The following is a 57,671-nucleotide window of genomic DNA, read 5'->3' on the forward strand; positions in this document are numbered from 1 at the left end:
TGATGCTGCTAAGCAAACGATCCAGACTGAGAAGAATGCTGCAATGTCAGAAATCAGAACTCAGATTGGTGCTTTATCTGTAAATATTGCAGAATCTATCTTGCAGAAAAATTTAGAGAAAACTGAAGCTCAGGACGAGTTGGTTCAAAATTATTTAAACAAATCTAATCTTAACTAAGAATGCTTACATCTAAAGTAGCTAAAAGATACGCACAAGGTTTGCTGGATTTCACAAACGAATCCGGACAGACTGCTGCCGTATTTTCTGAAATGAAAGATGTTAAGAAAGTGATGTCTGAATCTGATGATTTAAACAAATTTTTCAAGACGCCTTACATCGATGCAAAAAAGAAAGAGGACGTTGCTAAAGAGATTTTTAAAGGTTTTTCACCGGTTTCTCAGAATTTGATTACTTTAGTGATCAGACAGGGTCGTGAAAATCATTTGAAAAATATTGCTCAGGAATTCATTAATAAAGTTGAAGATATCAATGGAGTACAGAGAATTACTCTTACTACCGCAACTCAGCTTTCTAAAGAAAATATTGATCAGATTTTAAAATCTACAGACTTAGTAAAAGCAGGTTCAAACTTTGACTTAAATCTTACCATCAATCCTGATATTTTAGGAGGATATATTTTAAGAGTAGGTGATCAGCAGATTGATGCATCTGTAAAATCTAAGCTTAATAATATCAAAAAAGATTTTCATTTAAATTAAGAAAAAAACAACCATATAATGGCAGAAATAAATCCGGCAGAAGTATCTGCGATCTTAAAACAACAGTTGGCCAACTTCGACACTCAATCAAACGTTGAGGAAGTAGGTACAGTTTTGACCATCGGTGATGGTATTGCTCGTGTATACGGGTTAGAAAATGTACAGTACGGTGAGTTGGTAAAATTTGCTAGCGATGTAGAAGGTATCGTACTAAACTTAGAAGAAGACAACGTAGGTGTGGCTCTTTTAGGTGAAAGTAAATTGGTAAGAGAAGGAGATACAGTAAGAAGAACAAACAGAATCTCTTCTATCAAAGTAGGAGAAGGAATGTTAGGTAGAGTTGTTGATACTCTAGGTAACCCAATCGATGGTAAAGGACCTATCGAAGGTGAATTGTACGAAATGCCATTGGAAAGAAAAGCTCCGGGTGTTATCTACAGACAGCCGGTTACTGAGCCTTTACAAACTGGTATCGTTGCGATTGACTCAATGATTCCTGTAGGAAGAGGTCAGAGAGAGTTGATCATTGGTGACAGACAGACAGGTAAAACTACTGTTGCGATTGATACAATCATCAACCAAAGAGAATTTTTTGATGCAGGAAATCCTGTATATTGTATATATGTTGCTATCGGTCAGAAAGCTTCTACAGTAGCACAAATCGTTAAAACTTTATCAGACAAAGGTGCTTTAGCTTATACCGTAATTGTTGCAGCTAACGCTTCAGATCCGGTTCCTATGCAGGTTTATTCTGCAATGGCAGGTGCATCTATCGGTGAGTTCTTCAGAGACACAGGTAGACCGGCTTTGATCATTTATGATGATTTATCTAAACAAGCAGTTGCTTACCGTGAGCTTTCTCTACTATTGAGAAGACCACCGGGACGTGAGGCTTATCCTGGAGACGTTTTCTATCTTCACTCAAGATTATTGGAAAGAGCTGCAAAAGTTATCGCTGATGATACAATTGCAAGCCAAATGAATGATTTACCAGAGTCATTGAAGCCAATCGTAAAAGGTGGTGGTTCATTAACTGCACTTCCGATTATCGAGACTCAGGCAGGTGACGTTTCTGCATATATTCCAACCAACGTAATCTCTATTACTGACGGACAGATCTTCTTGGAGTCTGACTTGTTCAACTCAGGGGTGCGTCCTGCGATCAACGTAGGGATCTCTGTATCAAGAGTAGGAGGTAATGCTCAGATCAAATCAATGAAAAAAGTTTCTGGTACTCTTAAATTAGACCAGGCTCAGTATAAAGAATTAGAGGCGTTCGCTAAATTCGGTTCTGATCTTGATGCTTCTACTTTAGCGGTTATCTCTAAGGGTGAAAGAAACGTTGAACTTTTGAAACAGCCGGTAAACTCTCCACTTCCTGTTGACAGCCAGGTAGCTATGATCTATGCAGGTACAGAGAACTTATTAAGAAACGTTCCTATCAACAAAGTAAAAGAATTCCAGATTGAGTATATCTCTTTCCTAAGATCTAAGCACCCTGAAACAATGGCTGCAATCAAAGCTGGGAAAATCGATAACGATATCACAGGTGTTCTTAAGCAGGCAGCTAATGATTTAGCTTCTAAATATAACTAAAAATTAGTTGATGGTTTTTGGTTGATAGTTGACAGAATTTTCTAAAACTAGCAACCAACAACCGACAACCAACAACTAACCAAATATGGCAAACTTAAAAGAAATACGAGGAAGAATCAGTTCAATTTCATCTACGATGCAAATCACGCGTGCTATGAAAATGGTTTCGGCAGCGAAACTAAAAAAAGCACAGGATGCCATCGTAATGTTGAGACCGTATTCTGAAAAATTGCAGGAGATCATCCAGAATGTAAATTCTAGTTCAGATCCTGATCAGGTTTCTATTTATGCTCAAAAAAGAGAGGTTAAAAAAGTGCTTTTCATCGCTGTTACATCAAACAGAGGTTTGGCTGGTGCATTTAACTCAAATATTGTGAAAGAACTGAATATTCAGTTTCAGAATAATTCTCAGTACGAAATTGAAGTTCTTACCATTGGTAAAAAAGCTTATGATGCGGTAAGAAGAAACCGTACCGTGTTTTCAAACGAAAGCAGTGTTTTTGATAAGTTAAGTTTTGATGTAGTTTCAAACGTTACCGAAACGGTAATGAGCAACTTCAGAGAAGGTAAGTTTGATGAAGTGTATGTGATTTATAATAAATTTATCAATGCTGCTACTCAGGAAGTAATTACAGAAAAAGTTCTTCCGATTTCAATGGTTGAAACTGATGCTGTAGAAACTCAGGTTGAAACAGATTATATCTTTGAGCCAAACAGGAATGAGATTTTGGATAATTTAATTCCGAAATCTATCAAAACTCAGGTTTTCAAGGCAGTTTTAGATTCTGTGGCTTCAGAGCACGGTGCCAGAATGACAGCGATGCACAAAGCAACGGACAATGCGCAGGAACTGAAGAATGATTTGGTCATCTTTTACAACAAAGCGAGACAGGCTGCTATTACAAACGAAATCTTAGAAATCGTTTCAGGAGCAGAAGCTTTGAAAAACTCGTAATAAAATATTCAAAAAATATTAAAGCATCGATATCTTCGGTGCTTTTTTTGTTAGTTTTATTTTGTATATCTTTGTACAATAAATTATAATTTCTAAATGGACTCGGACATAGTCAGGCTACTATTAGCTTTGTTTCTTGTATTATTAAATGGCTTTTTCGTAGCCGCAGAATTTTCAATTGTTAAAGTTCGTTACTCTCAAATTCAGCTCAAAGCTGCCGAAGGTGATTCGATGGCAAAACAAGCTGAGCATATTATCAAGCATCTTGATGAATACCTCTCTGCAACGCAGCTTGGGATTACATTAGCCTCCTTAGCTTTAGGTTGGGTAGGTGAAAGTGCGATGCACCATGTGATAGATAACCTATTTCATTCACTTAATATTAATTTTAGCGAATCTACCGTCACCACTATTTCTGTTGTGATCAGTTTTTTGATTATCACGGTAATGCATATCGTTTTTGGTGAATTGATTCCGAAATCTATTGCCATTAGAAAAGCTGAAGCTACAACAATGGCAACGGCAGTTCCGTTACGAGTGTTTTATACCGTTTTCAAACCATTTATCTGGTTAATGAATTTAATGTCAAACGGAGTTTTAAGATTAATGAAAATTCATCCGGCTTCGGAGCAGGAGATTCATTCTACGGAAGAATTACAGCTTTTGGTAAAACAAAGTGCAGATAGCGGTGAAATTGAAGAAGAAAACTACGAGATCATTAAAAATGCATTTGATTTTACTGATCACTCAGCAAAACAGATCATGGTTCCGAGACAGAATATTACGTCAATCGATTTTGCAGATGATTTAAATGAAATCATTACTAAAATCATGGATAGCGGATATTCTAGAATTCCTGTCTATGAAAACTCAATCGATAATATCATTGGAGTATTTTACACAAAAGAAATTATCAGAGAATTCGTTAAAAGGAAAGGGGAACTAAGTCATGAAGATCTTAGAGAACTGATGCGTGAGTCTTTCTTTGTGGTCGGAAGCAAGAAGATTTCAGATTTGCTTAAGATTTTCCAACAGAAAAAACAGCATTTGGCAATTGTAATTGATGAATTTGGAGGTACAGAAGGAATCATTACTTTAGAAGATATTTTAGAAGAACTGGTCGGAGAAATTCAGGATGAAGAAGATGATGAAGAAAAACTGGTTGATAAAGTAGGAGACAACATATTTTGGGTAAAAGCGACTCAGCCTTTAGATGAAATCAATGAATCTTTACCTAAAAAACTAACTGTCTCTGAAGAGAGTGAGTATAATACTTTGGCCGGATTTATTCTGCACGCCTTAGAAGATATTCCTGAAGAAAATCAGGAATTTGATTTGGAAAATTATCATTTCAAGATCTTAAAAATGAATAATAAGAGCGTTGAAATGGTAGAGCTGATTTATAATGGACCTAATAATATCGTAGATGATATTTTAGATAAATTTGGAGAAGATTAAAAATTTTAGAAAAAATGATTTTTTATAATAGCATAAAAGATTACGAAAATCCGAAACGTCAGTACGAAGAAGAAGTTCTTGTTTTGGATGAAACCGATGAAGTGTACAAATTAATTTTACACAACGATGATATTCATACATTTGATGATGTGATCGAAGCATTAATAGAAATTTGCAAGCATGACTTCATACAGGCCGAACAGTGTACGATGCTCGTACATTACAAAGGCAAATGCACAGTAAAAACAGGCTCTATGGATGTGTTGAAACCAATGCATGAAAAATTAATTTCAAGAAGCTTAACAAGCGAAATCGTATAAAATAAACTCTGGCAAACTGCCAGAGTTTGTTATTTTACAGTAAATATTTTGACTGAATATTTTGATCTTTCAATTCTTTAATCTCTTAATTGTTTTATATTTGTAAAAACTATATTAGAATGCTTGTAATAGGAATTGCGGGGGGAACAGGATCCGGCAAAACTACAGTTGTTGATAAGATCATTCAGCAGCTTGATATTGAAGGAATGAATATTTTGTCTCAGGACAATTATTACCACGATAATCACAATCTTACATTGACGGAAAGAGAAGCGTTGAACTACGATCATCCCAAGTCAATAGACTTTGAGCTAATGCTGAAACATGTAAAAGCACTGAAAAATAACGAATCAATAGAGCAACCGGTTTACAGTTTCGTTACGCACTCCAGAACAGGCGATCATGTTACCGTAGAACCGAAAAATGTATTGGTTGTAGAAGGTATTTTGGTTTTAACGAACAAAGAATTGCTAAAAGAATTTGACTTGAAAGTCTTTGTACATGCAGATTCAGACGAAAGACTGATCAGAAGGATTAGAAGAGATACACAGGAAAGAGGAAGAGATCTGAACGAGGTTTTACACCGCTATCAGACAACTTTGAAGCCGATGCATCAGGAATTCATCGAGCCATCAAAAAACGATGCCGATTTGATTATTCCAAATATGAAACAGAATTCTGTGGCGATAGATTTTTTAACGACTGTTATTAAAAATTCACTGAGAAAACATTAAAAAATGGCTGAAAAAGAATTAATTAAAGACATTCAACCCAAATCGGAAACCATCAGATTTTTTCAGAATTATGTTTTGAATAAATATGTGATTGCGATATGTCTTTTTTTGGTGTGGATGATTTTCTTCGATAAAACCTCGTTTCTTGTAATCAATGAACTGAATGGTGAGATTGGTAAATATGAAGAACAGCTCGAATATTATAAATCAGAATATGAAAAGAACGACAAATTCTACAAAAAGCTGATGAATAATAAATCTGAAAAAGAAAAATACGCCAGAGAAAATTATTTCATGAAAAAACCGAATGAAGAAATTTTTATTCTGGTGGTAGACAGTGCAAATATTGCCAGGAAATAATTTTGAAGTGAATTGTAAATAGTTTAATTGTCAATCTGAAAATTAATCTGCAAATCACGATTACTCATTACCCACTACTTATTACTCATTATTTATGTCAAATACGGAAACTTTTTCCAACTGGGAAAATTTAGTTAAAAAGCAGCTGAAAACTGAAGATATTTATACCATTCTGAAAAAAGAAAATTTAGAAGGAATTGATGTAAAGCCTTTTTACAATGATGTTCAAAAGCCATTAACCAATCTTCCGAAAGTTGAAGAAAATACTCATTTGGTAGCAACTTATCACGAAGCTTTGGAAGAGGATGTTTTTGCATTTTTGCTTAATGAAAATGTAGAAAATCTTGTAAACAAAACGATATTTATTAACAATAAAGATTTGGCAGAACACATCAGTCCGCAAGACGAGGATCAATATTTTTCTCTGATAGATGTTTTTGATGAAAATATTGCGGTGATTGATGATCAATTAGTCAGAGAATTATTGGCAAAAAGTTTCAAAAGAAATATCTGTGTAGATGCTTCAATTCATCAGAATTCAGGAGCGTCTATCGTACAGCAGTTGGGAATTGCTTTGGCAAAAACAAAAGAATTAGTTGAAATGTATGGCGTTGAGATTTTAGATAAATTAATTTTCAGATTGGCAATTGGAGGAAACTACTTCTTTGAAATGGCTAAAATCCGTGCATTTAAGCTTGTTTTTAATCAGCTTTCTAAAGAATACGGTTTGGATGATATTCCTTACATTTTTGCTGAAACATCTTCAAGAAATAAATCAGTTTCAGACAGTGAAAATAATTTGATCCGTTCAACTTTAGAGCTCGCAGCAGCGATGATTGGCGGTGCAGATGCAGTTTTCAGCACCAATTATCAGATTGGAAATAATACGGAGAATGCAGAGGAAATTTCATTTAAACAGCAGATTGTTCTGGCTTACGAAAGCATTATTAATGTATTTGAAGATGCTTCAAACGGAAGTTATTATGTGGAAGATATTACCCTGCAAATTGCCGAAAAATCTTGGCAGTTCTTTTTAGAAATCGAAGAAACTGGAGGATATTTAGAATCTTTGAATCAAGGAATTCTTCAGAAAAAAATCTACAATCAGGCTGTTGAAGAGCAAAAATGGGTTGAAGAAGGAAAAATAAAACTAATTGGTGTGAATTTATATCCGAAATTAGACGTTAAAAAGTCTGTAGAAGAGCTTTATAATGAAAAAGAAATTAAAGCTGTCCGTTGGGCTGAAATGTTTGAGTAATGAAGGATAAGTTAATTGATCTATTCGAATACACCTATCATTTCAATAACGAAATGATAAAAGTTATTTCAGAAAATATTTCAAAAACAGACGAGAAAACGATCAGTTTAATCAACCATACTTTAAATGCGCAACAAGTCTGGAATTCGAGGATTTTGGACGAAAAATCTTTTGAAATCTGGCAAATTAATCCATTTGAAAGTTTAAGCGAAATCAATCATCAAAACTATCTGAAAAGTATTGAAATTATTGAAAATTCAGATTTTGACAAAAGAATTGAATATCACAATTCAAGAGGTGCAAAATTTGAAAATACTGTTTTCGAAATACTTTTTCATGCAGTCAATCATTCGACTTATCACAGAGGTCAGATCAATTCTTTACTGAAACAAAATGGTATTGAACCAATACTAACGGATTATATTTTCTATAAAAGATAAGTTCTTTGGCAATTCCAATTTTAAATAACGAAATTCAAAATTATATTGACGCAAATCTACATTCAGATCTGCATTCTTTATTATTGAAAAAATCACCCTTTCCGGAAGTTTCTATGCAGGAAATCGTTCAGCAGATCAAAGGAAAACAGGTTGCACAGAAAAAGTTTCCGTTTTTGTTGAAAAAAGGAATTGTTTTTCCGCCACAGCTCAGTCTTGAGCAATCTTCATCGGAAAAAACAGCAGTTTATAAAGCTCAGCTTTTAAAAGGACATAGATTTATTGATTTGACAAGTGGTTTTGGAATCGATGCTTATTATCTTTCTGAAAATTTTGATGAAATTATTCTGGTCGAACAAAATCCCGAACTTTTAAAAATTGTAGAACATAACTGGAATATTTTAGGGAGAAAAGCAGATTTCATTAATCAAAAACTGGAAGGTTTTCTCAATAAAAACACTGAAAATTTTGATGTGATTTATCTTGATCCGGCGCGAAGAGACAATCAAAAAAATAAAGTTTTCCTTTTAGAAGATCTCTCACCAAACATTCTTGAAATCCAGGAAAAGTTGCTCTCAATTTCTAAGCAAATTGTAATTAAACTTTCTCCGCTTATTGATTTGAAATATCTCGCGTCAGTTTTAAAAAATATTTCGAGAATTGATATTATTGCAGTTAAAAATGATGTGAAAGAAGTGGTTGTTTTTTTAACCAACGAAAATTCGGAAAAGATTAAATGTCACTGTATCAATTTAGAAAGTGAAGAATCTGACTTTACTTTCGAATTCGGAAGTGAGGAAAATGCTCAGTCTGAGTTTTCAGAACCTGAAAAATTTATTTATATTCCTAATAATACAATTTTAAAGGCCGGGATTTTTAATTTGATTTCTGAAAAATTTAATCTGAAAAAACTTCATCCAAACACTCACATCTATACTTCTGAAAATAAAATAAATGATTTTCCCGGAAGAATATTTGAAATGGAAGTGATTGACAGTAAGCAGATTAAAAAGAAAGAGCAATTTAATATAATTTCTAAAAACTATCCATTAAAACCTGAAGATATAAAGAAAAAATATGGGTTGAAAGATGGAGGAAATGAGTATCTTATTTTTACACAATCCAAAAAAGGGAAAATAATATTAAAATCAGTATAAAAATGTTGCCGAAAAATGCAATATTTCTTACTTTTGGGCAATCAAAATTTTGACTTGAAATCGCTCTGTCTGTCATTAATGAAGATTTAGCAATTGCAAATGACCTTTAAAAAATAAATAAATCATATGAAAAAATTCATTATATGTTTGGCTATCGCTACAGTTGCAGTAAGCTGTAAAAAGATTCAGGCAGGCGGAAACAAGAATACTTTGAAACTTGAAGAAGGTGTAGAAAGATATTCTGACGATCACCAAGGTGGTCACGAAGGTCACACTGCTGAACCTGCAAGTGAAGTTCCTGCTCATGGTGCTCACGAAACTGAAGCTCCTAAGACAGACAGTACTACAGTAAAACATGCAGATTCTGCAAAAGCCGGACATTAATTTGTTCAAAAAAAAATAAATAAATCCTGCACTTGTGTGGGATTTTTTGTTTTAAAATTGTCTTGACGATAAAATCAAATTTTTGTTTGTTGGGGCAGTCCAATTTTTTTAAATTTATCCAAATTAAATTTACAATGCAAGAGACATTAAATTACATCAACGAAAACAAACTCCGTTTCGTAGATGAATTGTTTGAATTACTGAGAATCGCTTCGATTTCTGCCGATCCGGCTTATAAAAACGAAGTGTTACTATGCGCTGATAAAGTTGCAGAACACCTTAAAAATACAGGTGCAGACAATGTAGAAGTTTGCCAGACAAAAGGTTACCCAATTGTTTTCGGAGAAAAAATCATTGATAAAAGTTTACCAACTGTTTTGGTTTACGGGCATTACGACGTTCAGCCACCAGATCCGCTAGAATTATGGAGAAAACCACCTTTTGAGCCTTACATTGAGAAAACGGAACTTCATCCTGAAGGAGCGATTTTCGCTAGAGGTTCTGCAGATGATAAAGGACAGTTCTTTATGCAGATCAAAGCTTTTGAAGCGATGATGAAAACAAATTCTCTTCCTTGTAATATTAAATTTATTTTTGAAGGTGAAGAAGAAGTGGGTTCTGTAAGTTTAGGTGATTTTGTGAATGAATTTAAAGAAAAATTATCTTGTGATTGTATTTTAATTTCTGATACTCATATTTACAGTAATGAACAACCAACTGTGACTACTGGTCTAAGAGGTTTAAGCTACGTAGAAGTTGAAGTGGAAGGTCCAAACAGAGATTTGCATTCAGGGCTTTATGGTGGGGCAGTTCCAAACCCGATCCATGTGCTTTCCAGAATGATTGCTAAATTGATTGATGAAGACGGGCAAATCACCATTGATGGTTTTTATGATAATGTAGAAGACGTTTCAGACGAAGAAAGAGCTGAAATGAATAAACTGAAAGATAATCCTGAAGAATTCAAAAAATCAATCGGTTTAAATGGAGTAGAAGGTGAAGCAGGTTATACAACTTTAGAAAGAACCTCTATCCGTCCGACTTTAGACTGTAACGGAATTTGGGGTGGTTATACGGGAGAAGGTGCAAAAACTGTCATTCCATCAAAAGCTTCTGCGAAAATCTCTATGCGTTTGGTTCCTTATCAGACGCCGGAAGAGATTACAGAAAAGTTCACCAAATATTTTGAAAAAATTGCTCCCGATAATGTAAAAGTAAAAGTAACTCCACACCACGGTGGATTACCTTATGTTCTGCCAACTGATACTAAAGAATATTTAGCGGCAAAAAGTGCCATGGAAACTGCTTTCGGAAAAGAAGTTCTTCCTTACAGAGGCGGTGGAAGTATTCCTATTACCTCAATGTTTGAACAGGTTTTAGGTGCAAAATCAGTTTTAATGGGATTTGGTCTTGATTCTGATGCAATACATTCACCTAATGAACATTACGGTTTATTCAATTTCTATAAAGGAATTGAAAGTATCCCTTTGTTCTTTGAAAACTATTCTAAATAATGATAATAAGTCCTTAAGAATTTTTTCTTGAGGATTTTTTAAATTTTAACAGTTTTTTTTTAATTCACTATGTTAAACTTTATTATATTTACGCTAAATAATTTAAAATTAATTTTATGAAAAAAAATCTATCAATTTTGGGATTAGCTATGTTTTCTCAATTTTCATTTGCACAAGCTAATTGTGCTGGTGCTTTGGCAGTTGCTTCTGGAAGTACTACTACTGTAGCTAGCTACACAGGAACTTATTTAGCAACTTGTGTTGGTAGCGGTTCTGCAGCAAACTTAACTCCTCCGGGAACTCCGGCAGCAAATTGGTATAAATATACACCTACAACAAATGGTGAAGTCACAATTTCCTCCAATCTACCACAGAATGATGGTTTAACTAAAAGTGATGATACAAGACTTTCAATAATTGCAGGAGCATGTACTGCTTTATCGTGCTATGGGGGAAATGATGATATTTCAGCGACAAACTATTTATCTTCTACAACATTTCCAGTGGCGGCTGGAACAACTTATTACATAGTTTGGGATAATAGATGGAGTAATTTAGGATTTGATTTTACTTTGAATTTTAATTCTGTATCATGTGTAAGACCGAGTGAATTTAGTATTAATACTCCGTACGCAACAAGTACGACTAATGCTACAGTAAGTTGGGCTGCTGCTGTGGGAACACCTGCCTCATATGATGTAGAATATGGAGCAACAGGATTTACACAAGGATCAGGGACTACAATTAATACTTCAACAACAAGTGCATCTATAAGTGGAGCTGCGGGAGCTACTCTTTCTTATTACTTAAGAAGTAATTGTACGGGTACTCAAAGTGCTTGGATTGGACCGTATAGAGCTTTTACTGCATTGAACGCAACTACAACTGGTTATCCGTATGGTTTTGATAATACAAACGGTTTTGCAGCTGACGGGTGGTCAGGAAGTTGGTCTACAAATAATGCTGCGGGGAATCCTCAAGCTGGTGCGCAAATGGTCTTTTCAAATTCCAGTACTGTAACTACTACGGCTACCGACAGATGGTTGTATTCTCGACCAATTTATTTGACTGCTGGAAACTCTTATCAAATTTCATTTTATCTGAGAAATTTCACAGCAGCAACTCCCGTACCCGCACAAAGTTTGCAATTAAAAGTTGGTAACCAACCTAATCCTACTGCTCAAACAACTACAGTTTGGTCAACAACAAGCTTTTCAGCATCAACATGGACTCAGATGACGACACAATTTAGTCCGAATACTAGCGGAGTTTATTATTTTGGTTTTTATCATAATACTCCTGGTGCTGCTGGTGCTGTTTCTTTAGCTCTTGATACATTCAATGTTGCTGGAGGAGTCTTAGGAACAAAAGAACTTGATATGAATAATGTTAAATTTACTCTGCATCCAAACCCAACTTCAGATATCTTAAATATCAAAACAGACTTAAAAATCAATGCAGTATCTGTAGTTGATATGACAGGTAGAAAAGTCAATGTAAAATTAGATGGAGATAAAGTAAGCGTCAAAGCTCTTCCGGCTGGAACTTACCTAATCAACGTTGAAACTACAGATGGTATTTCTACAGAGAAATTCATCAAAAAATAAATACTGGTAAATCTTAGTATATTTAAAACGCCCCAATCGGGGCGTTTTTTGTTATTTTAGAGAAATAAAATTTAATAAATATGATTGAAAATAAAGTAGCCTATATCACAGGAGGAACAAAAGGTATTGGTTTTGGTGTTGCTAAAATTTTACTTGAAAATGGAATTGCAGTTGCATTTTCCGGAAGAAAAAAAGAAGATGTTGCAGAAGCAGAAAAAGAATTACAAAAATATTCCGCACAGGTTTTAGGAATTGTATCCGATGTCAGAAGTTTAGAAAATGAAGAAAAAGCAGTCCAAAGTATTATAAAAAAATTCAGGAGATTAGATTTTGTGATTGCCAATGCTGGATTAGGGATTTTTAAGCCCGTTGACGAATTAACTTCCGAAGAATGGAATTCTATGATCGAAACAAATCTGACAGGAGTTTTCCATACTTTAAAAGCTTCAGTTGAAGAATTAAAGAAAAGTGAAGGATATTACATTACCATTTCAAGCTTAGCGGGAGCAAATTTCTTTGAAAACGGAACTGGTTATAACGCTTCAAAATTTGGTGTAGTAGGTTTTACACAAGCAGCGATGATTGATTTGAGAAAATATAATATCAAATCTACCGTCATTATGCCGGGTTCTGTAGCAACTCATTTCAACGGAAATGAACCTTCAGAAAAAGATAATTGGAAAATCCAGCCTGAAGATATGGGGAATCTGGTCTTGGATATTTTAAAAATGAATCCAAGGGTTTTACCAAGCAAGATAGAGTTTAGAGCAACAAAACCAAAGAGTTAGAAACTTATAATGCGCTGAATAATAATTAAATAAGTATTATGCATGCATAATATATTTTTTATTTATATTTACAAAACTTAACAAACAAAATTGCATCTTCAATTTATCATGTGATGAAGTAAGAGTAAGGTTTGTATTGGTAAATAAAATAATTAAAACAACATATGAAAATATTAGTTTGTATTAGTAGTGTTCCTGATACTACTTCTAAAATTAACTTTACTGCAGATAAATCTGCGTTCGACAAAAACGGAATTCAGTGGGTGATCAACCCACTTGATGAATTTGCTTTAACAAAAGCAATCAAATTACAGGAATCTCAGGGAGCAACTGTAACGGTAATGAATGTAGGAGATGCTACTACAGAACCAGTGATCAGAAAAGCTTTGGCAATCGGTGCAAACGATGCAGTAAGAGTAAATCTTGATCCTAAAGACAGCTATTCTACGGCTAAAGAAATTGCTTCTGTAGCTCAAAACGGAGGTTATGACTTGGTTCTTTGTGGTAAAGAATCTATCGATTATAACGGTGGTTCTGTTCCGGGAATGGTTGCTCAGTTATTAAATCAGCCATTTGTAAATGCATCTGTTGGTTTAGATGTAAATGGAAGCGAAGCGACTGCTGTAAGAGAAATTGAAGGTGGTAAAGAAACTATTTCGGTTAAACTTCCTGCTGTAATTGCTGGTCAGAAAGGTTTAGTTGACGAGAAAGATTTGATTATTCCGAATATGAGAGGAATTATGTCTGCCAGAACAAAACCTCTGCAGGTTGTTGAGCCTGCTTCTTCTGAGGTAAAAGTTCAGGGAGTTTCTTATGACTCTGTTCCGCCAAGAGCAGCCGTGAAAATTGTTTCTCCTGATAATTTGGATGAGTTGGTAAGACTTCTACATGAGGAGGCAAAGGTTATATAATCTTTAATCATTAAATTTTTTAATCATTAAATTAATTTTAAAATGGCAGTATTCGTATACGCAGAAAATATAAACGGAGTTTACAAAAAAGCAGCTTTTGAGGCGGTTTCTTATGCTAAAGCAGTTGCAGATCAGGCAGGTGAAACTGTTACAGCAATCTCAGTAAACCCAACAGATTCTTCAGATTTATTATATAAGTATGGAGCAACAAACGTAATCAATATCAAAGACGAAGGTCTTAAAAATTTCTCGGCAAAAGCTTATGCTCAGGCTGTAAGTGAGGTTCTTGACGGAAATATCATTGTTTTTCCTCACACTACAGATGCTTCTTCGGTAGCACCAATGTTGGCGGTGATGAAGAATTTTTCTTTAATTACTAACGTTTTGGAAGCACCGGAAAGTCAGTCTCCATTTCAGGTAAAAAGAAAAGCATTTTCAGGAAAAGGATTTATGCATGCAAAAGCTGAAGGAGCAGGTGTGATCATCACAGTTTCTCAGAACGCTTTTGGTGTGAAAGAAAACGCAGTTTCTGGTTCTGAAGAAGTGAAAAATCTTTCAGTAGCTAATGAAGATACAAAAGTGATCTCTCACGAGCAAAGTTCAGGAAAATTAGACCTTAAAGAAGCTGAAGTGGTAGTGTCTGCAGGAAGAGGAATGAAAGGTCCTGAAAACTGGGGAATGGTAGAAGAATTGGCAAACGTTTTAGGCGCTGCTACAGCTTGTTCAAAACCGGTTTCAGATATTGGCTGGAGACCTCACACAGAACACGTTGGACAAACCGGTAAAGCAATTTCCCCAAATTTATATATAGCCATCGGTATTTCTGGGGCTATTCAGCATTTGGCGGGAGTAAACTCTTCTAAAACTATTGTCGTAATCAACAGTGATGCAGAAGCTCCGTTCTTCAAATCAGCTGATTACGGTGTTGTAGGAGATGCTTTCCAGATCATTCCTGCATTGACTGAAAAAATCAAAACACTTAAAGGATAAGATTGCTGAATTTTGCTTCACAAGTCAATGGTAAGTTTTAAAATTGATAATGAAGTGAATTGACATTTGAGCATTCAAAATTCAAATAAATACAATAAAAGCTCGGCTTCCGGGCTTTTATTTTTGTCTAAAAAGTAAAACCTACAATAAAAAATTAATTTATATTTGTAGTCATGGATTATAAACAGCTAATCATTCGCGGAATATCGTACAGCCAGACCCAATCGGGAGCTTACGCATTGTTATTGGAACATGAAGAAACACACATTAAATTACCTGTTGTTATAGGAAATTTCGAGGCACAATCCATTTCATTAGGCCTTGAGAAAGACATTCATCCGCCGCGTCCGCTTACCCACGATTTATTTACAAAATTTATAGTTTCCGCTCAGTTTGAATTGGTATCAGTCATCATTTATCAGATTGTTGACGGAGTTTTCTTTTCAAATATCAATTTTAAAAACAAACTTACGGAAGAAGAATTGATCTTAGATGCCAGAACTTCTGATGCTGTAGCAATGGCAGTAAGATTTGATGCGCCTATTTTTACAACGCAGCAGGTTTTGAATGAGGCAGGAATTCTCCTTGAGCTGGAAGAAACAGCCAAAGAAGATGATGTTTTCTCTGAAACGGTTCAGGATGAAGACAGTCTCAAGCATATTTCGATGGAAGAACTACAGAAATTATTAGACGAAGCTGTGAAAGAAGAAGATTTTGATACCGCTCTTGAGATTCAGGAGGAGATTAAAAGAAGAAAAAAGAAAATTGACTAAGATATTTATAAATACATAATGAATTTAAAATTACGATTGACCGTCCTCAGTTTTCTTCAGTTTTTTGTTTGGGGAGCATGGCTTATTACTTTTGCCAATTATTGGTTTGGTACTATGCAATGGGGAGGAGAGCAGTTTGGAATTGTTTTCATGACTTTAGGAATTGCATCCATCATCATGCCTGCTGTAACAGGGATTATTGCCGACCGATGGATGAATGCCGAAAAACTGTATGGAATTTTGCATTTAGGATATGCCATCACTTTGCTTTACTTACCACAGGTAGATAATCCCACAACATTCTTTTGGGTAATGCTGGTTGCCATGCTTTTTTATATGCCGACAATTTCCCTCTCAAATTCTATTGCATATTATGTATTAAAAAATAATAATTTTGATGTGGTAAAAGTTTTCCCGCCAATAAGGGTTTGGGGAACTTTAGGTTTTATTGCTGCCATGTGGATTACAAATTTAACGGGTAACAAAGCTTCAGCAAATCAGTTTTATATTGCGGCAGCTTTTGCGGTAATTTTGGCTGTTTATTCATTCACATTACCTCCTTGTAAACCACAGAGTCTTATTCCAAAAGATGCATCAATTGCGGAAAAATTAGGGCTAAATGCCTTTAAACTCTTCGGAAATTATAAATTGGCATTGTTTTTCATATTCTCAATGTTTTTGGGAGCTGCTTTACAATTGACGAATATGTATGGTGATGTTTTCTTATCAGATTTTGGTAAAAATCCGGCTTACGCAGACAGTTTTGTTGTAAAACGATCTACTTTGATCATGTCTATATCACAGTTTTCAGAGACTGCATTTATTCTGGCAATTCCGTTTTTCTTAAAAAGATTTGGAATTAAAAATGTAATGCTGATTTCCATGTTTGCTTGGGTTCTGCGCTTTGCATTCTTCGCTTATGGCGATCCGTATGGTTTTGGATTAGGTTTGATAATCCTTTCTTGTATTGTTTACGGAATGGCATTCGACTTCTTCAATGTTTCAGGTTCTCTTTTTGTGGAAACAACAACAGATTACAAAATCAGATCTTCTGCTCAAGGTCTGTTTATGATGATGACCAATGGTTTTGGGGCAATTGCAGGAAGTTTTGGAAGCGGATGGGTTATTTCAAACTTCTTTACCTTAGCGAATGGTGATAAAATGTGGCATGAGATATGGCTGCTTTTTGCAGGTTATGCGTTAATAATAACCATTCTGTTTGCTCTTTTCTTTAAGCATAAGCATAATCCGGATGATTTGGCAACAGTGAAGCATTAATTTTCTTACCGAAAATTTAATATTTATTAAATTTTTTCATTATTTATCAGTGTTTGATGTTTATATTGAATGTTTTGATGAATTTTTTTCATATTTTTTTTTATAAAGTGATTGTGGTTCGGGTAAAAATTCTATATTTGTTTTAGAAACGTTATTTTATTAAGAATAATAAAATAATTTATAACAATTAATACAAATACAGAATGAAAAAGACAATTTTTATGCTAGGAATAGTAAGTGCTATTCTAGCTGGCTGCGAATCGGATGAGAAAATAGAAAGCCTGTCGGAAGAAAACCAGATCTCAAATACAAATGAGCGCAGAGGCTGTGCCTCTGACGAAGTTTTGAAAGATCAGATAGCAAATAATCCTGAGTTGGCGATGAAAATCGCACAGATTGAAACGTTTACCCAGTCAAAGATTAATGATAACTTCGAATCCAGACTGGTCAATGGAGTTATCGAAATTCCTGTTGTTGTAAATGTACTCTACAGAACTGCTGCCGAAAATATTTCTCAAGCACAGATTCAATCTCAGATTGATATTCTAAATCAAGATTTTAATGCCACAAACAGCGATTATAGTAATGTTCCTGCTGCATTTTCTAATGTGAAGGCCAATGTAGGAATACGTTTCGTATTAGATCAGGTAGTAAGAAAATCTACAAAAAAAACTTCTTGGGGTACTAGAGATGCAATGAAAAAATCTTCGCAGGGAGGTCTGAATCCTATTTCACCAACAACAAAACTTAATCTTTGGGCATGTACAATTGGTGGCGGGATTTTAGGATATGCACAATTTCCCGGAGGCTCAAGTGCAACAGATGGTGTTGTCATAGATTCTAAATACCTCGGAAACACGGGAACTGCTACTTATCCGTTTAACTTAGGCAGAACTGCTACCCACGAAGTAGGACATTGGATGAATCTTCGCCATATTTGGGGAGATGCTACCTGTGGAAATGATCTGGTAGCTGACACACCTTCTCATAATGCTGCAAATTATGGTGCGCCGGCTTTCCCTCATTACAGCACCTGCTCAGGAACTCCTATAGAAATGACAATGAATTACATGGATTATGTAGATGACAGGGCAATGTACATGTTTTCTGCAGACCAAAAAAATAGAATGTTGGCAATTTTCCAGTCCGGAGGACCAAGATATTCTTTTGCTCAGTAATTTTTCTTTAATCTATTATACAATTGCACTTTTGAAAAAAAGTGCAATTTTTTTTATTTTCGGGCAACCATTTCAACTTTTTACAGTCTTATAGATAGAAACCGATACATGAAGAATTTAGAAGAGAATTTTAAACTTGCCATAAAACAGGACAGAAGAGCTCAGAAAGCCCTTTATGAATTGTTTTCAGCTAAAATGTTGGCAGTTGCAAATTCTTACACAAATAATATTCATGATGCTGAAGATATTTTATTGAATGCTTTTCTGAAGTGTTTTAATAAAATAGAAGACTGTAAAGTATGGAAAAGCTTTCCGTTTTGGCTGAGAAAAATTGTGGTAAATGACTCTATCACTTTTGTCAGGAAAAACAGAAATATCCTTTATTCAGATATTGAGATTGCAGATGATCTTCCGGACGATGAGATTGATGAGAGACTGAATGATATTAATCTCGAAGAGATATTTTCTCAAATGCCTGAAGGATATAAACTGGTATTTAATCTTTATGTATTTGAAGACAAAAAGCATCAGGAAATTGCTGAAATTCTTAATATTTCAGAAGGCACAAGCAAAAGCCAATTGAGCAAAGCCAAAAAATGGATTGCTGATTATTTAAAAGCAAAAGAAAATGAACAAAAAAATACTGAAACAGCTAAAATCTGACTACGAAGAGCTCGAAATAAAGCCTTCTGCAAATCTTTGGGATCAGATTGATGCAGCTTTGGAAAAAGAATCTGCATCACCTCAGAAATCATCTTTCTCTGTTAACTGGTGGAAGTATGCAGCTGTTGTTTTATTACTGATTTCTTTGGGAGCTTTGATGTATTACAACGAAGGTTTTAATACTGAAAAAACAGACTACATTGTAAAACAGAATCTTAAAAAAGAAGTATTAGAAAAAGAGAATAATTCAGAAAAAATTTTTCAAAAAGAAAATACAGTTGTAGAAACTGCTCCGAAAATTGTTAACGAAACCGATCAGAAAGTAAAACAGAATAACAACAAGGATTTAGTACCACAAAAAGAAATTATTAAACCTCAAATTTCAGAACCTACAGAAACAAAAATTGTTATTAACCAACCTGAAAACAAAATTGATCAACCTGAAAATATTGAAAATAAGATTAATCCTGTAATTTCAGATACAAAGAAAATCAGCTACGTAAGCGCAAACGATCTTTTGTTGGGAAGAGAACTTGACAAATCCCGTGAGAATGCTAATATGGAGAAAAGAAATTTCGGTGTTATCCATCTTAATAAAGTGCTTCCTAATTTTGGTAATGTTACTGTTCTGGGAGTAAGTGTTTACGTAGATTCTAAATAGATTAATAAATTTTTTGAAATAAAAAATACTGCTACAATAGTCTGCAGAAGTAAAATAATGTCTAAAAAATAATTACTAAATATGAAAACAAAAATTGCCTTACTCGCTGCTGTCATTGCGTTTTCCTATGCTAATGCTCAGGAAAATCCTTACACTGACATCCATATGAGAAACTATTCTAAAAAAATTGATAGTATTATCGTCTCTGAAAAAGCAAAAATGAATACTGAGCTTGATAATTTAGATAAAAGTTTTAAAGAAAATAAATTATCGGCAGAAGAAAAGCAGAAACAGAGAAATGAAGTTGCCACGAAATACGAGCAGATTATTAATGAAAAAGTTGATAACGAAAAAGGTAATTTAGAAAATGCAACCAAAGAATTGGTGAAAAGTTCTGTGATGGGAAAAGGAAAGGTTTTTGATCAAATCGGTTTTGCGCAAAATAATGCAATTCTTAGTTTTAAAGATCAAAAAAAGACTAAAAAAGAATTATTAAAAGAAAATGATTTAAATATATCTTTTGCTTTTGCAAATCTTACAAATTCTGCCGGTTCTTTGAATTTGGCAAACAGATCTTCGGAAATGAAATTTGGAAAATCTTCATCCTATGTTATTGAATATCGCGCTACAAGACAGTTTGGTTCACTTACTTCTCCTGTGTTCTATAGAGTCGGATTAGGTGTGAGAACTGATACTTATGCTTTAGATAATTCTAAAGTTTTTTTACAGCAGAATCGCCAGATTTACCTCACAGATTTCACGCAGGGAAATTTAAAAAATTCAAGAATTTCCAATTATTATGTGACCGTTCCTATCGATTTTGTTTTTGTCTTAAATCCTAAGTATACTACCGAAAACGATGTGAAAATGCTTGATAACTCAAAAGGTAATTTCAGAGTTTCGGCCGGAGTTTACGGTGGTGTGAGATATCTAAGTCAAAATCAAATTATCTATAAAAATTTTGAGGATCACAGAACAAGTTACAGAGAAAATATTAATGGATCTGTGAATAACTTCCTTTTTGGAGGTAAAATATCTTTAGGATATGGCGCATTGAATGTTTTTGTGAAAAAAGATTTTACCCCTATATTTAATGAAAATGCCAAAATAAATAACAAATATGGGATTCAGATTGGTTTAGAATTACTGTATATTAATTTTTAAGTATTCATCTGAATTTAATTTTCATTAAATAATAATTAATTTTTCGTTAAATATTTTGTCGATATTAATAGTTAGTAATCAATTATTTGATTTTGAAACACACCTTCATTAAGTGTGTTTTTTTTTGTACTTTGGCTTTCTAAGAATCTTATAAAAAGATGAAAAATATACAATTAGTCGGATTGATTTTAGTGGTCGTCGGAAGTTTCCTTCCGCTCGTTCATGTTCCTGTTATTGGGAACTGGAATTACTGGAAAGTAGACCATTATCTGGCAATCGCTTGTTGGGTTTTCTCTGCAATTGCATTGTTCGGAATCATGAATAACAATCCGAAAATCGTTAAAACTTTTAGCATTTTGCTAATTCTTTTGTTTCTGTTTACCATTTTCGCGACAAAATATCAGGCGTTCAGCTATTTCAGTTTTCTTCCATTCAAATCATGGACAGAAACTTTAGCTGCAACAGTAAAGCTAAAATGGGGTTGGGTAGTTGAATTTTTAGGAGCTATCTTGATGTTATTTGCAACAAAGAAAAAAATATGAAAGTATACTCAATTTTAGTTATCATATTCATTTTCTGTTCTTCTAGAGTGAAATCTCAGGAGCATTTTTTATTACCAGATTCTCCTGCAAAATGTCACCTTATCAAAGAAGGCAAATTCATTAAAGAAGGTGGTTCTGCCAAAAAATGGAATATCGTCATCAAAAAAGATTCTCAACGGGAGTACACGAATAATGGTAAAGATTATATTAAATATAAAATAGAATATCTAGACGACTGCACCTATAAAACTACAGTCACAGGGAAATCAGATGGTAAAAATCCTATGAGAATAGGTGATGTCATCACTAATAAAATTATAGAAACGGATCATCAGTTTATTAAAATTCAGACTCTCTACTTTAATAAAACCGATGAATTTGTTCTTGAAAAAATAGAGTAAATTAAAATTAAATAATTATATAAAATGAAAGAAGTATTCATAGTTTCCGCAGTAAGAACACCAATGGGAAGTTTTATGGGAAGCTTATCCACAGTTCCTGCTACAAAATTGGGCGCAACTGCAGTAAAAGGAGCGTTAGACAAGATCAGTCTTGATCCTAAAAACGTTCAGGAAATTTATATGGGTAACGTGTTACAGGCAGGTGAAGGACAGGCTCCGGCTCGTCAGGTTGCATTAGGAGCTGGACTTTCAAACGAAACTCCGTCTACAACGATCAATAAAGTTTGTGCTTCAGGGATGAAAGCGGTAACAATGGCTGCACAGGCGATCAAAGCTGGTGATGCAGATGTAATTGTTGCAGGAGGTATGGAAAATATGTCTTCAGTTCCGCATTACTACAATGCAAGAAACGCTACAAAATTAGGCGACGTAAAAATGCAGGACGGAATGGTTTTAGACGGTCTTACAGACGTTTACAACAAAGTTCACATGGGAGTTTGCGCAGAAAAATGTGCTGCAGATTACCATTTTACAAGAGAAGATCAGGATAATTTTGCCATCGAATCTTATAAAAGATCTGCGAAAGCATGGAGCGAAGGGAAATTTGCTGAAGAGGTAGTTCCTGTTTCAATTCCACAAAGAAAAGGAGATCCGATCATTTTTTCTGAAGATGAAGAATACAAAGCGGTGAATTTCGATAGACTTCCTACACTTCCTACAGTTTTCAAAAAAGAAGAAGGAACTGTTACGGCAGCCAATGCATCTACTTTAAATGACGGTGCTTCTGCGTTGATCCTTGTTTCAAAAGAGAAAATGGAAGAATTGGGATTGAAGCCATTGGCAAAAATCATTTCTTACGCTGACGCAGCTCAGGAGCCTGAAAACTTTACAACTGCGCCTTCAAAAGCATTACCAATTGCTCTTAAAAAGGCAGGTCTTGAGATTTCAGATATTGATTTCTTCGAATTCAATGAAGCGTTTTCTGTAGTTGGTTTGGCAAACAATAAGATCTTAGGATTGGATGCTGCTAAAGTAAACGTGAATGGAGGAGCAGTAGCTTTGGGACATCCACTTGGAAGTTCAGGCTCAAGAATCATCGTTACTCTGATCAATGTATTAAAACAAAACAACGGTAAATACGGTGCTGCAGCTATCTGTAATGGTGGTGGTGGCGCTTCTGCTATTGTTATTGAAAATATGTAAGATTTTATGAAAACAAAATATGCCATTGTAATATTTTTAGTAGGCTTCATAATCAATTTATTTGGTGTCTGGTTGAAAATTACACACTTCTCATTTGGACCACTTAATGGCAATATTTGCCTAACAGTAGGTTCTATTGTTCAGGGTTTAGGTATTTTGTTAATTATTTTTAAAAATTCTGACGAATCAAAAATTCAAAGATTTTTTAAATAAATAGATGCACTTACAATAAAGTTAAAGCCAAAATCATACGTGTTTTTGGCTTTTTTATTTAATTTATTAATACCTAATTTGAATTTAATTGTATTCAAAACTATAGTGAGCTCTGTGAATTGCTTCGCAGGAGCAAAATGTTTGTAGAATAGTATCAACTTAATGAACGAACTCCGTAGGAGCAACACTTTAAAAACCTATTGCTTCTACACAAAAGAATATTCTTAAAATTAATATTCATTTAATTCAAAAAAAATAAGCACTAAAAATTTCTCCTGCGATATTAAAATATTGTTATGCTGTCTGACTCCCGACATTCAAAAGCAAAACAGAATGAAGCTTTCTGAAATTCAGACGAAGCAAACCAATACAGAGAGATACTTTCTGATATTTAGACGGGCAAAAATAAATTAATATCAAATAAAAAGACTACTCATTATTAATTCTTAGCTAAATATGAAAAATAACAAACAAAAAACAACCGAACATTCAACGGTTTTTCTATTTTTGTGCAACTAATTCGATTGAAAAATGTCTGAAACAGAAATTCAACCAACAAATAATATCAAAAACAATCCGAAGATCATGAAAGCCTGGGCAGTATACGACTGGGCAAACTCGGTATATTCTTTGGTAATTACTTCCGCAATTTTTCCTATTTATTATACAATTCTTACGACTGCTTACAACAGAAAAGAATATGTAGCCGCAGCAAAAGAGGTTCAGGAAATTCCGGTGAGAAATATGATCAAAGTTTTCGGTGAGACTTACGAGCCGGAAGCTGTATTGAGTTTTTCTTATGCGATTTCATTTTTCCTTGTTGTTTTACTTTCTCCGTTTCTTTCTTCATTAGCAGATACTATCGGAAACAAGAAATCCTTTCTACAATTTTTCTGTTATCTGGGAGCTACTTCTTGTATGGGATTGGCCATGTTTACAGGGATGGAAAATATATTTTTGGGGTTGCTCTTCAGTATTACGGCAAGTGTAGGTTTTTGGGGTAGTTTGGTATTCTATAACTCATTTTTACCGGACATTGCGACACCGGAAAGACAGGATGCACTTTCCGCTAAAGGGTATATTTATGGGTATTTAGGATCGGTAGTTTTATTGATAATCTGTTTGGTATTGATTCAGGTAGTTGCAAAAGGAGCGGAGCAGACCAATACATTCATCAGAATAAGCTTTTTACTTACGGGAGCCTGGTGGTTTGGCTTTTCACAATATACTTTTAAACATTTACCTCAGTTTGGCGATGTTAAAGAAAAGCTTCCTAAAGATCTTGTATTATTAAATTATAAAAATATATTTAAAAGACACGAAGAGCAGGGAGGTTTTTTTGAAGTTTTAAAAGATAATTTCAGCTTTTATAAAGATATTGCGAAGGAGAGTTTCAGAGAATTGTTCCGGGTGGGGAGTAAACTGTTTGCAGATAAAAGCTTAAAATTCTTTTTACTGAGTTTCTTTTTCTACAGTGTAGGAATGCAAACTATTTTCCTGATGGCGGTTCCGTTTGGAAGTACAGATATTTTCCCGAAGCAGGCAGATAAATATAAATTGATTATTACGATTTTAGTGATACAGATTATAGCGATTTTCGGGGCATTTTTATTTTCAAGATTATCTAGGAAAATTGGTAACAAAAACGTTATTACGATTGCTGTAGTGATCTGGATTATCTGCTGCATTTCAGCTTTTTCTCTTAATAAAGAAAATCCAAATCTTCAGCTTCAGTTTTATGCCTTGGCGGGTTTGATCGGTTTGGTAATGGGGGGTCTTCAGGCAATGTCAAGATCTACGTATTCAAAACTTTTACCTGAGAACTCAATGGAAAATACGACATATTTCAGCTTTTATGATGTGCTAGAAAAGATTGCGATTATTTGCGGGATGCTTATTTTCAGTGTAATCATTCAGAAATTTGGAAATATGCAGTATGCATTTATTGCGATGTCAACCTTTTTTGCAGCAGGAGCGATTATTATCAGATTCTTAAAAACAAAAGTGTAAAATCTTTAAAATGGCTTAAAATTTGTTAATATTGAGCAGAAAGCATTAACTTTGCACAAAAGATTTATTATCAATGACAAACCCTTTATTTTATGCTAAAATAATTCTTTTTGGAGAATACGGAATGATAGAAGATTCTCAAGGTCTTGTAGTTCCTTACAGCTTCTATAAAGGAACATTGAAATTCTCAGATTCTGATTCGGAATTCGAAAAAAAATCAAATCAACATTTACAGAAATACTCTGATTTTCTGGTGAATTTAAACTTACCGGAAAATTTCAGATTAGATGTTTCCCGTTTTAAAGAAGATATTTCAAACGGACTTTTCTTTGATTCAAATATTCCTCAGGGATACGGAGTAGGAAGTTCAGGAGCTTTGGTAGCAGCTATTTTTGAAAAATATTGCTTCACAAAACACGATCCTGAGAATATTTCTAAAGACGATCTGAAAAATATAAAAGCTATTTTTGGTGAAATGGAAAGCTATTTCCACGGTAAAAGTTCAGGTATGGATCCTTTGATCTGTTATATGAATCTTCCGATTCTTATCGAAAATAAAGAAAATTTGGATAAAGTTGCCATTCCGAAAGGCGAAGAAGGAAAAGGCGCAATTTTTCTTATCGATTCAGGAATTACAGGAGAAACCGGACCAATGATTCAGATTTTCTTTGAAAAAATGAAAACTGAAGGTTTCCGTAAGACTCTGAAGGAAGAGTTTATTCGCTACAACAACGCGTGCATCGATTCTTTCCTGAAAAAAGATATGAATCCGTTCTTCAGAAACCTTAAAAAGCTTTCACACTGGGCTTACGAACATTTCCGTCCGATGATTCCTGAAAGTATTTTCAACATCTGGAAAAAAGGATTAGATTCTAATGCTTATTATCTTAAACTTTGCGGAAGCGGAGGTGGCGGTTATATTTTAGGTTTCACAAAAGACTACGAGAAAGCAGAGAAAATGCTTGATGGTTTCCAAAAAGAAGTGATTTACAGATTCTAAAATTCCGGAAATGAATTCTGAAAAAGAAACTTTCCAGGAAAAGAATTTTGTTTCCAAATCTCTGTTTTACAGACTTTCACAATTTGTCGGTTTTCTTTTAGGTGCAAGGTTTTTTGTAGCTATTTTACTTACTTTTGCGTTGTACGTTTCTACTTTTTTCCTGTTTAATCAGGAAGAATCATTCAGAAATTTCGTTTTTGATTTTAAAGTTCACGGGATCATTTTCTGTACAGTTCTTTCGATACTCGCAGGAGGAATTATCAACCAGTTTTACGATTTTGAGAAAGATCATGTGGTAAAACCTTTCAGAACAAGAATCCAAAGTTTTATCAAGCAAAAATACTTTCTCTATGCTTATCTGGTTCTTACGGTAATTTCATTGGGAGTTGCCAGTTTTATTTCTTACAGAGTTTTGATTTTCTTTATTATTTATCAGTTCTTTATGTGGTTTTACAGCCATAAACTGAGCCGTATTTTAATTTTAAATAATCTCACGTTTGTAAGCCTTACTTTATATCCGTTCTTTGGAATGATGGTTTACTATGAGACTTTTTCAAAGAAAGTTCTTCTGATGGCAGTTTTTTTATTTCTGATTCTTCTGTGTATTGATATGGTGAAAGATACTCTGACGAAAAGAGCAGATAAAATTTTTGGCTACCGAACAATTCCCAATTCATTTAAAGATAAAATTTCAAAATCAGTTATTATTTTCTTCATTATTTTGACAATGGCAGTTTCTATGAAGCTGATTGCAAAAACGGGGATTTCGGGATTCATGTCTTACTACTTTTCTGCGGGATTATTTGTAATGATTTTCTGCATTTATCTGCTTTTAAATTATTCTAAACGGAGTAAGTTTATTACAATCAATATATTACGCTTCTGGGTTTTCATCGGAATACTCTCAATGCTCCTCAACGGAATCGAAGGTAAATTGTAGAAAATATATTTTAATAACATTATGGTTATTCTTACATTTGCCAAAATCAAATTTAATAAAAAGAATGCCCATTTTTAACGATACCAAAGTTGCGTTTGCTGATAAAACAGATGCACAGTTAAGAAAAGCGTATTGGATGTTTAAAATGATCGAACAGCCCGCTTTGACAAGTCTTGGAACTTCTGTCCTTAATTTTACCGTTCATAATAATTTTCCATTCGTTACCGGAATTGTAAAGAAAACTTTGTTTGAACAATTTGTAGGTGGTGAAACGCGCGAAGAAAGCATGAAAGCAGTGAAACAGCTTTTCAAAAGAGGAGTCGGAAGCATTTTCGATTATTCGATTGAAGGGAAAGAAGATGAAGAAACTTTTGATGCTGTTTGTCAGGAAATTAAAGATATTATTAAATTTTCAGTAGGAAATCCTGCGATTCCTTTTATTGTATTTAAGCCTACCGCTTTCGGAAGAATCGATCTGTACGAAGCTGTCGGGAAAAATGCAGAACTGACTTCTAGCCAGAAAGAAGAATGGGCAAGAGTTGTGAAAAGATTTGATGAAGTCTGCAAACTTTGTCATGAACATGATAAAAAAGTAATGATCGATGCAGAAGAATCCTGGATGCAGGACGCCGCAGATCAGCTTTGTGAAGAAATGATGGAAAAATACAATCAGGAAAAACCGATTGTCTGGAACACCATTCAAATGTACAGAACGCACCGTTTGGAATATATGGAAGAGAATCTTCAGAGAGCAAAGGAAAAGAATTATTTTATTGGCTATAAGATCGTTCGTGGTGCTTATATGGAAAAAGAAAGAGCAAGAGCTGCCGAAAAAGGATATGCAGATCCCATCCAGCCAACCAAAGATGCTTCAGATAAAAATTATAATGCAGGAATTGACTTTGTGTTGAACCATTTGGATAAAGTTTCGGCTTTCTTCGGAACCCATAATGAGATTTCTTCTGAACTTGTAATGGACAAAATGAAAGCGAAAGGTCTGGAAAACGATAATCCTCACATCTATTTTGGACAGCTTTATGGGATGAGTGATAACATTAGTTTCTTTCTGTCAGATAAAGGTTATAATGTGGCTAAATATCTTCCCTACGGACCTGTGAAAGATGTTGTTCCGTATCTTACAAGAAGAGCCAGAGAAAACACTTCTGTTGCCGGACAAACAGGAAGAGAATTGGGTTTGATTAAAAAAGAACTTGACAGAAGAAAAAAATAATATTCAGTAAATAAACTTTAAAAAACTTCATTTTAATATGAAGTTTTTTAGTTTTTTAATTATTTATAAAATTAATTAAAAAACTTTAGTTTATTGATTTTCGTTATAATGTATTAAATTATATTATAATTTGTTATTAATATAACATTATTTTTATAATTTCGTTATGAACTTAAAATTAATAACATGAAAAAAACTCTACACATTGCTATTTTTTTATTAGCTAATCTTACAGTCGCCCAAACTTACAACAATGGTGGATTAAGTACTGGAGCTACATCAAAAAGTGGTACAGCAGCACCTGCAGGTTATACTTGGTCCGAAGTACAGAATGATACGGCAAATCTTACTGAAACGAACACCAGTGCAGGATTTTCTGGCAGCTACGTATCGGCAACAAATAACTTTTACTTAGCTGACGATTTTGTAGTGCCACCCGGTGCAAATTCATGGCAAATCTCAACGATAGATTTCTTTGCATACCAAACAGGTTATACAGGAACTGCAAGTCCATTTAATACTGTTAGGGTAAATATTTTCAGTTCAGATCCATCAGTTACTGGAGCTGTGAGCGTATTTGGTGATGATACTACCAATAGATTTGTCTCAAGTGTAGATTCTAATATGTACAGAATTTTCAATAGTTCTGTACCTGCTCCTGGTAGCGCAGTGGGTAGTACAAGAAAGATATGGAAAGTTACCGCAAACGTACCTAAAACTCTTGCTCCCGGAACGTATTGGGTTAAATTTCAACTACAAAATTCTACCTCAACTGCTAATTTCCTGCCATCAGTTACGATCCCAGGAAGTCGTGGTCTTGCATCATTTAATGCAAAGCAATTTAACGCGGTTGCTCCTACAAGCTGGTCAGCTGTTATCGATGACGGACTTCCTACAACTGCACCTGATGTAACTGTTGATATGCCTTTTGTAATCACCTATACCTCTGTATTAGGTACAGATGAAGTGATGCAGTATGATAATAGAATTCAGGTGTATCCAAATCCTGTAAAAGAATCGTTTAAAATTAATAATCACGGGAAAATTAATATCAGTATCGTAGAGATTATGGATGTTTCAGGAAAGTTGGTAAGAACTTTAAAAGGTGCAGAAGATTATAATGTCTCTGATTTACCAAAAGGAAATTACATTTTAAAAATTAAGAGTGACGAAACCACAAAAATTACAAAAATGATAAAGCAGTAAATTTTATTTTATAAATGTTTAAAATCTGATCTGTTTTATTAAGATCAGATTTTTTTATGGCTCAAAACTTTCAAATTTTCCGTTTTCGTAAAACAAAACAATCCGTTTTATTTTATTGCTTTGATTTTCAATTGCTTTACTAATAATTTCTTCATTCGATTTTTCTAATCGCTGAGAATCGGATATTTTTTCTTCAGCTTTACTTTGATGCGAAATAACAGATTCTTGTACAACCGGGATTTCTTTCGTTTTCTCTTCTTCACTGTCAAAATCCTCATCCTCATCCTCATTGATCATTGTGAATAAATCGGGGAGAGATGTTGGTTTGGTTTTTTCTTCTGAATTTTCTTCAACTTTTATAACCTCTGTTTCCGGAAGTTCAGACTTCAGCATTTCACCATCACCATTGACCAACCAATCCCAAAGAATCTCAGGAAACCTTGATTTTATTTTTATGATAAATTCAAGAGAGGGTTTATTTCTTCCTGAAGTAATATGCGAAATGGAAGAACGCTGCACATCAATTTCATCTGCAAATTCAGAAGAACTCAATTTAGAATATTCTATGACCTTTGAAATTCTCTCATTTAAACTCATAAAATAAGTATTTAATATTGTTACAAATGTAAAAATAACGTTTACAATTGCAAAATACAAATGTAAATAATGTAAATGAATTTGAATATACAAAAGTAAACTATATAATACACTAAATATCAATATATTACATGAATACTGTTGATAACATTCAGATCCATCCACAATATTTAATTAATAAACATCACCCATATTGCACTTAAAGTAAACCTCGAGATAAGATTTTTAATTAAATACTTTAATTAAAATTTCATGGAATTTAGTACTCAAATTTACTACATAAGCCTTCCAGAAGTATTTTGCAATTGATCTTATCTTTTGTGGAGTGGGAGAGAGGCTATATTGCTGGTTTTGTAGGTTATTCCTAATATTTATTATATTCATTGACGGTCATATTAACTTAAACCTTTATTTAAAGTAGTTTTAACAAAATATTAAGACCTTAGTTTTATTTATTTCTTAAATAATGATTAAAAATTTAGAGCAGATAGTTAAAGCTCTTTTGAAGGCTAAGAAATAGAAGAATAATTACAAAATATAATTAGTTTACATTTGTATACATTAGTGTGTTTCTGCTATAATCCACATTCTACACGTTTAGCAAAATAACACTCATTTTTAGATATTTACACTTATTCACACTTAAAGCATATCTATTGTAATTGTTGAGTTAAAATTTATAAACTGCTGAATTTAAATATTTTAAATAGTATTTGTTAAATTATTATCAATCCACAATTTAACTAACAGACTTTTTGGCAATTCACATCGTTTAATGAAATTACAAATGTGAATTTTATTTTACCATGAAAAAATAGTATTTTTGACTCATGTAAATTGAGTTTAAATGAATTTTGAACATTTGTATATCCAAAATCCCGATTTCCCAAATCGTTATATTTCTCCCGAAAAATTATTTTCTTACCTACAGACCAATCTCAGCGATTATATTTTGGAGATAGGAAGATCATATTTAGACAAGCCTATTTATAAATTAACTGTTGGAAACGGAAACATAAAAGTCTTAGCATGGTCACAAATGCACGGTAATGAATCGAACGCTACTCATGCAATGCTTGATCTTTTAATGACATTGGATAAAACTCCTGAAATGAAAGACAAACTTTTCAGTCAGATAAGTTTAGATTTTATCTTTATGCTAAATCCTGATGGTTCGGAAAGATGGACAAGACTCAATGCTGCAGAAATCGATCTGAACAGAGATTTCCATAATGAGGCAAGTAAAGAAATCAAATTCCTAAAGAAAATAGCTGCTGAAACAAAATATGATTATGCTCTGAATCTTCATGAGCAGCGTACAATTTTCACAACAGATGGCATACATCCTGCAACACTCTCCTTTTTGGCACCTTCAGAAAACGAGGAAAGAACCATTACGGAAAACCGAAAAAAATGTATGGCAGTGATCGGGCAGGTTTATGAATATTTAAAAGAATTAATTCCCAATCAGATCGGGCGGTATTCTGATGAGTTCTATCCCACTTCTACGGGTGATAATTTTATCAAAGCAGGAATGCCGACCATTTTATTTGAAGGTGGACATTTTATTGATGACTACACACGAAAAGGAACGAGAAAGTATTACACAATCGCCTTATATTATGCTCTAAAAGCAATCAGTGAATTAAAATCTGCAATTACAGGCTGGGAAAAATATCTGGAAATTCCGGAAAATCAGGAAACACATTATGATATTGTCTACAGAAATGTGAAATTGAATACAGATCATGAATGCGTTCTCGATATTGCTGTTCAGTACAGAGAAATTTTTGAAGAAGGAAAAGAAGAAATATCTTTTATCCCTTTTGTAATAGAAGTTGGAGAAGTTAAGAAAAGAAAAGGCTGGCTCGAAATCGACTGTACAGGAAAAAAGTTTGTCAGTGATACAAAATATCCGAAACTGGATTCGGAAGTCAGTTTCAAAATAGAGGAATAAAAAAAGCGGAACAATTTTGTTCCGCTTTTCTTTTAATTTTATGGTGCATTAGTTGACAACTTTAATTCCGTTGGCTACAAATCTGATCTCTTCTTTTGGTTTTGTGATCGCATCAATTTCAGCTTGAGGCTTTTTAGCATCTTCTGCGTAATGCTTCTGTTCGTCGATAGAAGTTACTTTTCTTTCAGCATTGCCCTCTAAAACTACATTTTTACCTTTCAAAGCTGTTGGTACGAAAAACCCATAGTCTTTCATTTTTACAAAAAACTGAGTATCATCTTCAGTTTGAATCGTCAACCAGCAACCTTTTTTATCGCAAACGTCAACCACTTTTCCTTTGATGGCAACGTTCTCAACTTTTTTGTTGTCTTTTTTTAATTTTTTTGCAAGTTTATCAACAGTCATCGCTTTAGATTCTGATGAAGCTACAACAGATCCGTAAGTATCACCTACGATTGCATTTCCTGCAGGTGGACCAGATTTCTTCTGTTCCTGTGCGAATGCTAATGAAGAGGCGCTTACTGCCACTAAAAATAATATGGATTTTAATTTCATTTTTAATATTTTTTCCAAAATTAATAATAAAATTTGAATTAAGATAGATTATAGAGTTGATAAAAAACAGTTTGTTTCTCAATTCAAAACAAAATTCAAAAACAATTGCATATTTATCTATATTTGAGGGTAATATTTGAATATGCAAAAAAAACTAAAACTCTGGGACGCCACGATGCTCGTAATGGGCTCCATGATCGGTAGCGGAATCTTTATCGTAAGTGCAGATATGATGCGAAACCTCGGTTCCGGCTACTGGATGATTGTTGTCTGGGTCATCACTGGAATCATGACCGTTGCTGCAGCAATCAGCTATGGTGAATTGTCAGCATTATTTCCAAAAGCTGGCGGACAATACACGTATCTCACAGAAATTTTTGGTAAAAAAATGGGTTTCCTTTATGGATGGGGATTGTTTACGGTGATTCAGACCGGAACGATTGCTGCCGTTGCAATGGCTTTCGGTAAGTTTACTGCCTATCTGATTCCTTCGCTCAATGATGCAGTTCCTATTTTCCAAAGTGGTGAGTTTAAAATTACATGGATTCAAATGTTGGCAATTGCCATTATCATTTTGCTTACCTACATCAATACAAGAGGTGTGGAAAGTGGAAAAATCCTTCAAAACTTATTTACAGGTTCAAAAATAGTAGCTTTATTAGGATTGATTGCTGCAGGTTTTATTTTTGTAGATTTTTCACATTTGGCAGAAAACTTCAGCTTCGGAAACAATGCATTTAACAATATCGATAAAGACGCAGAAGGAAATTTTTTGAAAACCGGTTGGAAATCGATTGACGGAATGACTTTAATGGGCGGGATTGCCGCAGCAATGGTAGGATCTGTTTTCAGTTCTGTAGCTTGGGAAAGCGTGACTTTCGTTTCAGGTGAAATTGAAAACCCTAAGAAAAATGTTGTGAAAGCAATGATCTTAGGAACTTCCGCAGTGATGCTTTTATATATCGCAGTGAATTTTGTTTACTTAAATGCGATCGACCGAGATTCCATCGCATTTGCAGCGAATGACAGAGTAGCGGTAGCTGCATCACAGAATATCTTCGGAAGTGCAGGAACGGTAATTATTGCGGTTCTTGTAATGGTTTCAACTTTTGGCTGCAACAACGGATTGATCTTAGCCGGAGCAAGAGTTTTCCAGACGATGGCAAAAGATGGTCTTTTTTTCAAATCTGCCATTGAGAATAATAAAAACGATGTTCCGTCAAATGCGCTTTGGATGCAGGGAATTTGGGCATCTGTTTTATGTCTGAGCGGACAGTATGGAAATCTTTTAGACATGATTTCATTCGTTATCGTTTTGTTTTATATGATCACCGTTTTCGGAGTTATTTATCTGAGATTCAAACAGCCTAATCTCGAAAGACCTTACAAAACATGGTTGTATCCCATTACTCCGATTATTTATCTGGTGATAGGAACGGTTTTCTGCGTTCTTCTTCTGATCTACAAACAGCAATACACCTGGCCAGGATTTTTGATTGTTTTACTCGGACTTCCAGTGTATTATATTATCAATATGAATAAAAAAACGGATTCATAATTCTTCAGGAGCTTAATCCCGCTTTCACTACTCGCTTTTTCCTGAATTTCGGCGGCGGCTTTGCCGCCGCCGAAATTCAGGAAAAGAGCTCAAACATGCCGTTCAATCGGGGCTAGGAATTTGCGTATAGTTCAAGTTTCGGCAATGCGAGAAGCGCAGCAACAAAGCAATCTTTAAATAAAATAGAAGAGCATTTTAATAGAATGTCAATTTTTCAAACTAAACAATTGTAAGTTATAAAAAACTTTGTGACCTTCTTATAAGTGGAACGTCTTCGTGTAACTTAAAAGTAGGAAGTAATCAAAAATCTTTTTGAGCTCTGCATTTAAAATAATTTTAGCTACTAACTTAGTATGAATGTACGTTTTATTAATCATAACACTAAAATCATCAGTCGTTTTGTCATTGATAGTCAATGACAAACAAACCGTTAAAAGCTAAGTTATTACTAATTACGGACATTCATTTAACTTAGACAAACAATTAAAGTTTCAAAAGATTATCATAAATTATTTCCCGAAAATGATTAATTTGGTATTTCATTTTAAATAATGACACCAAAAAAATAAAATAGAGAATAAAATCTATGGACACACCAAATTACAGAATGCCTTTTGTGCCATCAATACTGATGTCTGAAGGTGGGAGTATAGAAACCTGCGATATGGGTGAAAGTATTGCCCACAATATCATGCTTCTGATCACTACCAAAAAAGGCGAAAACAGATATGACGAAAATTACGGAAACGACGTTTGGAATCTGGAATTTGACAACGGCGTTACATCAGCCGTATGGGAAAGCGTTTTTATTAAAAGCCTTAAACGTCAGATTCAGGAGTTTGAACCCAGAATTGTTCAGCCACAGATTGATGCTCATGTAGAAATTGTGGAACACAACTACGACACAAAAGAGCATACGGAAATCAAGAAAAAAGTAAAAATAGCCATCAATGCCAAAATGGAAGACTCAGGAGAACGATTCAGTTTTTCCACTGAGCTTTTTCTGAGTCCTATGTCTATTGATTAATCACCTACCTTATCACAAACATGAATTTAGATCAGAATATCTATTCAAAAGAATCTGTAAAAGCCAGAATGTTGCAGAATGCGACAAAAGTCTGGGGATTGAAAAGTCCGCAGTCGCTGGATCCTTTTGTTAAGCTTTTAATTGATGCTTTCAGTACGGAAGTTTTTAAGGCCAATAATGAAATTCAGACTGTTAATGCGAGAATTTTAGAAAAGCTTGCGAAGCTTTTAACACCGTCAATTTATACCCATCCGATTCCGGCTCATGCCGTCGCCTATACTTTACCTTTCGAATCATCAGAAATTTTGCTGGAGCATACAGAGTTTTTTTTCAGAAAACAGATGAGCTCCACGGTAAAATCCGAATCAGACAAACAGCTCAATATTCCTTTTACACCGATCGGAAGTATAAGAACCAATAAAGCGCAGACCGCCGTTATGTTTGTAGGAAATACCTGCTACAGTATTGACGAGCGTTTAAACAAAATTCCGATTTCAAGATTTCAGGGAAAACCTTCTGATTATAGAAAAATTACAATAGGAATTGATGTTTCAAAATATTCAAACGAGAAATTTCCCAGAACATTAGGGATTTTCTGTTCAAATCCTGCATTCGAGCATTTGGATTATGTGTATAAACTGCTTCCTTACATTACAGTTTCAAGCAACGGAAATCCATTATTTGTGAAGGAAGGTTTGACGTATCTTAAAAAAGAGCAGTCTGAAGGGTACGAACAGCTTTTTCACGAACAGTCAATTCAGACAAAAATAATTGAAGACATCAAAAGTATTTATCATCATAAATTCATTGAGGTGATGGGACTTTCGAGAGATCTGTTCTTAGAATCGGGAAAACTTCCCCAGGATTTGGATTTTCTGAATGACAGAGAAGAAATCCAGAAATACATCAGCGGAAAGTCTTTTCTGTGGTTGACTTTTGAATTTCCACCCCAGTTTTCGGCGGAGATTTTAGATAATTTTACGTTTGTTCTCAATGCGTTTCCAATTTACAACCGTGGCTGGAAAAAAACGGAGTACAGTCTTGACATCATGGGAAACAATATTCCTCTGATCACGGAAGAAGGAGAGCATTTTCTGTATGTAGATGAAGTGCAGGACGGAGAAGGGAGAAAGTACACAGAAATTCCCTTCACACCTTCAGATGATTTAAAAAAAGGTTTATACACCGTAAGAAAAGGCGGAATGGAACGTTTCAACAATAGAAATGCGGTTGATATGATTTCTAATGTACTCGAATTGACAAGAGATGAAATTGCTGCTTTCTCATTATTAAACCGTGATAATGTAAAAGGAATGCTCAGCGAAATGTCTGACAAAATGAAATCGATGGTGCAGAAAGTTAATAATGCTAAAAGAAATATCAGGCAGGAACTCAATTATGTCATCATGGAACCGGTGGAAAAAACCGATCATACTTATGCTTCCTTCTGGATTACTCATTGCACATTTGCCAATCATATGCGACCGGGAACAGAGCTTTCCAATCAGGTAAAATCTCAGTCACTGGTGCTGTTAACAGAAACCATCGGTGGTGCAGAAGAGCAAAAAGGCTCAGACAGTATTCAGGCTTACAAATATGCTTTGACGACAAGAGATAAAATAATTTCTCTCGAAGATGTGAAAAATTACGTAAGAATGGTTTTAAAAGATGAGTTAAAAGATGTTCGTGTAAAAAGAGGAACAATGATCAGCATCAAGCCGAAAGAAGGCTTTGTACGAACTGTTGAAGTTGAGGTCATTCCGCAGAATTATTCTTTCTATGGAAGGGTGTACTGGGAAAATATGGCAAATATTCTGCGAAATCAAATCATTTCCAAAGCAATTGACGGAATTGAATATAGGGTGATGGTCACAAATGAAGACACCGATCTTTTTTAAAATATAATACACTAAAAAAATTTATATATGAAAAAAATAATTGTATTTGCTTTAGCAATAACAATGAGTACGGTGACAAGCTGTAAAAAAGAACTGGACAAAATTGGCGATGCTGTAATAAAAGCAGGTGAAAATAATTCTCAGGCGATTATTGATTTCAATAATGATTTTTTAGATTCTTATAAAAGCTCGTCAAGACACATTGAGGGTATTTTAAAATATGCGGAATCTGCTCTTACCAAAGCAAAAGGCGGTGATGTGATGATCATGCCGATCGTAATCAGTTCGATGGATTATTCTTTAAGTAAAATAAAAGAAGTTCCTTCAGGATTTGAAAATGAAAGGAAAATCATTGAGACAGACTTTAATACATACAAAATCAAAAAAGAAAATATTGAAAAGAAGTATGAAGCACTGAAATCTTATATGACCTCTGAAGATTATAAAGATGACAAAGGTGCAAAAGCAGAAATCTTAAAAAAAGAAATTGATAACGAGGCGCAGGCATTTTTCACTGCAGGAGAAAATATCCTGGCAAAAATAAAACCTGCAACAGATGCGGCAGAAGAAGTGATACTGAAAGATCACCCGATGAAAGAATTTATTGTCTCGTCCAAAAGCCTGATGAATTCTATGGATTCTGTAATGGATGTTTTGGATAAACAGTATGAAGGAAACTTCAATGAAGCCGAAGCTCAGAAAAAATACGACGAGTTTGCAAAGGCTGTAGAAAATAATGCCGGCAAGACTTTTGATGTAAAAGATCCGCAGTATGCACACAAAAAAACTCAGTTTGAAAGCGTTAATAAAGATGCTTCAGAATTTCTAGATCAGTTCCGGAAATTGATAAGAGATTCAAAATCTTCCGGAAGAATCGGAGATTCAAACATCAGGGAAATGGATGCTGCTTATGAGTCTGTTCTTAATTCTTACAATAATTTTGTAAAATAGTGTTCACTAAAAAACAATAATTAATATTAGCCGGTCATCTGAACCGGTTTTTCATTTTAAAATTCTAAGGAATTGTCTTAATTATTATGATTTAATTTAATACAAAAATTTAACAAAATTCCGTAATTTTGCAAATCGTGATTTTCATGTAAGATCACCCCAAATTATGAGTGAATCAAAAGAATATATAGAAGTTTACGGAGCCAGAGAACACAATCTTAAAAATATTGATGTCAAAATTCCACGAAACGAACTGGTAGTAATTACCGGACTTTCCGGAAGCGGAAAATCGTCATTGGCTTTTGATACGATTTTTGCCGAAGGTCAGCGTCGTTACATCGAAACTTTCTCTGCTTATGCACGTCAGTTTTTAGGAGGTTTGGAACGTCCCGATGTTGATAAAATAGAAGGGCTTTCTCCCGTAATTGCCATTGAGCAAAAAACGACCAACAAAAATCCACGTTCTACGGTTGGAACGGTGACTGAGCTTTACGATTACCTTCGTCTTTTGTTTGCAAGAGTTTCAGATGCTTACTCGTTGTCTTCAGGAAAAAAATTGGTTAGCTACACCGAAGATCAGATTCTTGATACCATCAAAGAAAACTATAAAGGCGAAAAGCTGATGTTGATGGCTCCGGTTGTTCGTTCAAGAAAAGGTCATTATCATGAATTATTTATTCAGATGGCTAAAAAAGGATACGGACAGGCAAGAATTGATGGCGAATTGCAGGATATTGAATATGATTTAAAGCTAGACCGTTACAAAACCCACGACATCGATATTGTCATCGACCGTTGGATCATTGGTGAATCTGCTTCAGAAGCCAGAATGGAAAAATCACTGAGAACCGCAATGGAAATGGGGGAAGGCGTAATCGGAATTCAAAAACTGGGAAGTACAGAAATCGAATATTTTTCAAAAAATTTGATGGATGCCGAAACAGGTCATTCATTAGCTTTACCGGAACCCAATACCTTTTCTTTTAACTCTCCGAAAGGAAGCTGCCCAAGCTGTAAAGGTTTAGGAACAATCAAAAAAATCAACACCGATTATTTTGTTGAAAATCCTAAATTATCCATTAACCAGGGAGGTTTATTGCCTTTGGAAGATATAAAATCGAATAAATGGATTGTAGCTCAGATCAAAAATATACTTGAAATCTTTGGGTTGGGATTGACGACTCCGTTTAAGGATATTCCGCAGGAAGCACTGGATTATATGTATCACGGTTGCCACAAAGAATTTAATAAAGACCTGAAATACGCAGGAATTACCAAAAAAATAAAAATCAGCTTTGATGGTTTGATTCCTTTTATGGAAGAAATCATTGATGAAAAAGAATCTTACGAAGGTATTTTGCTTGAAAGACATTTCACGACCGAAGAAACCTGTCCTGAATGTAAAGGAACACGTCTTCAGCCGGGAAGTTTAAGTTTTAAAATCGACGGAAAAAATATCGCTGAAATCAATGCTTTGAGTTTATCTGACCTGAAAGAATGGTTAGCAGATGTGAAAGATAAGTTTTCAGAAAAAAAAGGAATTATTGCTCACGAAATTTTAAAGGAAATAGAAACCAGACTTCAGTTTTTACTGGATGTTGGTTTAGAGTATTTAAGTCTGAGCAGAAGTTCAAAAACCCTTTCGGGAGGGGAATCTCAGAGAATTCGTCTGGCAACCCAGATTGGCTCTCAGTTGGTTAATGTTTTATATATTTTGGATGAACCGAGTATCGGTTTGCACCAGAGAGATAATGAAAGACTGATCAAATCTTTAAAAAATCTTCGTGACATCGGAAACTCTGTATTGGTGGTAGAGCATGACAAAGATATGATCATGGAAGCCGATGAGGTTCTGGATATTGGTCCGAGAGCCGGAAAATTCGGTGGAGAGATTCTTTGGCAGGGAAAACCGAAAGATTTATTAAAAGCAGATACAATTACCGCAGATTACATTAATGGGAAAAGAAAAATTGCCATTCCGGAAGTCAGAAGAGAAGGAAATGGGAAAAGTATTGTCTTAAAAGGTGCTACAGGAAACAATCTTAAAAATGTAACGCTTGATATTCCGCTAGGAAAATTGGTAGTGGTAACAGGAATTTCAGGAAGCGGAAAATCTTCTCTGATCAACGGAACTTTATATCCAATCCTGAACAAACATTTTTACAGAGCCGTTCAGGAACCTTTACCTTACAAAAAAGTGGAAGGTCTTGATAACATTGATAAAATTGTAGATGTAGACCAGACTCCGATTGGTAGAACGCCCCGTTCAAATCCTGCAACGTACACAGGAATGTTTACCGATATCAGGAATTTATTTTCTGAATTGCCTGAAAGTAAAATCCGTGGTTACAAACCGGGAAGATTTTCTTTCAACGTAAAAGGAGGAAGATGCGAAACTTGTCAGGGAGGCGGTTTGAAAGTGATTGAAATGAACTTTTTACCTGATGTTTACGTGCATTGCGAAACCTGCAACGGAAAACGTTTCAACAGAGAAACGCTGGAAGTACGTTACAAAGGAAAATCGATTTCTGATGTTTTGGATATGACGATTGATGAAGCAGTAGATTTCTTCCAGCCAATTCCAAAGATTTTTGCAAGAGTGAAAACTTTACAGGATGTTGGTTTGGGTTACATTACAATGGGACAGCAGTCGACCACACTTTCCGGTGGTGAAGCGCAACGTATCAAACTGGCAACAGAACTCGCAAAAAGACAGACCGGAAATACTTTATATATTCTTGATGAACCCACAACCGGACTTCATTTTGAAGATGTGAAAATTCTGATGGATGCTATCAATAAGTTAGTAGAATTAGGAAATTCATTCATCATCATCGAACATAATATGGATGTCATCAAACTGGCAGATCATATTATTGACGTCGGTCCTGAAGGCGGAAAATATGGCGGTGAGATTATTGCCAAAGGAACTCCGGAAGAGATTATTAAATCGAAGAAGAGTTTGACAGGGAAGTATTTGAAGAAGGAGATGTAATAAATTTAAAAAATCTACATCATCTTTGTCATTCCGCAGGAATCTAAACTATTACTTTAAATTCACTGTTGAGATTCTTGCGAAATAACAAACACAATATAACTAAGGCTAAACTTATAATGTTTAGCCTTTTTTTGTGGCCAAAATTTAACTCCCAATGTTAATAATTCAATTATTTTTAAAATTTAATTAATTGAATAACAGTAATTTATATTTCAATGTTAACTCAATGTTAACTCAATGTGAAATTAGTATGAATATTTTTTATATCTTTGAATTAGAAATCAAAACAAGTTTAATATCTAATTTAAAATCAAAGACATATGAAAAATAAAATCCAAATATTTGTTGCTTCTCTTTTCGCATTAGGATTAACAGCAATCGCAGGAAATGTAAAAGCTCAAACGACTTCGAGCAATACGATTCAGGAAGTTCAGTTAAGTAAAAATGACGCCTTCAATGAAATCAGAAATTTGTTAATTCAAAATTTTGATTTTACAGGTTCTGATTACAAGCAGGGAATCGTTAATTCTGAAGTGAAATTTGATATTGCTGAAAATGGGAAGATCGTAAATGTACGTTCAAAAGGAGACTGCAAAAATGTGAGCAAAGAAATCGAAAATGTATTGAGTCATCTTCAATATAAAATTGATCCTAACAAACTGAATGAAAATATGATCGCATCATCTTTCGTAATGCCGGTAAGAGTTGATATCAACAACAGATAATCAGAAATAATATATACAATTTCCCTTGAACTGCTTGAAAAAGCAGTTTTTTTATTTCCTGTAATTGCATACATTTGGCTTTAAATTTTACCTACTGTGAATCCCATTCTTGATGTTATCGTCCGTTCTCTTTGCGTTTATCTTTTCATGGTAATCGCAATCAGGTTATTTGGGAAAAATCAGCTTTCACAGCTTAATGCAGGCGATGTTGTTTTGCTGTTGTTAATTTCAAATGCCGTACAGAATGCAATGGTCGGTGAGAATACTTCGCTGGAAGGTGGAATTGTTGCTGCGTTGGTATTATTTGCCGCCAATTTTACTTTAAAGAGACTGATGTTTTCCAGCCGTTCGTTTGCAAGTTTTATGGAGGCGGATCCTGTAATTTTAGTGAAAGACGGAACTGTAGACCATGTAGCGTTACGAAAAGTAAAAATTACCTTTGACGAAATCAACGAAGCCATCCGAGAACACGGAATTGAAACCATTGAGAATGTAAAGCTTGCAATTCTGGAAGTTGACGGAAACATAAGTGTGATTTCGGAGGACGAGAAAGACAAGCAGACCCATTATTCGAGAATCAAAAGAAAAAATAAAAGAAAATATCATTAAAATGAACTACGAAATTAGAGAAATGCTTCCTAAAGACGAGACTCGCGTGATGGAAATTTTTCAACAGGGAATAGACAGCGGAATTGCGACTTTTGATACCGAACTTCCCAACGTTGAGGTTTGGAATACCAGCTTTATTAACGACTGTCGCTGGGTTTTGGAAAACGAAACCGGGGTTGTAGCTGGCTGGTGCGCTTTGAAGCCTGTAAGCAAAAGAGAATGTTTCAAAGGTGTGGCAGAAGTAAGCATTTATTTTGATCAAAACTTTGTAGGGAAAGGTTTGGGTACTCTTTTATTAAAAAAGCTTATCAATGACAGTGAAAACCACGGATTCTGGACTCTGCAATCCAACATTTTTCCGGAGAATGAAGCCTCGATTAAATTTCATTTGAAAAACGGTTTCAGAAGCGTGGGAATTCGCGAAAAGGTCGGGCAGCTTCATGGTGAATGGAAAGATCTTGTGATGCTGGAAAGAAGAAGCCCGAATATATTGTAGAACTAAATACGTTTTTAACTGTAGTGATAATCTTTTGGCATTTTGATTGTATCAATACTAACCGTCAATTAAAATTTCAAAGATATGAAAGTCGTCAAAAGCACAATCGTACTATTTCTGATTGCGGGATTTTTTTCATCATGTATCCCGCATCCCGGACGAAGACCAATGCCACCCGGACATGACAAGAAGGTGCAGGAGCTAAAAGAACGTCATCCAAGCAACAGAAATAAATAATCATTATTATTTGATTATTTAAAATAAAATTACCCTGTTTATTATCATTTATTTAAATTTTTTGGCATTATGATTGTTGATCAAAAGATTGAAAAGTTTAAAATAAAATTTATGAAAGGATTATTGAGGGCAGCTTCTGCGATAGTTTTGGTAAGTACGATGCTGATATCGTGCGTAGTACACGATCATCATCATGTAAGAAGGGTTCCGCCGGGACACGCAAAGAAAATCTATGGGGGAAGTGCGAAGCATTACGCTCCCGGACAAGTTAAGAAAAGAGGACATCATCACCATGGAAGACATTAGCATAAAAAAGCTCCGATTCGGAGCTTTTTTCGTTAATTGAAAATTCTATAATCTGGTCTTTTTCGGATTTAAAAATGTATTGAAGATCATTACTTCATGCCCAAATTTTTTTTCTATAATTTCACTTATATTTTTTAATTCGCTTTCCATAAATTCTCCTCTTTTTTCATCATCATCAAACATGAGGAGCAGGTTGTAATTTTTACCGTCCTCAATATAGTCACTGTGTACTTCAGACAAGATATATTTTTCTACGTCCATCAGATTTTCAGTCATCAGAATCAATGTGTCATCAACGTAATTTTCCCATTCTCCGATATTGCTTTTTGTACAATGGAAAGTAATGCTTAATACGCTCATATTTTAAGAATTTTTAAGATTATTTGAATAAATAGTTCAGCAAAAATCGGTAAAATTTTCGTAAATTAGCCCGTTATTAAATATTCAAAATAAATAGTTTTCAGGTTGTTTTTTAAACATCTGATTATCATTACAATAAAAGTTATATATGCAAAAAGAAGGAGAAAGATTGATTCCTATCAACATCGTTGATGAAATGAAGTCATCTTATATTGATTATTCAATGTCCGTTATTGTTTCCAGAGCTTTACCGGATGTAAGAGATGGCTTGAAACCTGTTCATAGAAGAGTACTTTATGGTATGTATGGATTAGGGGTTTTTTCAAACAGAAAATACTTAAAATCTGCAAGAATCGTAGGAGATGTTTTAGGTAAATATCACCCACACGGAGATTCTTCTGTATACGATGCAATGGTGAGAATGGCTCAGCCGTGGAGTCTACGTTATCCACAGGTTGACGGGCAGGGTAACTTTGGTTCAATGGATGGTGACCCGCCTGCAGCAATGCGTTACACCGAAGCAAGATTAAAGAAAATTTCAGACGATATATTATCAGATCTTGATAAAGAAACGGTAGATTTTCAGAATAACTTTGATGACAGTCTGACGGAACCAAGCGTGATGCCTACAAAAATTCCAAATCTTTTGGTAAACGGTACTTCAGGTATCGCAGTAGGGATGGCAACCAATATGGCTCCGCATAATTTATCTGAAGCTGTAGATGCGATCACCGCATATATCGACAACAGAGAAATTACAATTGATGAATTGATGCAGCACATTGTTGCTCCCGATTTTCCAACAGGTGGAATCATCTATGGGTATGACGGGGTAAGAGATGCTTTCCATACAGGAAGAGGAAGGGTAGTTCTAAGAGCAAAAGTAAGTTTTGAGGAAGTTCATAACAGAAATGCTATTATTGTAACTGAGATACCTTATCAGGTGAATAAGGCTGAAATGATAGCCAGAACAGCTGAATTGGTAAAAGATGAAAAAATTCCCGGTATCTTCGAAATCAGAGATGAATCCGACAGAAACGGGATGCGTATTGTTTATGAATTGAAAAACGATGCGATTCCCAATGTTGTTTTAAACCTATTATATAAATATACTTCACTTCAGACCTCTTTCAGTGTCAACAATATCGCATTGGTACACGGAAGACCTGAGCAGTTGAATTTAAAAGACATTATCCATCATTTTGTTGAGCACAGACACGTTATCATCGTAAGAAGAACGGAATATGAGCTTAAAAAAGCGAGAGAAAGAGCACACATTCTTGAAGGTTTCATGAAGGTGATCGGAACTCAGGATTCTCTGGATAAAGCGATTTCTATTATTCGTCATAGTGCAACTCCGCAGGCGGCAAAAGAAGGAATTATTCAGGAATTTGATCTTTCTGAACTTCAGGCTCAGGCAATTTTAGATCTTCGTTTGGCTCGTTTGACAGGAATGGAGCTTGACAAGATCCGTGATGAGTATGAAGCAATTATGAAAGAAATTAATAATTTGGAGGATATTTTGGCAAACGAACCAAGAAGATTCCAGATCATTAAAGATGAATTAATTGAAATTAAAGAAAAATACGGTGATGAAAGAAGAACGGAAATAGATTATTCAGGAGGTGAAATGTCTATTGAAGATATTATCCCGAATGAAGCGGTAGTTCTTACGATTTCTCACGCAGGATATGTGAAGAGAACGTTGCTTTCAGAATACAAAATTCAGAGCAGAGGTGGGGTAGGAAATAAAGCAGCAACAACTAGAGATTCAGATTTCTTAGAATATATTGTGTCTGCAACCAATCACCAGTATATGTTGTTCTTTACCGAAAAAGGTAAATGTTACTGGCTAAGAGTATTTGAAATTCCTGAAGGTTCTAAAACAGCGAAAGGAAGAGCAGTACAAAACTTAATCAATATCGAACCGGATGATAAGATCAAAGCATACATCAGAACCAATAATTTAAAGGATGCTGAATACGTCAATCAGATGAGCGTTGTAATGGTAACCAAAAACGGTACAATTAAGAAAACGTCTCTTGAAGCATATTCCAGACCTAGAGTGAATGGTGTCAATGCAATTGAAATCAGAGATAATGACATGTTGCTTGGTGCATATCTTACAAACGGAACTTCTGAGATCATGATTGCGACAAAGAACGGTAAATGTATCCGTTTCCCTGAAGCAAAAGTGAGAGAAGTAGGTAGAGGTTCTATCGGAGTCCGCGGGATCAGCATGGAAGATAATGATGAGGTTATTGGTATGATTGTTGTGAACGACTTGGAAAATGATACAGTTCTTGTGGTATCTGAGAAAGGATATGGTAAGAGAACTGCTGTTGAAGACTACAGAATTACCAACAGAGGCGGTAAAGGTGTTATTACTTTAAATATCACTGAAAAAACAGGTAATCTTATTGCTATTCAAAATGTTACCGATGATGATGGGTTAATGATTATCAATAAATCCGGAGTTGCCATCAGAATGAATATGAACGAGATGCGTGTAATGGGTAGAAATACTCAGGGTGTGAAAATGATCAATCTGAAAAAGAATGACGAAATTGCAGCCATCGCAAAAGTTGAAATGGATAAAGACGTTGTGGAAGAAGAAGAACTTTTAGAAGGTACAGAAGCAACAGCAATTCCTACAGACGAAAGTGATGCTCCGGAAATAGAAAACAATACTGAAAATGAAGATTCAGCTGACGAAACTGAAAATTCAGATTCTCAAGAATAATTAATATAAAAAAAATTGTTATTATGAAAAAGCTAATTTTAGGTATAGCTATCGTTTCATCGGCGTTTGTTTTCGGACAGAAGCAGGATGCAAAAGATGTAAATGCGCAATTACAGGCTTCTAATAAAGCAGCAATGGATGCTTATCAGGCAAAAAATTATACCGTAGCTGCACCAAAGTTTTTAGAGGTTTATAATTTGATGAAAGCAAATGGTCAGGACGATAAAATCTATATGTATTATGCAGGATTAAGCTATGCTCTTGCAAATAATATCGATGAATCCATAAAAATTTATACTGATTTAATTAATTCGGGTTATACAGGGGTACAAACACAGTATACAGCAAAAGCTGTAAAAACTGGCGAAGTAACTCCACTTGATAAAAATACCTGGGATCTGCTGAAAAAATCATCTTCAAAAGATTATACAGATTTTAAAACAGAGCAGACCAAAAGTGTTGAGCCGGATTTGTACGAAACTTTGTCAACATTACTTTTGAATGCTAAAAAGAATGACGAAGCTTTGGCAATTATTGAGAAAGGTTTGGCAAAATACCCTAACAATGCAAAATTGAAAGAATATCAGGGTTCAGCTTTGTATGCTACAGGGAATACTGATAAATTTATGACAAATCTGAAAGAGCAGTTGGCCAAGAATCCTAATGACGGAACCAATTGGTACAATTTAGGAGTTTTACAGTCAAAAAATCCTGCTACTACAAATGATGCGATTGCTTCATTCCAAAAAGCGATTCAGCTTGCCTCTAATGATCCAAAATTATCTAACAATGCTAATCAGAATTTAGTATATACACTCATTGGTGATGATGCTAAAGCGGTTGAAAGCATCAACGCTTTAAGAAAATCTAATCCGGATGAAGCTACAAAGTTAATTGAAGAAAGAAGAGATAGATTTAATAAAGCTTTGCCTTACGCAGAGAAATGGTATCAGACAAATCCTGAAAGTATTGATGCTGTATCAACTTTGAGAGAGATCTATGGCATAACAAAAAATCAGGCAAAAGCCACTGAAATGAAAGCTAAAGAAGCTGAACTTCAGGCAAAACAACCAAAATAATTTCAAGCAATTGAATTTTAATATCAACCGAAACAGATTTGTTTCGGTTTTTTTCTTTATTTAAAAAGATTCAGAATTCAACAAGTTTATACACGATTATCATCGGAAATCAACTTAAAATTTCTTTGTAATTCCGTATCTTTGGGAAAAATTTTTACAAAATGATCGAGTGGAAAACCGTCAGAGAATACGAAGATATTACCTATAAAAAATGCAATGGTGTTGCAAGAATTGCCTTCAACAGACCTGAAGTTCGTAATGCTTTCAGACCAAAAACAACCTCAGAATTATATGATGCTTTTTATGATGCTTACGAAGATTCATCGATAGGTGTAGTTTTGCTTTCGGGTGAAGGACCAAGTACCAAAGACGGAGGCTGGGCTTTTTGCAGCGGAGGTGATCAGAATGCAAGGGGTCAGCAAGGTTATGTAGGTGATGACGGAAGACACCGATTAAATATTTTGGAAGTTCAGCGTTTGATCCGTTTTATGCCAAAAGCTGTGATTGCTGTGGTTCCGGGTTGGGCAGTTGGTGGTGGTCACTCTCTTCACGTAGTTTGCGATTTGACGTTAGCAAGCAAAGAGCACGCTATTTTCAAACAAACTGATGCCGATGTGACAAGCTTCGACGGTGGTTATGGTTCTGCTTACCTGGCGAAAATGGTCGGGCAGAAAAAAGCCCGTGAAATTTTCTTTTTAGGAAGAAATTATTCAGCTCAGGAAGCTTTGGAAATGGGAATGGTCAATGCCGTGATTCCTCATGACGAACTGGAAGATACTGCGTACGAATGGGCACAGGAAATTTTAGCCAAATCTCCTACCTCGATCAGAATGCTGAAATTTGCAATGAATCTTACAGACGACGGAATGGTAGGTCAGCAGATTTTTGCAGGTGAAGCAACTCGTCTGGCTTACATGACGGAAGAAGCAAAAGAAGGCAGAAATGCGTTTCTTGAAAAAAGAAAGCCTGATTTCGGAAAAGATCAGTGGATTTCATAAAACTATAACATGACTAAATTTATCCTACAATATAGTCAACAACTTAAGCTCTTACAGATTCAGCAAATTCTAAAGATTATAACAATAAGTCTGCTTTACTTGCAAAATCTGTGAGAGATTTATAATCACATGGAACAAAACTTTCAAAACCGTCAGATTTTTGATCTGGAAATTCCGGATTTCAGCGATTTGAAACTCATATCGGTCTCACCAAAGTATCTTCAGATTATTTTGTTGAATCTCGGTCTGTTCACAATTTTTATAATCGGGGCGGTTGCGGTTTCTTTTTACTTTTTTTATTTTAATCTGAGCTTATTTCAGGTTTTGACAATCATTATCGGAATTTTTCTGATAGTTATTTTTATTTATCTGAATGTTCTCATTGGTTTTAAATTCAGGAAATATGCGGTTCGTGAAAAAGATATTATTTATCAATACGGCTGGTTGAAACGAAGCATAATTATTATTCCGTTCAACAGAATTCAGCATATCAAAGTAGAACAGGGATGGTTTTCTAAAATATTGAATCTAAAATCAATCTCTGTTTTTACAGCCGGTGTAAGTGGTGGAGATATTACAATAAATGGTCTGCCTGAAGACACTGCAGAAGGAATTAACCATCTTATCAGAGGAAGAATTTCGACCGAAAAAACAGAAGATGGAAGAGAAGCTTAACTCTTTTTTTCAGCCACAAAGACAGTCAAAAACAGGCATTATACTGCTTTTTCTGTATAATATCGGCATGGTAGTCAAAAACTTATGGGTGTTTGTCATTCTTTTTTTTGTCAGAAAAGATAATATTGCTTCGTGGATGATTTTTCCTGCGATCATTGTTGCGCTTTTGATCTTAATTGTATCTGCAGTTTTGCAATACTATCATTTTAAATATTATATTGATGAAGAAAACGAAGAGTTTGTCATTCACGAAGGAATTATAAATACATCGGTCACTAAAATTAAAAGGCAAAATATTCAGGAAGTCAATATTTCACAACCCTTTATTCATCGCTTTTTCAATATCTACAAATTAGAAATCGATACACCGGGAAGTTCAAAAAAAGAAGTAAAGATTTCGGCATTGACGAAAAAAAATGCAGTTGATCTTAAAAAATATCTTCTAACTGAAAAAAACACGGTAGAATTTCAAGAAACGCTGTCGTATAAAGATATCAACGAAGTTCATTCTATCAAAATATCTGCTCTCAGTATTTTAAAATACGGAATTACTGCAAATTATGTCCGAAGCTTTTTAGCATTGGTGAGTTTAATTATTTATGGCTTTTCCGAACTTGCGAATTTATTGAGAAAAACAGAGTTTGAGACACAATTAGATTATAATACCGTAGAATCGCAGTTTATGACCTTCTCTGTTCCTGTAATTCTAGGAATTATTTTAGCAGCCATCATTCTAGGGATATTAATAAATACAGTCCGTACAATTATCAAATTTTTCAACTTTAAAATCACCGAAAACAATCGCAGCTTTTCATTTGAATACGGCTTATTCAATACCCGGAATTCAATTGTAAATAAGTCAAAAGTACAGGTCGTTACCGAAACTCAAAACTGGCTTCAGAAGAAAATGAAGATTTCTTATTTAAAATTTCTTCAGATCGGGAGAAGTGAGGAAGAGGATCAAAAAAATGTGGCAGCCGTTCCCGGAATCAGTCACAATGAAAAATCAAAACTGATTGCATCGATTTGGAGAGAAAATCCCGTTTTTGAAGATCATCTGAATCCCAATTTCAGATTAATTATTATCAACACTTTTCAATGGATTGCGGTTCCATTACTCTTGATTTTTATTTTTGAAAAAACACTTATAGTAAATTACTGGTATTTAACAGTCATTTATATTGTTTTGGCAGAGCTGATTATCTTAATTTCTTTCAGAAATTTTAAATTATTTTACAGTGAAAGATTTATCAGGTTAAAATCAGGAATTTGGGATATTGATACACGAACTTTTGAGGTGGAAAAACTTCAGACTGTGAAAATTTCTCAGTATTTTTGGCAAAGAAAAACAAACTTAGGAAGTATCACTTTTTATACGTCTGCAGGACGTTTTAAAATGGTAGCCTTAGATTTTCTGAAAATCAGAAAACTGCTGAATTACTGTATTTATAAAATTGAAAATTCTAAGAATAATTAAATAAAATTTAATGTCAGACTGGATAAAAGCTGCAAGGCTGAGAACGTTACCGCTTTCTTTAAGCGGAATTATTATGGGTTCATTCATCGCAAAGTGGAGACTTTGGGGTGAAGGCGGAACCTGGAACTGGAAAATTTTTGCTTTGGCACTTTTGGTTACTTTATTGTATCAGATTTTGTCAAATTATGCCAATGATTATGGCGATGGAATAAAAGGAACCGATGCAAAAAGAGCATCTGAGGCAGAGACAAGAGCTGTAGCTTCCGGGAAAATTACGGCAAAACAAATGAGAAATGCTGTAATTTTGTTTTCCATATTATCTTTTGTGGCAACTATTGCTTTGTTATACATCTCTTTTATTCCTGAATATATGAATGAATTTTACATCTTCATAGGATTGGGAGTAGCAAGTATTTTAGCGGCAATAGGGTATACAGTAGGTAAAAAACCTTACGGGTACATGGGATTGGGAGATCTTTTTGTATTTGTGTTTTTTGGTTTGGTTTCTGTTTGCGGAAGTTATTTTCTGTTTACAAAAACATTCAGCTGGGATATGCTTTTGCCGGGAACAGCGGTCGGAATGATGAGTATGGCGGTTCTTAATCTCAATAATATGAGAGACATAGAAAGTGATAAATTATCAGGAAAAAACAGTTTTGCTTTAAGGATAGGTTTTAAAAATGCCATGATCTACGAAATGGTTTTATTGCAGTTTCCATTGATTTTAATACTAATATTTTTAGCAGTAAACGGATTTTTACAGTCGCAGAATTACTATGTTTTTATAGTAATGATTTTACTAATTCCATTTGCAAGACTGAGAAGAAAAATAATGGAAGTGAAAGAACCACGACAGCTTGATCCGTTTTTGAAACAGGTTGGAATTCTTACCTTTATGATGGCTGTAATGACGGCTTTCGGACTTAATTTTTTTAAATAATATTATTTAATTTTTTGCCGATTCTAAGATTAAAAATTGGTGTAATTCGTGAAAAATATTAGTGCTATTAGTGTTTAAAATAATTCAAAATAAATAAAATGAAAATACAATATTTAGGACAAAACTGTTTCCTATTCACTTACAAAGACAAAACAATTCTTTGCGATCCTTTTTACAATTACAAAAAAGCAGAATCAGGATTTGATATTTCGGCTCAGAAAATCGATTATATTCTTTTGACTCACGCTCACGGAGATCACATTGCTGACGTAGGAGAGGTTTTGCAACATTATCCGGAAGCTACAATTATCGGTCAGCCTGAGATTTGTGCTTACTTCAAGGATGCTAAAAATAAAGATGATGTAAACTTGGGAGGGTCTGCAAAAATCGACGATCTTAAAATCTCTATGGTTCCGGCTCATCATACAAGTTCGTTTCCTGATGGTAGCTATGGTGGGGTTCCTGTAGGGTATATTTTCAGACTTCCTGAAGGTAAGAATGTTTATTTGGCAGGAGATACGGGAGTAATGGCAGATATGCAGTTGTTTCCACAGTTATTCGGAAATTTAGATTTATCAATTCTTCCAATTGGTGGTCATTACACGATGTGTTCAAGAAAAGCAGCTTTTGCAGCTTCAGAATTATTGAAAACTCCGAAAGTGATCGGATGTCATTTTGATACATTTCCTGCGATTGAAATTAATCATGAAAATGCAATGAAAAATTTCAGCGAAAAGAATGTGGAACTGATTCTTCCAAAATTGGGCGAAAGTTTCGATATATAACAAAAAAATTAAGAGATTAAGTAATTTAAATAAAATCATCTTAATCTCTTAACTTATAAAAATAAAAAATGGCAAGCTACCTAAATCACACCGCTACGACCAATTACCTTTGCTGCGTTCCCACCCTGGAGGATTCTCAGGAGCTGGTTGTTTAGGACTTGCCGTTGCAAAGATAGGAATTAATTATAAATTTGGAAATATTATTACGGAAAAAACTATTTAAAAATGCTTTGTCAGAGCTAAACTGCTGAAATTTAGGGCAATATTTTTAATATTTTTTCGAAAAAATTTAATTATGACGAAAAGTCCAACCACATTAGGAATTTTATTATTTGGAGCTACAATGCTGATTTTCTTTGTAGTATACTATTTTTTCTCTGGAATCACGTATTTCGAGACTTCTTTAAAAGTTAACGCATTTATTCTGCCTATTTTTTATGCTTTAGCAGCATTTTGGTCTGTAAAATCCCGTTGGAATGATCATAAAATGGGCTTCAGAGAAGCCTTTAAAAGAGCGTTTACTCCAATGTTTATCGGCGGAATTTTATCAATTGTGAGTATTTTTGCATTCCTGAACTATGTAGATACCGATGCAAAAAAATTGCTCAATTATCAATACGTTCAGAGACAAAAATCAGAATTGGATAAAGAATATTATTCTGCTAAAAAGATTCTTAAACATCAAAAAGATATTGATGAGCTTGAGCAAAAATACAAGGAAGGTCTTCAGAGATTTGATCCTAAAACAGTTAAAGGAAAAGATATGTTGACAGCCAGTCATTTTTCAGGATATTTTGCCGCAATTCTTATATTTTACGTAGTTTTGTCAGTATTTTTTGGGGCGTTTTTCAGAAAGAAAACAATGCCTGAACAAATCATTGAAGAGTAATTTTTTATTGAAATTAAATGAATTTATCTATAGTTATTCCGTTGCTTAATGAGGAAGAATCTCTCGAAGAGCTTTTTACAAGAATTGATAATGTCTGTAAAACCAGCAACTTGTCGTACGAAGTTTGGTTCATCGACGACGGAAGTACAGATTTATCGTGGAGCATTATTGAAAATTTAAAAGTGCAGCATCCACAGATCCACGGAATAAAATTTTCCAAAAATTATGGAAAATCACAGGCTTTACATGCAGCTTTTGAAAGAACAAACGGTGATGTCATAATTACAATGGATGCCGATTTGCAGGATTTTCCAGAAGAGATTCCTGAGCTGTACAGAATGGTGGTTGAAGATAATTATGACATTGTTTCCGGCTGGAAAAAGAAACGTTTTGATAATGTAATGACCAAAAATGTACCTTCAAAGCTATTCAATGCTGCAGCAAGAAAAGTTTCCGGAGTGTATTTACATGATTTTAATTGTGGTCTGAAAGCATATAAAAAACAGGTCGTAAAATCAATCGATGTTTACGGGGATATGCACCGTTACATTCCGGTTTTGGCTGCTAATGCGGGTTTCAGAAGAATTACCGAAAAAGAAGTTCCTCATCAGGCAAGACCTTACGGAACCTCAAAATTCGGAACTGAAAGATTCGTTCGTGGATTTTTAGATTTGGTAACACTTTGGTTTGTAAGCCGTTTTGGTGGAAGACCCATGCATTTTTTTGGTGCAGTAGGAACTTTAATGTTTATCATCGGATTTCTTTCAGCGCTTTGGCTGGGAGTTTCAAAATTAATTGATGTTGCGAGAGGAATTTATGGACATTTAATCACCAATAATCCTTGGTTTTTTATCGCATTAACGATGATGTTGATGGGAACTTTGTTATTTATTGCAGGATTTTTGGGTGAAATGATCATCAGAACAAACAGAGAGCACAAAAATTATAATATTGACGAAGTGATATAAGATGAAAAAGATTTTTTATATACTTTCATTTTTCGCTTTGGTTTCTTGCGGGAAAATTTCACCAAAAGGAAATCTTGAGAAAAAGGATATTGATGTCGAAGAATTTGTCAATTTAGATTTAGAAGGAAAATTCCGTGTATTCTATGCAAGAGGTCCGAAAAATTTTGTTGAGATAGAAACTTATCCCAATATTGCTGATAATCTGGATGTTGACGTAGATGACAAAACACTTTCGATCAAAGAAAACAGAGGTACAAAAGGAGTAGATTTTTACAATGTAACTATTTACTCCAAATATAATCTGGAAAAAGTTTCTCTTTCAGATTTTGTCGAGATGAATATCTCCAGCGAAATTAAAACCGATAATTTTAGACTCAATTTAAAAAATAATGCTACTTTTATGGGCTCGGTCAACACGAGAAGAGCAGAAGTTGAAATGATGAATCGAAGCCGTGCTAATTTTTTGGGTGAAACTAAAGATGCAGTGATAAAAATCTCTGATACAGCAAGTTTGATTGCTCCGTATTGGAAAATTGTGAATCTAAACATAGACTCCAAAAACGGAAATTATGCAGAAGTTAACGTAAAAGATTCGTTGAAAGGAAACATTCAGAATACAGCTAAATTTTTGTATTATAATGATCCGATCAGAGCTTTTAAAGTTGAGAAAACGACGAGAGTTGAGAATAAAAAACTTCAGTAGAATTTCTAAAATATATTTATATAAGTAGATGAGAACTCTTTTACTATTTTTAATCCTGATCGCAATGTGCTCAACATCTTGTGTATCAACAAAAGTGAGTTCCAAAAATAATTTTGATTATTCTGTTTTGAGAAGTAATTCAAAATATATTATTGAAACAAAAGACGGAAATAAAATAAGACAGTTTGAATTTTTAAACCAGACCGAAAATGCGATTATCGGAAAACAAGAAAATTCAGAAGTTCAGATTGAGAAAAGTAATATTAATAAAATTTTAAAGCCGAGTACAGGAAAGACAATTCCTCTGATCGTGGGAATAGTGGGAGCTGCAGTTGTAATACCTGCTTATATTGGTAATAAACCTGTTGGACAATAATAAATAAACTATAAATAATGTCAGAAATATCAACCATCGATAAAGCCAAATTATGGCTTTCAGATACATTTGACCAGGAAACAAAAGATGCAGTTCAAACATTAATCGACAGCAATTCTCCAGACTTGGAAGATTCTTTTTACAGAGAATTAGAATTCGGTACAGGAGGAATGCGTGGAATTATGGGTGTTGGAACCAATCGTTTAAATAAATACACGTTAGGTCAAGCAACACAGGGACTTGCGAATTATATGTTGCAGCAATTTCCAGGTGAGGAAATCAAGGTTGCGATTGCGTATGACGTTCGTCACAACTCAAAAGAATTTGGAAAACTGGTTGCGGATGTTTTAACGGCAAACGGAATTAAGGTTCTTCTTTTTAAAGATCACAGACCAACTCCTGAATTGTCTTTCACCGTTCGTGACAAAAAATGTAACGGAGGAATTGTGTTGACCGCTTCTCACAATCCGCCAGAATATAACGGTTACAAAGTATATTGGAACGACGGTGCGCAAATTGTTCCGCCACATGATGAAGCAATTATCAATGAAGTATATTCTGTGAAATTTGAAGAAATTAAATTTGACGGAAACGATGATCTGATCGAATGGATCGGAGAGGAGCAGGATGATGTTTACATCGACGCCTGTATCGAAAATTCTACATATCAGGATGTTGGGAAAGGAAATTTGAATATTGTTTTCACATCAATTCACGGAACGACTTATACAACCGTTCCCAAGGCTTTGGAAAAAGCCGGTTTCAAAAAAGTTGATTTGGTTAGAGAACAAATGATTCCAAGCGGAAATTTCCCAACAGTAGATTCTCCGAATCCGGAAGAACCTGCAGCTTTGGAAATGGCAATGGATTTAGCTAAAATCACCAATGCAGACATCGTAATCGGAACAGATCCGGATGGCGACAGATTGGGAATTGCTGTGAGAAATCTGGAAGGTGAAATTCAATTGCTGAATGGAAATCAGTGTAATACCATTTTGACGTATTATATTTTAGACCAATTAAAAAAACAAAATAAAATTACCGGAAAAGAATTTATCGGTTCTACCATCGTGACTTCAGATATTTTCTTTGATATTGCAGAAAAATTTGGAGTTGACTGCAAAGTGGGACTGACAGGTTTTAAATGGATCGGAAAAATGATCCGTGATTTTGAAGGTCAGGAAAAATTTATTTGCGGTGGTGAAGAGAGTTTCGGATTTATGACGGGAGATTTTGTTCGTGATAAAGATTCTTGCGGGAGTATTGTTTTAGCCTGCGAGATTGCAGCTTGGTGCAAAGCCAACGGAAAAACCATGTATGAATATCTTATCGAAATTTATCAGGAAACCGGAATGTATTATGAAGGTTTGGTAAACTTAGTAAGAAAAGGTAGAGACGGAGCGGAAGAAATTCAGAATATGATGAAGAATTTCCGTGAAAATCCTCCGAAATCATTGGCTGGTTCACCAGTGGAAGAAGTAAAAGATTTTAAAGAGCAAACTAATTTTGTGGTTTCTGAAAATAAAAAACATGTGATGGATGACATTCCAAAATCAAATGTGCTAATTTATTACACACAAGACGGAACAAAAGTTTGTGTAAGACCTTCAGGAACAGAGCCTAAAATCAAATTTTATATTTCTGTAAAACAAAATTTAAACTCAAAAGAAGATTTTAAAACCACATTAAAAGCTTTGGAAGCAAAGATAGAGGAAGTAAGAAAAGATCTTCAGTTAAATTAATAAGAATGTAGAGATTAGATTCACTGCGTTTTTTATGACGTTTTGAATCTAATTTCTGGTTTCTAAAATTCTAATTCTAATAATAAAAAAAGTGAAAGTTTCAAAATTAGCGGCGAACCTGATCGGTTCTGAAATTGTAAAAATTGGTAATGAAGTAAATGATTTAAAGGCAAAAGGAGCAGAAATAGCCAACCTTACCATTGGCGACCTGAATTCTAACCTGTATCCGATTCCGGCAGAGTTGAAAGAAGAAATTCAGAAAGCGTATCAGAATAATTTAACAAATTATCCGCCTGCAAACGGACTTTTATCTTTAAGAAAAGAAGTTTCTAACGATCTTAAAAGAAGATGGAATCTTGATTATGATGCG

General features: G+C 34.5%; 58 protein-coding genes and 1 other RNA gene (2 of these 59 running past the window's edge). 55 read left to right on the forward strand and 4 right to left on the reverse strand.

Translation table 11 applies throughout. From position 1 onward, the window contains the following. The 31 genes from AC4FQ5_RS05530 to AC4FQ5_RS05680 all read left to right on the forward strand — a co-directional run. Positions 1-178 carry the 3' portion of a F0F1 ATP synthase subunit B gene (locus tag AC4FQ5_RS05530; RefSeq protein ID WP_267599232.1) on the forward strand. 317 nt of this gene lie to the left of the window's left edge, so only the last 178 of its 495 coding nucleotides appear in the window; its start codon lies beyond the left edge, outside the window; the stop codon is at positions 176-178. A 2-nt stretch (positions 179-180) separates the two neighbouring features. Next, positions 181-720 carry an ATP synthase F1 subunit delta gene (gene atpH / locus AC4FQ5_RS05535; RefSeq protein WP_491141492.1) on the forward strand — a complete coding sequence of 180 codons (540 nt, stop codon included), beginning with the start codon at positions 181-183 and terminating at the stop codon, positions 718-720. Between the two features lie 18 nt (positions 721-738). Next, positions 739-2,316 carry a F0F1 ATP synthase subunit alpha gene (gene atpA / locus AC4FQ5_RS05540; protein ID WP_300351360.1) on the forward strand — a complete coding sequence of 526 codons (1,578 nt, stop codon included), beginning with the start codon at positions 739-741 and terminating at the stop codon, positions 2,314-2,316. An 85-nt stretch (positions 2,317-2,401) separates the two neighbouring features. Continuing rightward, positions 2,402-3,271, forward strand: coding sequence for an ATP synthase F1 subunit gamma (gene atpG / locus AC4FQ5_RS05545; protein WP_491141493.1), 870 nt, complete (start codon positions 2,402-2,404; stop codon positions 3,269-3,271). A gap of 96 nt (positions 3,272-3,367) precedes the next feature. Then, positions 3,368-4,729, forward strand: a complete 1,362-nt coding sequence (locus AC4FQ5_RS05550) for a hemolysin family protein (RefSeq protein ID WP_491141494.1) — start codon at positions 3,368-3,370, stop codon at positions 4,727-4,729. A gap of 14 nt (positions 4,730-4,743) precedes the next feature. Continuing rightward, complete coding sequence (locus tag AC4FQ5_RS05555; RefSeq protein WP_491141495.1) at positions 4,744-5,049, forward strand: ATP-dependent Clp protease adaptor ClpS; 306 nt, start codon at positions 4,744-4,746, stop codon at positions 5,047-5,049. 119 nt (positions 5,050-5,168) lie between these two features. Next, positions 5,169-5,783: a uridine kinase gene (gene udk, locus AC4FQ5_RS05560; protein WP_050380023.1), complete on the forward strand. Its 615-nt coding sequence runs from the start codon at positions 5,169-5,171 to the stop codon at positions 5,781-5,783. Between the two features lie 3 nt (positions 5,784-5,786). Then, complete coding sequence (locus AC4FQ5_RS05565) at positions 5,787-6,143, forward strand: FtsB family cell division protein (RefSeq protein WP_491141496.1); 357 nt, start codon at positions 5,787-5,789, stop codon at positions 6,141-6,143. A gap of 94 nt (positions 6,144-6,237) precedes the next feature. Then, on the forward strand, positions 6,238-7,401 hold the full coding sequence (locus AC4FQ5_RS05570; RefSeq protein WP_491141497.1) for a methylmalonyl-CoA mutase family protein: 1,164 nt from the start codon (positions 6,238-6,240) through the stop codon (positions 7,399-7,401). Beyond that, entirely contained in the window at positions 7,401-7,841 is a 441-nt protein-coding gene (locus AC4FQ5_RS05575) for a DinB family protein (protein ID WP_491141498.1), read from the forward strand. Before AC4FQ5_RS05570 ends, AC4FQ5_RS05575 begins: the two co-directional genes overlap by 1 nt. A gap of 5 nt (positions 7,842-7,846) precedes the next feature. Then, the gene (locus tag AC4FQ5_RS05580) at positions 7,847-8,995 is read left to right on the forward strand and encodes a class I SAM-dependent methyltransferase (protein WP_491141499.1); all 1,149 of its coding nucleotides are present in this window, start codon (positions 7,847-7,849) and stop codon (positions 8,993-8,995) included. A gap of 126 nt (positions 8,996-9,121) precedes the next feature. Beyond that, positions 9,122-9,379: a hypothetical protein gene (locus tag AC4FQ5_RS05585; RefSeq protein ID WP_491141500.1), complete on the forward strand. Its 258-nt coding sequence runs from the start codon at positions 9,122-9,124 to the stop codon at positions 9,377-9,379. 134 nt (positions 9,380-9,513) lie between these two features. Then, complete coding sequence (locus tag AC4FQ5_RS05590) at positions 9,514-10,893, forward strand: dipeptidase (RefSeq protein ID WP_491141501.1); 1,380 nt, start codon at positions 9,514-9,516, stop codon at positions 10,891-10,893. 116 nt (positions 10,894-11,009) lie between these two features. Next, positions 11,010-12,500, forward strand: coding sequence for a T9SS type A sorting domain-containing protein (locus AC4FQ5_RS05595; RefSeq protein ID WP_491141502.1), 1,491 nt, complete (start codon positions 11,010-11,012; stop codon positions 12,498-12,500). Positions 12,501-12,580: 80 nt separating this feature from the next. Further along, a complete protein-coding gene (locus AC4FQ5_RS05600; protein ID WP_491141503.1) occupies positions 12,581-13,288 on the forward strand; it encodes an SDR family oxidoreductase in 708 nt (235 codons plus the stop codon). A gap of 164 nt (positions 13,289-13,452) precedes the next feature. Next, a complete protein-coding gene (locus AC4FQ5_RS05605; RefSeq protein WP_491141504.1) occupies positions 13,453-14,199 on the forward strand; it encodes an electron transfer flavoprotein subunit beta/FixA family protein in 747 nt (248 codons plus the stop codon). 42 nt (positions 14,200-14,241) lie between these two features. Continuing rightward, positions 14,242-15,189: an electron transfer flavoprotein subunit alpha/FixB family protein gene (locus tag AC4FQ5_RS05610; RefSeq protein ID WP_491141505.1), complete on the forward strand. Its 948-nt coding sequence runs from the start codon at positions 14,242-14,244 to the stop codon at positions 15,187-15,189. Positions 15,190-15,362: 173 nt separating this feature from the next. Then, positions 15,363-15,962 (forward strand): bifunctional nuclease family protein, encoded by a 600-nt coding sequence (locus AC4FQ5_RS05615; protein ID WP_491141506.1) that lies wholly within the window; start codon positions 15,363-15,365, stop codon positions 15,960-15,962. A gap of 18 nt (positions 15,963-15,980) precedes the next feature. Further along, positions 15,981-17,240: a nucleoside permease gene (locus AC4FQ5_RS05620; protein WP_491141507.1), complete on the forward strand. Its 1,260-nt coding sequence runs from the start codon at positions 15,981-15,983 to the stop codon at positions 17,238-17,240. Positions 17,241-17,443: 203 nt separating this feature from the next. After that, positions 17,444-18,418: a zinc metalloprotease gene (locus AC4FQ5_RS05625; protein WP_491141508.1), complete on the forward strand. Its 975-nt coding sequence runs from the start codon at positions 17,444-17,446 to the stop codon at positions 18,416-18,418. Positions 18,419-18,526: 108 nt separating this feature from the next. Next, positions 18,527-19,081, forward strand: coding sequence for an RNA polymerase sigma factor (locus AC4FQ5_RS05630; RefSeq protein WP_491141509.1), 555 nt, complete (start codon positions 18,527-18,529; stop codon positions 19,079-19,081). Then, on the forward strand, positions 19,047-19,742 hold the full coding sequence (locus tag AC4FQ5_RS05635; protein WP_491141510.1) for a hypothetical protein: 696 nt from the start codon (positions 19,047-19,049) through the stop codon (positions 19,740-19,742). Before AC4FQ5_RS05630 ends, AC4FQ5_RS05635 begins: the two co-directional genes overlap by 35 nt. Positions 19,743-19,823: 81 nt before the next feature. After that, a complete protein-coding gene (locus tag AC4FQ5_RS05640; RefSeq protein WP_491141511.1) occupies positions 19,824-20,906 on the forward strand; it encodes a hypothetical protein in 1,083 nt (360 codons plus the stop codon). 158 nt (positions 20,907-21,064) lie between these two features. After that, positions 21,065-21,448, forward strand: coding sequence for a hypothetical protein (locus AC4FQ5_RS05645; protein ID WP_491141512.1), 384 nt, complete (start codon positions 21,065-21,067; stop codon positions 21,446-21,448). Then, positions 21,445-21,849 carry a hypothetical protein gene (locus tag AC4FQ5_RS05650; protein WP_491141513.1) on the forward strand — a complete coding sequence of 135 codons (405 nt, stop codon included), beginning with the start codon at positions 21,445-21,447 and terminating at the stop codon, positions 21,847-21,849. The genes AC4FQ5_RS05645 and AC4FQ5_RS05650 overlap by 4 nt, the downstream gene beginning before the upstream one ends. Positions 21,850-21,873: 24 nt before the next feature. Continuing rightward, positions 21,874-23,052: an acetyl-CoA C-acyltransferase gene (locus AC4FQ5_RS05655; protein ID WP_491141514.1), complete on the forward strand. Its 1,179-nt coding sequence runs from the start codon at positions 21,874-21,876 to the stop codon at positions 23,050-23,052. A 744-nt stretch (positions 23,053-23,796) separates the two neighbouring features. After that, positions 23,797-25,275, forward strand: a complete 1,479-nt coding sequence (locus tag AC4FQ5_RS05660; protein WP_491141515.1) for an MFS transporter — start codon at positions 23,797-23,799, stop codon at positions 25,273-25,275. A 73-nt stretch (positions 25,276-25,348) separates the two neighbouring features. Beyond that, the gene (locus AC4FQ5_RS05665) at positions 25,349-26,275 is read left to right on the forward strand and encodes a mevalonate kinase family protein (protein WP_491141516.1); all 927 of its coding nucleotides are present in this window, start codon (positions 25,349-25,351) and stop codon (positions 26,273-26,275) included. Between the two features lie 10 nt (positions 26,276-26,285). Further along, positions 26,286-27,215: a UbiA family prenyltransferase gene (locus tag AC4FQ5_RS05670; RefSeq protein ID WP_491141517.1), complete on the forward strand. Its 930-nt coding sequence runs from the start codon at positions 26,286-26,288 to the stop codon at positions 27,213-27,215. Positions 27,216-27,279: 64 nt separating this feature from the next. Beyond that, positions 27,280-28,446: a proline dehydrogenase family protein gene (locus tag AC4FQ5_RS05675; protein WP_491141518.1), complete on the forward strand. Its 1,167-nt coding sequence runs from the start codon at positions 27,280-27,282 to the stop codon at positions 28,444-28,446. Between the two features lie 186 nt (positions 28,447-28,632). Next, positions 28,633-29,652, forward strand: coding sequence for a T9SS type A sorting domain-containing protein (locus AC4FQ5_RS05680; RefSeq protein WP_491141519.1), 1,020 nt, complete (start codon positions 28,633-28,635; stop codon positions 29,650-29,652). Positions 29,653-29,706: 54 nt separating this feature from the next. Here AC4FQ5_RS05680 and AC4FQ5_RS05685 read toward each other — a convergent pair whose 3' ends face one another. After that, a complete protein-coding gene (locus tag AC4FQ5_RS05685) occupies positions 29,707-30,249 on the reverse strand; it encodes a helix-turn-helix domain-containing protein (protein WP_491141520.1) in 543 nt (180 codons plus the stop codon). A gap of 847 nt (positions 30,250-31,096) precedes the next feature. Between AC4FQ5_RS05685 and AC4FQ5_RS05690 the strand changes: the two genes are divergently transcribed. After that, positions 31,097-32,206, forward strand: coding sequence for a M14 family zinc carboxypeptidase (locus AC4FQ5_RS05690; protein WP_491141521.1), 1,110 nt, complete (start codon positions 31,097-31,099; stop codon positions 32,204-32,206). Positions 32,207-32,254: 48 nt separating this feature from the next. Here AC4FQ5_RS05690 and AC4FQ5_RS05695 read toward each other — a convergent pair whose 3' ends face one another. Further along, positions 32,255-32,761, reverse strand: coding sequence for a DUF4920 domain-containing protein (locus AC4FQ5_RS05695; protein WP_491141522.1), 507 nt, complete (start codon positions 32,759-32,761; stop codon positions 32,255-32,257). Between the two features lie 142 nt (positions 32,762-32,903). Here AC4FQ5_RS05695 and AC4FQ5_RS05700 point away from each other — a divergent pair, with 142 nt between their 5' ends. From AC4FQ5_RS05700 to AC4FQ5_RS05745, 10 genes are all read left to right on the forward strand, one after another. Then, entirely contained in the window at positions 32,904-34,319 is a 1,416-nt protein-coding gene (locus AC4FQ5_RS05700) for an APC family permease (RefSeq protein ID WP_491141523.1), read from the forward strand. 586 nt (positions 34,320-34,905) lie between these two features. Continuing rightward, complete coding sequence (locus AC4FQ5_RS05705; protein ID WP_491141524.1) at positions 34,906-35,346, forward strand: GPW/gp25 family protein; 441 nt, start codon at positions 34,906-34,908, stop codon at positions 35,344-35,346. 20 nt (positions 35,347-35,366) lie between these two features. Continuing rightward, positions 35,367-37,244 carry a type VI secretion system baseplate subunit TssF gene (locus AC4FQ5_RS05710; protein ID WP_491141525.1) on the forward strand — a complete coding sequence of 626 codons (1,878 nt, stop codon included), beginning with the start codon at positions 35,367-35,369 and terminating at the stop codon, positions 37,242-37,244. Positions 37,245-37,271: 27 nt separating this feature from the next. After that, positions 37,272-38,195 (forward strand): DUF3829 domain-containing protein, encoded by a 924-nt coding sequence (locus AC4FQ5_RS05715; protein WP_491141526.1) that lies wholly within the window; start codon positions 37,272-37,274, stop codon positions 38,193-38,195. A gap of 166 nt (positions 38,196-38,361) precedes the next feature. Next, entirely contained in the window at positions 38,362-41,190 is a 2,829-nt protein-coding gene (uvrA, locus tag AC4FQ5_RS05720) for an excinuclease ABC subunit UvrA (RefSeq protein WP_491141527.1), read from the forward strand. A 323-nt stretch (positions 41,191-41,513) separates the two neighbouring features. After that, positions 41,514-41,918 (forward strand): hypothetical protein, encoded by a 405-nt coding sequence (locus tag AC4FQ5_RS05725; RefSeq protein WP_491141528.1) that lies wholly within the window; start codon positions 41,514-41,516, stop codon positions 41,916-41,918. A gap of 96 nt (positions 41,919-42,014) precedes the next feature. Continuing rightward, positions 42,015-42,527 (forward strand): DUF421 domain-containing protein, encoded by a 513-nt coding sequence (locus tag AC4FQ5_RS05730; protein WP_491141529.1) that lies wholly within the window; start codon positions 42,015-42,017, stop codon positions 42,525-42,527. 1 nt (position 42,528) lies between these two features. Next, positions 42,529-43,023, forward strand: a complete 495-nt coding sequence (locus AC4FQ5_RS05735) for a GNAT family N-acetyltransferase (RefSeq protein WP_491141530.1) — start codon at positions 42,529-42,531, stop codon at positions 43,021-43,023. A gap of 84 nt (positions 43,024-43,107) precedes the next feature. Then, positions 43,108-43,260, forward strand: a complete 153-nt coding sequence (locus AC4FQ5_RS05740; RefSeq protein ID WP_491141531.1) for a hypothetical protein — start codon at positions 43,108-43,110, stop codon at positions 43,258-43,260. Positions 43,261-43,371: 111 nt separating this feature from the next. Next, on the forward strand, positions 43,372-43,566 hold the full coding sequence (locus AC4FQ5_RS05745; RefSeq protein ID WP_491141532.1) for a quinol oxidase subunit 4: 195 nt from the start codon (positions 43,372-43,374) through the stop codon (positions 43,564-43,566). A gap of 45 nt (positions 43,567-43,611) precedes the next feature. Here AC4FQ5_RS05745 and AC4FQ5_RS05750 read toward each other — a convergent pair whose 3' ends face one another. After that, positions 43,612-43,926, reverse strand: coding sequence for a DUF4286 family protein (locus AC4FQ5_RS05750; RefSeq protein WP_491141533.1), 315 nt, complete (start codon positions 43,924-43,926; stop codon positions 43,612-43,614). A 148-nt stretch (positions 43,927-44,074) separates the two neighbouring features. Between AC4FQ5_RS05750 and gyrA the strand changes: the two genes are divergently transcribed. The 7 genes from gyrA (at position 44,075) to AC4FQ5_RS05785 (ending at position 52,623) form a co-directional block, all read left to right on the forward strand. Then, positions 44,075-46,669: a DNA gyrase subunit A gene (gyrA, locus tag AC4FQ5_RS05755; RefSeq protein ID WP_491141534.1), complete on the forward strand. Its 2,595-nt coding sequence runs from the start codon at positions 44,075-44,077 to the stop codon at positions 46,667-46,669. Between the two features lie 23 nt (positions 46,670-46,692). Then, positions 46,693-47,748, forward strand: a complete 1,056-nt coding sequence (locus AC4FQ5_RS05760; protein ID WP_491141535.1) for a tetratricopeptide repeat protein — start codon at positions 46,693-46,695, stop codon at positions 47,746-47,748. A 161-nt stretch (positions 47,749-47,909) separates the two neighbouring features. Then, positions 47,910-48,746 (forward strand): 1,4-dihydroxy-2-naphthoyl-CoA synthase, encoded by an 837-nt coding sequence (locus AC4FQ5_RS05765; RefSeq protein ID WP_491141536.1) that lies wholly within the window; start codon positions 47,910-47,912, stop codon positions 48,744-48,746. A 129-nt stretch (positions 48,747-48,875) separates the two neighbouring features. Beyond that, positions 48,876-49,421 carry a PH domain-containing protein gene (locus tag AC4FQ5_RS05770; RefSeq protein WP_491141537.1) on the forward strand — a complete coding sequence of 182 codons (546 nt, stop codon included), beginning with the start codon at positions 48,876-48,878 and terminating at the stop codon, positions 49,419-49,421. Next, entirely contained in the window at positions 49,405-50,898 is a 1,494-nt protein-coding gene (locus AC4FQ5_RS05775) for a PH domain-containing protein (protein WP_491141538.1), read from the forward strand. Before AC4FQ5_RS05770 ends, AC4FQ5_RS05775 begins: the two co-directional genes overlap by 17 nt. 10 nt (positions 50,899-50,908) lie before the next feature. After that, positions 50,909-51,838, forward strand: coding sequence for a 1,4-dihydroxy-2-naphthoate octaprenyltransferase (gene menA / locus AC4FQ5_RS05780; RefSeq protein ID WP_491141539.1), 930 nt, complete (start codon positions 50,909-50,911; stop codon positions 51,836-51,838). A gap of 98 nt (positions 51,839-51,936) precedes the next feature. Then, complete coding sequence (locus AC4FQ5_RS05785) at positions 51,937-52,623, forward strand: metal-dependent hydrolase (RefSeq protein ID WP_491141540.1); 687 nt, start codon at positions 51,937-51,939, stop codon at positions 52,621-52,623. A 66-nt stretch (positions 52,624-52,689) separates the two neighbouring features. Here AC4FQ5_RS05785 and ffs read toward each other — a convergent pair. Continuing rightward, positions 52,690-52,787: signal recognition particle sRNA small type (gene ffs, locus AC4FQ5_RS05790), an RNA gene on the reverse strand. Between the two features lie 131 nt (positions 52,788-52,918). Between ffs and AC4FQ5_RS05795 the strand changes: the two genes are divergently transcribed. From AC4FQ5_RS05795 to AC4FQ5_RS05820, 6 genes are all read left to right on the forward strand, one after another. Beyond that, positions 52,919-53,512, forward strand: a complete 594-nt coding sequence (locus AC4FQ5_RS05795) for a DUF4199 domain-containing protein (protein WP_491141541.1) — start codon at positions 52,919-52,921, stop codon at positions 53,510-53,512. Positions 53,513-53,529: 17 nt separating this feature from the next. Then, complete coding sequence (locus AC4FQ5_RS05800) at positions 53,530-54,480, forward strand: glycosyltransferase family 2 protein (RefSeq protein ID WP_491141542.1); 951 nt, start codon at positions 53,530-53,532, stop codon at positions 54,478-54,480. Position 54,481: 1 nt separating this feature from the next. Next, positions 54,482-55,183: a GIN domain-containing protein gene (locus AC4FQ5_RS05805; protein ID WP_491141543.1), complete on the forward strand. Its 702-nt coding sequence runs from the start codon at positions 54,482-54,484 to the stop codon at positions 55,181-55,183. A 94-nt stretch (positions 55,184-55,277) separates the two neighbouring features. Next, the gene (locus AC4FQ5_RS05810) at positions 55,278-55,559 is read left to right on the forward strand and encodes a hypothetical protein (RefSeq protein WP_491141544.1); all 282 of its coding nucleotides are present in this window, start codon (positions 55,278-55,280) and stop codon (positions 55,557-55,559) included. A gap of 26 nt (positions 55,560-55,585) precedes the next feature. Further along, positions 55,586-57,301 carry a phospho-sugar mutase gene (locus tag AC4FQ5_RS05815; RefSeq protein ID WP_491141847.1) on the forward strand — a complete coding sequence of 572 codons (1,716 nt, stop codon included), beginning with the start codon at positions 55,586-55,588 and terminating at the stop codon, positions 57,299-57,301. A gap of 91 nt (positions 57,302-57,392) precedes the next feature. Then, a protein-coding gene (locus AC4FQ5_RS05820; RefSeq protein WP_491141545.1) for a pyridoxal phosphate-dependent aminotransferase crosses the window boundary here: on the forward strand, positions 57,393-57,671 show its 5' end (the start). It continues 975 nt past the right edge of the window; 279 of the gene's 1,254 nt are visible here — the first part of the coding sequence; it begins with the start codon at positions 57,393-57,395; its stop codon lies beyond the right edge, outside the window.

Source organism: Chryseobacterium sp. DT-167, assembly GCF_058310155.1.

Excerpts from the sequence above, each read along its gene's own strand:
- atpH (WP_491141492.1), top strand. The coding sequence starts at position 181 with ATGCTTACATCTAAAGTAGCTAAAAGATACGCACAAGGTTTGCTGGAT.
- atpA (WP_300351360.1), top strand. The coding sequence starts at position 739 with ATGGCAGAAATAAATCCGGCAGAAGTATCTGCGATCTTAAAACAACAG.
- atpG (WP_491141493.1), top strand. The coding sequence starts at position 2,402 with ATGGCAAACTTAAAAGAAATACGAGGAAGAATCAGTTCAATTTCATCT.
- AC4FQ5_RS05550 (WP_491141494.1), top strand. The coding sequence starts at position 3,368 with ATGGACTCGGACATAGTCAGGCTACTATTAGCTTTGTTTCTTGTATTA.
- AC4FQ5_RS05555 (WP_491141495.1), top strand. The coding sequence starts at position 4,744 with ATGATTTTTTATAATAGCATAAAAGATTACGAAAATCCGAAACGTCAG.
- udk (WP_050380023.1), top strand. The coding sequence starts at position 5,169 with ATGCTTGTAATAGGAATTGCGGGGGGAACAGGATCCGGCAAAACTACA.
- AC4FQ5_RS05565 (WP_491141496.1), top strand. The coding sequence starts at position 5,787 with ATGGCTGAAAAAGAATTAATTAAAGACATTCAACCCAAATCGGAAACC.
- AC4FQ5_RS05570 (WP_491141497.1), top strand. The coding sequence starts at position 6,238 with ATGTCAAATACGGAAACTTTTTCCAACTGGGAAAATTTAGTTAAAAAG.
- AC4FQ5_RS05575 (WP_491141498.1), top strand. The coding sequence starts at position 7,401 with ATGAAGGATAAGTTAATTGATCTATTCGAATACACCTATCATTTCAAT.
- AC4FQ5_RS05585 (WP_491141500.1), top strand. The coding sequence starts at position 9,122 with ATGAAAAAATTCATTATATGTTTGGCTATCGCTACAGTTGCAGTAAGC.
- AC4FQ5_RS05590 (WP_491141501.1), top strand. The coding sequence starts at position 9,514 with ATGCAAGAGACATTAAATTACATCAACGAAAACAAACTCCGTTTCGTA.
- AC4FQ5_RS05595 (WP_491141502.1), top strand. The coding sequence starts at position 11,010 with ATGAAAAAAAATCTATCAATTTTGGGATTAGCTATGTTTTCTCAATTT.
- AC4FQ5_RS05600 (WP_491141503.1), top strand. The coding sequence starts at position 12,581 with ATGATTGAAAATAAAGTAGCCTATATCACAGGAGGAACAAAAGGTATT.
- AC4FQ5_RS05605 (WP_491141504.1), top strand. The coding sequence starts at position 13,453 with ATGAAAATATTAGTTTGTATTAGTAGTGTTCCTGATACTACTTCTAAA.
- AC4FQ5_RS05610 (WP_491141505.1), top strand. The coding sequence starts at position 14,242 with ATGGCAGTATTCGTATACGCAGAAAATATAAACGGAGTTTACAAAAAA.
- AC4FQ5_RS05615 (WP_491141506.1), top strand. The coding sequence starts at position 15,363 with ATGGATTATAAACAGCTAATCATTCGCGGAATATCGTACAGCCAGACC.
- AC4FQ5_RS05620 (WP_491141507.1), top strand. The coding sequence starts at position 15,981 with ATGAATTTAAAATTACGATTGACCGTCCTCAGTTTTCTTCAGTTTTTT.
- AC4FQ5_RS05625 (WP_491141508.1), top strand. The coding sequence starts at position 17,444 with ATGAAAAAGACAATTTTTATGCTAGGAATAGTAAGTGCTATTCTAGCT.
- AC4FQ5_RS05630 (WP_491141509.1), top strand. The coding sequence starts at position 18,527 with ATGAAGAATTTAGAAGAGAATTTTAAACTTGCCATAAAACAGGACAGA.
- AC4FQ5_RS05635 (WP_491141510.1), top strand. The coding sequence starts at position 19,047 with ATGAACAAAAAAATACTGAAACAGCTAAAATCTGACTACGAAGAGCTC.
- AC4FQ5_RS05640 (WP_491141511.1), top strand. The coding sequence starts at position 19,824 with ATGAAAACAAAAATTGCCTTACTCGCTGCTGTCATTGCGTTTTCCTAT.
- AC4FQ5_RS05645 (WP_491141512.1), top strand. The coding sequence starts at position 21,065 with ATGAAAAATATACAATTAGTCGGATTGATTTTAGTGGTCGTCGGAAGT.
- AC4FQ5_RS05650 (WP_491141513.1), top strand. The coding sequence starts at position 21,445 with ATGAAAGTATACTCAATTTTAGTTATCATATTCATTTTCTGTTCTTCT.
- AC4FQ5_RS05655 (WP_491141514.1), top strand. The coding sequence starts at position 21,874 with ATGAAAGAAGTATTCATAGTTTCCGCAGTAAGAACACCAATGGGAAGT.
- AC4FQ5_RS05660 (WP_491141515.1), top strand. The coding sequence starts at position 23,797 with ATGTCTGAAACAGAAATTCAACCAACAAATAATATCAAAAACAATCCG.
- AC4FQ5_RS05665 (WP_491141516.1), top strand. The coding sequence starts at position 25,349 with ATGACAAACCCTTTATTTTATGCTAAAATAATTCTTTTTGGAGAATAC.
- AC4FQ5_RS05670 (WP_491141517.1), top strand. The coding sequence starts at position 26,286 with ATGAATTCTGAAAAAGAAACTTTCCAGGAAAAGAATTTTGTTTCCAAA.
- AC4FQ5_RS05675 (WP_491141518.1), top strand. The coding sequence starts at position 27,280 with ATGCCCATTTTTAACGATACCAAAGTTGCGTTTGCTGATAAAACAGAT.
- AC4FQ5_RS05680 (WP_491141519.1), top strand. The coding sequence starts at position 28,633 with ATGAAAAAAACTCTACACATTGCTATTTTTTTATTAGCTAATCTTACA.
- AC4FQ5_RS05685 (WP_491141520.1), bottom strand. The coding sequence starts at position 30,249 with ATGAGTTTAAATGAGAGAATTTCAAAGGTCATAGAATATTCTAAATTG.
- AC4FQ5_RS05690 (WP_491141521.1), top strand. The coding sequence starts at position 31,097 with ATGAATTTTGAACATTTGTATATCCAAAATCCCGATTTCCCAAATCGT.
- AC4FQ5_RS05695 (WP_491141522.1), bottom strand. The coding sequence starts at position 32,761 with ATGAAATTAAAATCCATATTATTTTTAGTGGCAGTAAGCGCCTCTTCA.
- AC4FQ5_RS05700 (WP_491141523.1), top strand. The coding sequence starts at position 32,904 with ATGCAAAAAAAACTAAAACTCTGGGACGCCACGATGCTCGTAATGGGC.
- AC4FQ5_RS05705 (WP_491141524.1), top strand. The coding sequence starts at position 34,906 with ATGGACACACCAAATTACAGAATGCCTTTTGTGCCATCAATACTGATG.
- AC4FQ5_RS05710 (WP_491141525.1), top strand. The coding sequence starts at position 35,367 with ATGAATTTAGATCAGAATATCTATTCAAAAGAATCTGTAAAAGCCAGA.
- AC4FQ5_RS05715 (WP_491141526.1), top strand. The coding sequence starts at position 37,272 with ATGAAAAAAATAATTGTATTTGCTTTAGCAATAACAATGAGTACGGTG.
- uvrA (WP_491141527.1), top strand. The coding sequence starts at position 38,362 with ATGAGTGAATCAAAAGAATATATAGAAGTTTACGGAGCCAGAGAACAC.
- AC4FQ5_RS05725 (WP_491141528.1), top strand. The coding sequence starts at position 41,514 with ATGAAAAATAAAATCCAAATATTTGTTGCTTCTCTTTTCGCATTAGGA.
- AC4FQ5_RS05735 (WP_491141530.1), top strand. The coding sequence starts at position 42,529 with ATGAACTACGAAATTAGAGAAATGCTTCCTAAAGACGAGACTCGCGTG.
- AC4FQ5_RS05740 (WP_491141531.1), top strand. The coding sequence starts at position 43,108 with ATGAAAGTCGTCAAAAGCACAATCGTACTATTTCTGATTGCGGGATTT.
- AC4FQ5_RS05745 (WP_491141532.1), top strand. The coding sequence starts at position 43,372 with ATGAAAGGATTATTGAGGGCAGCTTCTGCGATAGTTTTGGTAAGTACG.
- AC4FQ5_RS05750 (WP_491141533.1), bottom strand. The coding sequence starts at position 43,926 with ATGAGCGTATTAAGCATTACTTTCCATTGTACAAAAAGCAATATCGGA.
- gyrA (WP_491141534.1), top strand. The coding sequence starts at position 44,075 with ATGCAAAAAGAAGGAGAAAGATTGATTCCTATCAACATCGTTGATGAA.
- AC4FQ5_RS05760 (WP_491141535.1), top strand. The coding sequence starts at position 46,693 with ATGAAAAAGCTAATTTTAGGTATAGCTATCGTTTCATCGGCGTTTGTT.
- AC4FQ5_RS05765 (WP_491141536.1), top strand. The coding sequence starts at position 47,910 with ATGATCGAGTGGAAAACCGTCAGAGAATACGAAGATATTACCTATAAA.
- AC4FQ5_RS05770 (WP_491141537.1), top strand. The coding sequence starts at position 48,876 with ATGGAACAAAACTTTCAAAACCGTCAGATTTTTGATCTGGAAATTCCG.
- AC4FQ5_RS05775 (WP_491141538.1), top strand. The coding sequence starts at position 49,405 with ATGGAAGAGAAGCTTAACTCTTTTTTTCAGCCACAAAGACAGTCAAAA.
- menA (WP_491141539.1), top strand. The coding sequence starts at position 50,909 with ATGTCAGACTGGATAAAAGCTGCAAGGCTGAGAACGTTACCGCTTTCT.
- AC4FQ5_RS05785 (WP_491141540.1), top strand. The coding sequence starts at position 51,937 with ATGAAAATACAATATTTAGGACAAAACTGTTTCCTATTCACTTACAAA.
- AC4FQ5_RS05795 (WP_491141541.1), top strand. The coding sequence starts at position 52,919 with ATGACGAAAAGTCCAACCACATTAGGAATTTTATTATTTGGAGCTACA.
- AC4FQ5_RS05800 (WP_491141542.1), top strand. The coding sequence starts at position 53,530 with ATGAATTTATCTATAGTTATTCCGTTGCTTAATGAGGAAGAATCTCTC.
- AC4FQ5_RS05805 (WP_491141543.1), top strand. The coding sequence starts at position 54,482 with ATGAAAAAGATTTTTTATATACTTTCATTTTTCGCTTTGGTTTCTTGC.